Source organism: Glaciibacter superstes DSM 21135 (genome assembly GCF_000421145.1).
Lineage (GTDB): Bacteria > Actinomycetota > Actinomycetes > Actinomycetales > Microbacteriaceae > Cryobacterium > Cryobacterium superstes.
In genome coordinates this window covers 1-53191 of record NZ_ATWH01000019.1, presented here as the reverse complement: position 1 = coordinate 53191, position 53191 = coordinate 1, and the positions used below count along the sequence as shown (strand labels likewise).

Here is a 53191-nt window from a genome sequence, read left to right as displayed (position 1 = left end):
GTCAAGCTATGTACACCGATTGGTACCCAAGTGGGCTACACTGAGCCTATGACGGAGACGGAGTTGGAGAAGGGGCCGCGAGGCCTGCGCCGCGGCAGGGGGGCACGAGAGCGCATCCTCAGTGCGTCACAACAACTGTTCCGCGATCAAGGCATCAACGGCACCGGCATGGACCAGCTCAGCGCGGTGGCTGGAGTGTCCAAGCGCACGCTGTACCAGCACTTCACCGGCAAAGACGAGCTGATCGCTGAATGCCTACGCCGGTTTGATCCCGAGATCTTGCCTGAAGTGTTCGAGAGCACCGACCTCACGCCTCGCGAACGCCTCCTCGCCGTCTTCGACATTCACGCGCCCCTGTGTCCATTCATCGCGGCGGCCGTCGAGATCCCCGACCCGGGCCATGAGGCGCGCGTATACGCCCGCAACTACAAAGAAGGCTTTGCCGCCCGGTTCGCCGATACCGCCCGCGAGGCCGGCGCCACCAACCCCGAACAGCTCGGCGAGCAGTTGGCGCTGCTCCTGGATGGCGCCTCGGCCCGCAGCCGAGTCCTCAACGCCGACATCTTCGCTACCGCCGCCGCCATCGCAGTCGTCCTCATCGACAACGCCATCCCCACGGCAGCGGCACCGGCACCGGCCGGCGCAACGCTTAGCTGAGTCTCGAGGTGGCCTTCTCAGCTTTTCGCCGGTACCTGGTTCTGTCACGACTCCCGCAAGGCGCTTTGCGGATGGTCACTCCCGAAACACAAAGCAGTGACTACGAGTCGGGGATGGTGCTGCTCGAGTCTGGCCTGTGGCGGATCCGTACAGGTCGCATCACCCCCACTAAACCGGGTGCGTTCGTTGCCGTCTGGCGGCGACTTGACGATGGCAGCACTGTACCTTTCGGGGCCGATGACCCTGCCGTTGGCCTTCACGTGTTTGTGGAGGAACAAGACCATTTCGGTGTATTCCAATTCGCTGCGGAGCAACTGGCATCACTCGGGATCTCGCAAACTGAGCAGTCACCTGGCAAACGGGGCTTCCGGGTGTATCCATCATGGAGCACGGGCTTGAACCGTCAAGCAGCTCGGTCACAAAAGGCGCAGAGCCCCGCATTTCGCGATCTTACAGAGCACTGATTGCTGTTGGCGCGGCAGGTCATTGAGCAGATATAGCGCCGGCGCAACCCGCGCTGATCGGTGCGCAGCTGCAATTGCACTATTCGACCGAGAACCCCGCGTCAGCCATCCCAGTCAACGACAGCGAGTGATGTATGATTACATCATGCTTCGGACTCAAATCTCGCTGACGGCCGAAGAGCGGCGGCTTCTCGATGCGGAGGCAGCGCGCACGGGCCGTTCGATCTCCGCGCTCATTCGAGATGCCGTATCTGGGGCTTATGGCTCCGGGCGGGATGCCGATTCCGATCGCCGAGCGATCGAGGCCGCCCTCGGAGGGTGGGGTGAACGCGACATTGATGGCGAAGAATACGTCGAGCGCCTGCGTCCCGGTCGCCGACTGGCCGACGTAACGGCGCGATGACGGTCGTTGTCGACACCTCGGTATTCATAGACGTGCTCCGAGGGAATCAGGCAGCCGCGAAAGTCCTCTATAGATCGCGCGAGTCCGGCCCGCTGCATGCGAGCGAGGTTGTCAGGTTAGAAGTGTTGGCGGGTATGCGAGCTCGGGAGGAGACAGCCACTCGAGCGTTGCTGGGTGCTTTCACTTGGCATCCGTTGGACGAGAAGATCGCTGAGATCGCTGGCGAACTTGGGCGGCAATGGCTTGCCGGAAATCGCGGCATCGATTCGGCAGATCTCGCGATTGCGGCTACCGCGATCCTTCTCGATGCTCAGCTGCTAACCAAGAACGTCAAGCACTTCCCGATGTTCGGTGGATTGTCGGCGCCTTATTAGACTGCGCCCGACCAAACTGTAGTTTGGTCGAGCTCACGACACCCCATTCCCATCATGCGTTCGTAGAGGATTGGTCTTTGGGTGGAGCAACAGGTCACTCCACCTCGATGGCGGCCTTGCCGATCGTGCGGTTGGCGAAAGGGCGTGCGCCGTACTTCCACATGAAGTCGCCGATCAAATCGGCCTCGACCGTCTCAGGGTCGACGCCTGGCGTCTCCTTCCAGGCGACGAGCAGGTCGCCGCCACCGGCCAGCTGCCAGACGTAACGCCCGCCCCAGTGCCCGATCTTTTCCCCGGACCCATGACGCCGATACTCGGTCAGCCGTTTCTTCAGGCCGCGCCGGCCTGAGATTCCGGCACCGGCTTTACCGATGTAGAGAACGGATGCGGCGTCGATCCAGGCGTCGGCAAGTTGCGTCGCCGTCACCGACGGATTCCGCTCTTTGAACCATCCGGCCGGGCTGTGCTCCAAGAACACCGGCGGTTCATCGTTCGCACGAAGCACGACGTAAACCCCCGGTCCAGCAGGAACATCCGCTGCCGCCAGATCCTTGAACGGCACAAACCCAGTGAATCCTACTTCGATGAGCCCGCTTCGTGTCCATTCCATGGCCTCAGTCTGGACCATCGCCCTCGTTTCAGTGGGCACAAATCTCACGACGCACTTCATCACGACTTCTCGCGAGAGGCTCCCCGCTGGCTCGCAGCCTGCCGCCGCCGTTTGCCGGCTAACAGGGGCCCATGCGAGGCATTCGCGGTCGGCGTCTGGTTGACGCCGGATGTTGTGATTGACGGACGCAGTCTGACCCGTGCCTGATCGGATCCGTCTGCGAGCACTCAGCGGTCGTAGACGTCTCGGCGGTGCCCCAGAGTAATCACTGCGACGATGAGGATGTTGTCGTCGACGGTGTAAATGATGCGGTAGTCCCCGATTCGAACTCGGAGGCCTGGACGCCCCTGGAGCGCTTTCGCCCCTGGCGGCCGTGGATCCTCGCCGAGGAGCGCGATCGCACCACGAATACGGTCGCGATCCTGATGATCAATTCGCTTCAATGCGCGAACTGCCGCAGGGCGCAGCTCGACCTGGTAGGTCATGTCCAGCCCAGATCGGCCTTCACCTGAGCCCAGGGGATGTTGGGCCCTTCCTCTGCCATCGCTTCGTCGAACGCGGCGACATCTTCGGCGTCTTCGAGCGCCTCGAGCATCCGCTCGTACTGCTCGGGACTAACGACCACCGCGGCCCGCTGACCGCGGCGCTGGATGAATACCGCTTCGTTCTTCGAACGAGCGATGACATCGGAAAGGTGTTTGCGTGCGTCCGCGACGCTGACGATGGACATGGACGAATTGTACATCCCAGTACTGTGAATGTACATAACCGACGAGTGCCCTCGTTGCGGTCCATGCGGCCACGTCATCTGACGAACGCAGTCTTTCCTGTCGGCTGACGCCGTTGCGGGGCACGTGGAGCTTCTGGCGAATTGCGTGCGTTACCCAGTTACTTGGATCCGTCGCCCATACGCACACCGCGCGCCGTCATAGTTCGCCGGAGCGGGTCAGCCGTCACGATGCGGGGCCCTGCAGCTTCGGTGAGGTGCTGGACGGCATCCAGGCAGTCAAAGCCTTGACGAATATTTTAGCTACAGCTAAAATTGCATCATGAGTCAACTGATCCGTTCGGGGCGCAAGGCGCAGCGCATTTCGGTGAATGAGCTCGCTGAACGCCTCGGAGTGACCCCCGGGGCGATCTCCCAGATGGAACGCTCTGAGCGTGAGGGCACGATCAAGTTGCAAACCCTGAGCACTGCTCTCGCCGCCCTGGGGGAGGAACTCCTCATCTCCTCAACCAGCCGATCGCCGCTCTCCCGATTCGCACCCGCGCGGCTTGCATCGTCCCTCTCGCAGGCCATCGACAACGGCGACGAGACTTTTGCGCTTCGGCTGATTACCGAGGCAACGGATGCGATCAGGTCGAACCCGGGGGAGATTACGCGTGAGGAATTGGAGTCTCCTCCGCCTCGGCTCCCGGACGAACGATGGGACCAGTTCTTTCGTGCCATGTATCGGCAAGCGATGCCCGCCGGGCTCTCGCCCGCGTGGACGACGACGCGGAAGCTGCCCGAACCGTGGTTCATCTCCAAGTATCCGGCACTTCGCGAGCGTGCTCGAAACGAGACTCCGACCTTCCTGAAGCGCCTCAATATTTACATTGACGAACGCAGCCTGAGCCGTGCGTGATCCGAATGGAGTCGACTCGGTGGTACTCAATGAACAGCGCTCGGAATACATGCTCTTGGCGCGGCAGGTCATCGAGCAGGTCCAGCGCCGGCGCAACCCGCGCTGATTGGTCGTGGCGGCCGACCCTGAGGCGGGACTCGCGGCGCTGCTGGGCGGCTAGCGCCTCGTACGTACCCATTACGGAAGGCTCGTTCAGCGTTGTATTTGTGCAACAATCCCTGTACGATTTTGTGTTATGGACGACGTCACGGAGGCACCAGGCGCACGACTACGCTCTCTTGCGCCTCGCTCGTTTGTTCGTCCGAGTGCACTGCCGGGTTCCAGCAGCTCCGTTCGCAGCGCACTTTCTCTGGCAGCCCGCAAAGGTGAACTATTACGAGTGCGAAAGGGCCTCTACTACAAAGGCGCCAAAGGGCGTTATGGCATGACGCGGCCCTCAACTGAGGAGATAGCCCGAGAGGTGCTCGGTACGGTCGGCGTCGGACCGGCCGGGTATTCAGCGGCACGTCGACTCGGCCTCACGACGCAGGTTCCAGCTCACCTGCATGTTGCTGTTGCCGGCCCTGTTCCAGAGCCGATCTCGGATGTGCGGATTCACCGGCGAAATAATATGGCGCGTCGTGATCTCAACGAAACCGAGATCGCGCTGCTCGAAGTACTCAGAGACCCCTCGACGTTGGTCGAAAGCGGTTGGGAAGCGCTGGTGCCGTCGGCGAGGGCATTGATTCGGAGTCGCGAGATTGACCTGGAACGGCTGACGGCTGCCATCACCGGTGAGGGATCCCGAAGTGCGCGAGACAACTTCGATCGACTAGCTGTCGAACTCTCGCAAGAGCGATAACGGCATGGGCCGACTTCGAGATGATTCGATTGCATTCGAGACTCTTGTCGACGCGACGGCCGCGGCTTTGGAGATCGACCCTGCGTTCGTGGAGAAGGATTTCTGGGTGATCGAATCGCTCAGGGCCGCCACTGTGTACATTGAATCGTCTTCGGAAGCCGCGGGTGCGACGCTCATCTTCAAAGGCGGCACCAGTCTTAGTCGTGTTTACGAACTGATTGAACGGTTTTCGGAAGACGTCGATCTGCTCTTCGGCTTTCCTGACTCGACAGGCGAGTCGAGACGAGAGCGGGTTCTGAAAGGCGTGTCCTCGGCGGTGCGCGAACACCTCGGCCTATCTATTGAGCACGCTCCTTCAGACTCGCAAACGAGAGGCGTGAGCCGGAGTACTCGTTATTTCTATCCAATCCTGAAGTCGTCAACTGCAATATCGGCTGGTGTGTACCTTGAGATGGGCACTCGTGGCGGAACTTTTCCGACCAGCGACCATGACGTGCGTTCGATGGTCGCCCGCCACGCAATCGAGACGCTCGATGAAACCCCTGACGCGTGGGATGAGTTCGCTGCCGTGCGGGTTACCGTCTTATCGCCGGAGCGCACTCTCCTTGAGAAGCTGACCCTACTCAATACCTTCAGCGTTGCGTTTGAGAGCGGGGACGCTGAAGCGTTGGACAGACATGGTCGTCATTTGTACGACATCCATCAACTCTTGAACGACGCGGGAGTAGCCAAGACGCTCAATGAACTTGGGCGATCTGGAGTTGATCGACTTTGTCGCGATATTCAAGAGCAAAGCCACGCCGCTGGATTTGCTTGTGCGCCTCGCCCTGCCGGTGGATTCGGAGGGGGTGCGATTTTCAGCAAGGGGAGTAGAGCAAATGAGCGGCTCAATGTCGCTTATCAGTCAGCGCTGGATCTTGTGTACGGCTCGAAGAAGCCGAGTTTTGAAGACTGCGTGAAAACGATCGTCCGGACGAACGAGTTGCTGTAGTGCTCATGCGGTACTAAGAGCTCGCTCACTCCACCTCGATCGCGGCCTTGCCGATCTTGCGGTTGGCGAAGGGGCGTGCGCCGTACCTCCACATGAAGTCGCCGATCAACTCGGCGTCGACCGTCTCAGGGTCGAGACCGGGCGTCTCCTTCCAGGCGACGAGCAACTCCCCGCCACCGGCGAGCTGCCAGACGTAACGCCCACCCCAGTGCCCGATCTTCTCCCCGGACCCATGACGCCGATACTCGGCCAGCCGCTTCTTCAGGCCGCGCCGGCCCGACAGTCCCGCACCGGCTTTACCGATGTAGAGAACGGATGCGGCATCGATCCACGCGTCAGCAAGCTGCGCCGCCGTCACCGACGGATTCCGCTCCTTGAACCACCCGGCAGGGCTGTGCTCCAAGAACACCGGCGGCTCATCGTCCGCACGAAGCACGAAGCACGAAGCACGACGTATACGCCCGGCTCGGCAGGAACATCCGCTGTCGCCAGATCCTCGAAGGACGAAGACCGGCGGATTCCGTGTTCACTGAACGAGTTCGGGCGTGCTGTACAGCGTTTTACCGTTCACGGTGATTTCGACATCCTGTACATATTTCAGAATGGCCTTGAGGTTGAGTTCCATGCCGAGCCCCGGCGCCTCCGGTGGGGCAACGAAGCCATTTCGGTCGACGGCCACCCGGTCACGGGTGAGAGCCACAGCCAAAGGTGCCGGTTCGGTCGGATACTCGCAGAGCCAATCGCTGGCGACGCCCGCGAACGGTTGGAGGGACGCACTGAGGGCGAGATGGGAGGTGAATGTGTGGTTCACGAACTGCACATTCCTTTTCCTCGCGTAGTCCGCCACGCGCTTGGCATCCCCAATGCCGCCGATGCGACCTGTGTCGATCTGCACGTATCCAGCGCCCGAGTGGTCAATGAAATGCTCCGCGACGTAGGCATTATGCGAGCCTTCGCCGCCGGCGATCCGGAGGCCGTTGCATCGCGCCGCAAGTTCCCGATACGAGCGAAGAGCTCCGGCGACGAAAGGTTCCTCAAGGAAGAGCACCCTCGCATCTTCCAGAGCGGGCAGCCTGAGTGCAGCTGCTTCGACATCATCGACCCATGCGGTTCCCGCATCGACGAGAAGGACTCCGTCGTCTCCGACGCCTTCCCGTGCCGCGTGCAACTGATCTGCATCATCCGCAAGGGTCGACCTGCCAAACGGTCCCCATCCGAATTTGAGCGCAGTGAAACCCTGTCGGCGGATGTCGCTGGCCTTTCGGAGCGTGTCATCCGGCGTATCGCCGAATAGCACCGACGCATACGGCGACTTCAATTCTGCGTGGCGAAACCCGAGCAGGTTGTACACCGGTTGCTCGAAGCGTTTCCCGAGTAGGTCCCATAACGCCATTTCGATTCCCGAGAGGGTGTGGTCCGACTGGAGGAGGTCCAGACTATTAGCGCGCACATTCGCTGTGATCCGGGCGATATCGTCTGGCTTCTCAATGTCTTGTCCTATGACCGAGTAATGGACCGGGTGACAGGCGCTGTGTGACATCGGGCAAACGAAACTGGCAATGGACGTGAGGGGGGACGCCTCGCATTCGCCCCAACCCGTGTAATCCGCCGTGCGCACGCGCACAAGGAGCATGTCCTGGCTGCCGTCCCCGATATCGCGGACCTCCGGCATCGCCAGGTAGAACAGATCCACCGATTCAATCTTCATGCGCTCAGAATCGTGTCATCCTCGGTGGACCGCGCTTCTTGGCCCATGAGGCGGGCCGATATGCCGACAATATGCTCTTCGAGGACTGCGTCGAGTCTCACGGTGTCCCCGGTTCGTAGAACGGCCAAGAGCTCCTCGTGCTCCTCGGCGACGTGGTGAAGGTCAGCCTGTCTCGGCGTCAAGCGAGAAAACTGCAGGCGTATACGTGGTGCAATGCTGTGCCATAGCTGGATGGCATGGGTCGACCCTGATGCCTCAACTGCCAACTCATGGAAACGGGCATCTGCAGCATTGATGCGCGCGACATCGCCATCGTCGGCAGCGTTCTGCATGATCTCGATCTGAATCTGCAACTGCGCGAGGAGATCTTCGTCGACTTGTCCGGCGATCTGCTGCAGCGCGTAGCTCTCCAGCAGAAGACGGATCGGGAGAAGCAACCTCAAGGCCTCATCTTCTTTGATGTCGGCCACGAACACTCCGCGGTTGGGAAAATGTTCAACCAGTCCGTCGCTCTCGAGCTGACGCAAGGCCTCGCGCACCGGTGCGGGGCTTACATTGAAATCGGAACTGATCATGTCCTGTTTGAGTTGCTGCCCAGGCAGGAGCGAACCACTCACAATGGCCTCGCGTAAGGAATTTGCTATGGATTGCCCCAGGGAAGCATGTGGCGGACGCTTTGAGCCCGGGGTCCACGCCGTGGTGGGTGCATGCGTCAGCGCCTGGTGCGCCTTCCCTCGTGTTGTCATCTCGACTGCTTTCTGATCGAAGCTACGAACTGAGCGTAGCATCGCTTCATCGATAATCGTTGACAGATTATCGATTATCTGTAACAGTTGGGCCAAAGAGGACGCGGTGCATCGATCTCGCACTGCGGCTTGAGTGCTCGCTCACAGGCTCGTTCGAAGGAGAATCGATGTCATTCCACGCGCATAAATCGTTAACAGTGTTGGCCGGCGCCAGTGCGTTCGCCATGCTCATGGCCGGATGTAGTGCCAGTCAAGAGAGTTCGGGGGCGTCCGTCGAGACGATTCCGAACTCGCAGTACCTCGCTGATATTGGCTGGGAGCCGCCCGAAGGCTCGGTCCCGAATCTCGCTTGCACTGACGACTCCTACGCGAAGGCGGTGACCGATGGCATCAAGCTCGGCATCTACACAGCGGCTCCATACGAGTTCATTGATTCGAAGACAGGAGAGCCGGCAGGGCTCGATTGGGAGATCAACATGGCGGTGCTCGCGTACGCGGGCATCGAGAAGTACGAGACGGTGACGCTCCAATGGGAAGGAATGATTCCCGCGCTGGATTCCGAGCGAATTGATGTCATCACCGGAAACATCCACGAGACTCCCGATCGGCTCAAGAACATTGCGTTCACGTCACCCGCCTGGTGGTACGGATCGTCCTTGATGGTTCAGGAGGGAAACCCGAAGAACATCACGTCGTGGAAGGATCTGACGCGCGATGATGTCACGGTCGCCGTTGTCAATGGATCGCAATCGCAGACGTACCTTGAGAGCATCGAGGCGAACATCACGCCGTATCAGGATGCCAATTCAGAGTTTGCGGCCCTCGCTGCAGGTCGCCAGGATGTCGTCGTCGATGACTCCCCGAAGGAAGCGGAGTACATTCTGGCGCATCCAGACTCCGGTCTGGTCATTCTGCAGGCTGCCGATTCCCCGCCGGCTGAACTCTTGGCGAATTACGCGCGCTATGGGGTCCGGAAAGAGGACTGCACGCTCAATGCCGCCTATTCCCGAGCGTTGGCTGAGCTGCGCGGCCACGGCGTCATCGACAAGATCCTCGAGAAGTACGGACTCGAAGACAACATGTTCCAGGCGGAGTACAAGCCGTAACCGGTCTCGCTCGGTGGTCGTGAAGCGTCGGTTTCGCGGCCACCGGGCACTACCGCCACTTTCCGTGTTGCCCCAAAAGGGGTCATCCTCACCGATCGGCCACACATGTCTTCGTTCTTCAATCCGGAACTCGCGCTCGACGCTCTAACTACGCTGTCTTTGGGACTGATCGTGACAGTCCTGCTCACCATCGCCTGCGGGGTGACCAGCCTCATCCTCGGGATCTTCGTGGCCCTGGCACGGATGTCGAGGTTCTGGCCGCTTCGCCTTGTCGTCAACGGCTACGTGCAGCTGATGCGGTCCACTCCGTTGCTCATCCAGCTCATCTATATCTACTTTGCATTGCCGTTTATCGGAATCAAGCTCGATCCGTTCCTGGCCGCCTATGTCGGACTGAGCCTTCATGTCAGTGCCTATCTTGCCGAGGTGTACCGGGGTGGTATCGAGGCAGTCCCGAAAGGACAAACCGATGCCGCTGCCGCGCTCGGCATGCGCCCGAGCGTCATCATGGCGAAGGTCGTCCTCCCGCAGGCAATCCGTATCGTCATCCCGTCGCTCGGCAACTACATGGTGTCGCTGTTCAAGGACACCTCGCTTGCCGCCGTCATCACAGTTCAAGAACTGCTGTTCCGTGGTCAGATCTTTGCCGCTCGTACCTACGACTACTTCACGATTTACACGCTCGTATTCGCAATGTACTTCGCGGTCGGGTACCCGGCGATTCGGCTCGTGATGTACGTCGAAAGAAGACTCAAGCGGGGGTATGCCGCCAAGCTGCCCAAGAAGCCGGCGGACACTCGAGAACTGGTAATCGGACAGGAGCCAAAGTGATAGAGGTTCGGGCAATATCCAAGAGTTTCGGCGATAACAAGGTCCTGACAGATATCTCGATGACCATCGAGGATGGCGAGGTGGTTGGGATCATCGGCCCATCCGGCAGCGGCAAATCGACGCTCCTGCGGAGCATCAACTTTCTAGAGCCGCCAGACACAGGCGACATTCTGATCAACGGCGAGCTCGCCTATCGTGACGCCGCACGCCGAGAACTTTCAAAATCGAATATCGCACTCACTCGCAGCCGCGTCGGCATGGTCTTTCAGCATTTCTACCTGTTCCCCCATATGACCGTGCTCGAGAATGTCTGCTCGGGGCCTCGCTTCGTTTCCAAAGTGGCCAAAACGGAGTACGAGGAGCGAGCGAATGCACTACTGGACCGCGTCGGCCTGGCGGAGAAACGGCACCAATATCCGGAGCAGCTTTCCGGCGGTCAGCAGCAGCGGGTCGCGATTGCGCGGTCCCTGGCAATGGAGCCCGCTGCGATGCTCTTCGACGAGCCGACGAGCGCCCTGGATCCCGAACTGGTCGGCGAGGTTCTCAGTGTGATGCGGAAACTCGTCGACGACGGCATGACAATGGCGATCGTCACACACGAAATGGGATTCGTGCGGCAAGTCGCCGATCGCGTGATCTTCATGGACGAGGGGAGAATTGTCGAAGAGGGCACTCCAGATGAGATCTTCAATAATCCACAACACGAACGAACGAGAGCCTTCTTGTCGGCGATACTCTCGCACACGGAGAGAACCGAACCAGCACCAGAGCCGCATCCCACCGAGGTCATTTCCTCCCTGCCGATCGTGCTGCCATGACAGGCGCACGCATCGAGCTGGCGATCCGGAACGGATGGATCGTCGACGGCACGGGGGGACCGAAAATACGGGCTGACGTCGGCATCATCGGCGATCGTATCGTCGCCGTCGGGAATGTGGCCGATGCAGAGAACGATGTCGACGCGACCGGTCTCACGGTGGCCCCCGGTTTCGTCGACCCGCACAGCCACACAGACTGGACGATTCACTCGAATCGGGACGCCGTGAGCACCATCCGCCAGGGAGTCACGACCGAGATTGTTGGCAACTGTGGCATCACCAATGCTCCGGTGAGCGATCTGTCGATGGACGCGACGCGGATCCGTATGAGTGCCTATGGGTATGACGAGCCGATTCCGTGGCGCTCCTTTGGCGACTATCTGAGTGACATCGAGTCTGGTGGCACCGCCCAGAACCTTGCCTTCTTCGTCGGTCACAGCACGATCCGCGAGGCCGCCGGGGTCTCGAGTGGCGGACTCTCGGAGGACGAGATCGTCACGATGGAGAACTACGTTCGTGAGGCGATGGACGCGGGTGCGTTGGGGATGTCGTCCGGGCTGGAGTACAGCCTCGGGGCGTTCGCGACGACCGCAGAGCTCCAGCGGCTCTCGCGGGTGGTCGGCCAATACGGCGGAATCTACGCCAGCCATGTCCGCAATCGCGATTCGGGAATCCTTGAATCTATCGGTGAATTTCTCTCGATCATGGACGACGGGAATACTGCGGGCCAGATCTCTCACCTCAACGTGCGCCACGATACGAATGCCCCGGAGCGCGGTTGGGTGCGGGCGGTTGAGATGATGACTGCCGCTCGCGATCGCGGGTTTGACGTTCAGGCCGACACGACGCCCTTCAGGCAGGGGGTGGGAATCATGACGGGCATTCTCCCCAATTGGCTGCTGGCCGACGGCTACCTGACCGCCGCCAGCCGACTCAGTGACCCGCTGGTGCGCGCGAAGCTGAAAGAGGAATGCGATCGTTATTGGCGGTTCATTCAGAAAGGGCAATGGAACAGGGTCCGTCTGCAGAATAGCCCGGAGTTCCCGGAGCTGAACGGCCAGCGCTTCACCGACATTGCTCGTCGCCGCAACCAAGACGTTTGGGACTCGTATTTCGACATCCTTGCCGCGGCGAAAGACAACATGGGCAATTTGATCATGGTTGGCGATCTGTTCACCGAGGAGCATTTAGCCGAGATGATTTCGCACCCGTTGTTCAGTCTTGGAGTAGACGCGTACTCGAGTGTTGACCACGGACCATTGAGCGACATCACCGTCAACCCACTTCCGTACTCCGGGCACATCCATTACTTGACGCATCATGTGCGAGAGCGGGGGACTCTCACCCTCGAGGAAGCGGTACGGAAGATGTCGGGCATGCCGGCTGCACGCTTTGGTCTCAAGGGAAGAGGGCTCGTTCGCGAGGGCTACTACGCGGACCTGGTCGTTTTCGACTTCGAGAGCCTGCGCACCGAGTCGACCTTCGATCACCCGGCCAGGTATCCGGAAGGCATAGCTCTCGTCCTGGTGAACGGCACGATCGCGGTGGATGCTGCCGGACGAACGAGCGCTCGCACCGGGAGGGTTCTCCGCCGATGAAGGCTAACACGATGACCACGACGCCGATGGACGATACCGAGGTGGCTCGCCAGGCGCTCAGACAAGCTAATAAGAGAAGAGAGTCATTTATGAAGATTCGGGAAGTGCGTGCGGTAGGTCTGAGGGGAGCAACGCCGGCCGGGGGATGGAGCGATGAGCTGAAGCGAGAAGACTCCGTTCACACTCTTGTAGCCGTACACACGGACGACGGACTTGTCGGAATCGGCAGCGTGTTCACCAGTGAAGCACTTGTGCGGGCAGCCCTCGAGGTGCTGCGCCCGCTCTTCGAGGGAGAAAACGCGCTGGAGCCGGAGCGCGTGAGTGAGAAGCTTCACCGGGCAACGTTCTGGCTTGGGCGCGGAGGCACTGTAACCCACGCGATCGGCGGAATCGACATGGCGCTGTGGGACATCCTCGGGCAAGCCACTGGTCAGCCTGTCGGCCGATTGCTCGGCGGCATGTGGCGGGACCGGGTCAAGCCATACGCATCTCTGTTGATGGATGAGCCTGAGCCGCTCAGCGAGAAACTGCGGATGGTGGCAGAACAGGGCTTTCGTGCCTTCAAGATCGGTTGGGGGCCATTCGGGCGCCACGATAGCAGAAAGGACGAGGAGATAGTGAAGGCAGCACGGGCGGCAATCGGCCCGGATGCGATGCTGATGGTCGACGCGGGTGGAAGCGACGGACGATGGGCGAACGGTTATAAGTGGGCCAGGAATACGGCGCACATGCTCGCCGACTACGGAGTGTCCTGGTTCGAGGAACCACTGAAGCCGGATGCGCTCGAAGATTTCGTCTCCCTGCGTGCCGCGTCACCGGTGCCGATCTCCGGTGGCGAGGTCTTTACTCGTCGGCAGGCGTTCATGCCGTGGATTGAAGCGCGAGCTTTCGACATCGTGCAGCCAGATGTCACAAAGGTTGGTGGGCTCAGCGAACAACGACGTATCGGATGGTGCGCCCATGACCATGGCGTTCGCGTGATCCCGCACGGGTGGAACACGGCAATCGGGTTGGCGGCCGACCTGCAGTTTGCTGCGGCGATGCCAGATACAGATCTGGTGGAGTACATCTCGGGTTCGGCCTACGTTGACGATGTAGTGCAGACCGAGTGGAAGCTCGATGAAGACGGCATGTTGGCAATTCCGTCAGAGCCGGGTCTGGGTATTCAGCTGGATCCGGTTGCGCTGGCCAAATACGCGGACAGTGACTTTCTTCTGAAGCCGTGACGACTCGGCTACCAGCGCACCCTCAGATGTGTGCGTCAGCTCAAGCCCATCGACCCCAGGGAGTACTTCAGTGAGAAGAGCAATCGTGACCGGCGGAGCGAGCGGTCTGGGCGCGGCATGCGCGACCCGCCTCAGAGGGGACGGCGTTGAGGTTGTGACGTTCGACGTCTCACCAGGTGCAGACTATGCCGTCGACGTGACCGACAACGTTGCGGTCAAGATGGCGATCTCGGAGGTGGGGTCGATCGACATCCTAATAAACAGTGCAGGGATCGTCGGTCCGAACAAACCACTGTGGGAGGTCGAGTCGTTTGAGTGGCGGAAGACGTTCGACGTCAACGTGAACGGACTGTTTTCCGTGACGAAGGCGGTCGTGCCTGGGATGATCGAACGTGGCTGGGGCCGGATCGTGAACATGGCGAGTATGGCCGGCAAGGACGGAAACCCTAACCTCTCGGCATACTCGGCTTCGAAAGCGGCGGTCATCGGCCTTACGAAATCGCTCGGAAAGGAGCTGGCCAAGACTGGTGTCATCGTCAATGCGATCGCTCCGGCTGTGATCGAGACGCCCATGAATGCAGCAACCTCGCCCGAGGTGCTTGCCCATATCACGTCGTTGATTCCCATGGGCCGGATGGGCAAGGCTGCTGAAGTTGCCGCTTTGGTGAGTTGGCTTTCGTCCGACGAGTGCAGTTTCTCCACCGGTGCCGTCTATGACATCAGCGGGGGCCGCGCTACCTACTAACTCGGCTTGGGCAGCTCCATCCTTGGGAGCTGTGGTGGAACCCACACAGCCGCCACTGGCGAGCTCGTTACTGGGTCGCTGCCTTCCCGATCTTCCGATTGGCGAAGGGACGAGCGCCGTACTGCCACATGAAGTCCCCGATCAACTCGGCCTCGACCGTCTCAGGGCCGACGCCTGGCGTTTCCTTCCAGGCGACGAGCAGGTCGCCACCGCCGGCCAGCTGCCAGACGTAACGCCCACTCCAGTGCCCGATCTTCTCCCCGGCACCATGTCGCCGATACTCCGTCAGCCGCTTCTTCAGGCCTCGCCGGCCCGAGATCCCTGCGCCGGCTTTGCCGATATAGAGGACGGATGCGGCGTCGATCCACGCGTTGGCAAGTTGTGCGGCCGTCACCGACGGATTCCGCTCCTTGAACCACCCGGCCGGGCTGTGTTCAAGGAACACCGGCGGTTCATCATCCGCGCGAAGCACGACGTAGACGCCCGGTGCAGCGGGAACATCCGCTGTCGCCAGGTCTTTGAACGGCACAAAGCCAGTGAATCCTGGCGAGGAGTGAGCTTGATCGCAGCGGGCGTCCTCGCTGGCGGCGGTCTGGCGCTGGAAATTGCCTACCTGGTCCTCCTCCGGGAGCGACGGCCGGATGAGCGCAATGATGGATGACCGAAGCTCACGGTGGTGAGTGGCGGCGGAATGAACCGCGATAGCCACGAATCGGCCGTTGAGTCTTTAGGGACCGGGATATGCTTCGGGGGTGACCTCCGGCCCGAGCAAACCCGACCCGACCAGCGCCTTACGAGCAAACGTCGTGAAGCGTCGGCGTATCTGGGCTGTTACTTCGGTCGGTGTCGTCCTCCTGGCGTTGTCGGGAACGGTCGTTGGGGTCAACTACTCGAACCATCAAGCCGAACTCGCCGCGACTGCCGGTGGGAAGACCGAGAGGGGTGCCGTCCAACCCCTCGAAGAGCCCAAGATCGTCCCCCCTTCTCCGGCGCCATCACCGATCGCCAACATCCCCTCGCCGATCACCGACATCCCCGAGGAGCCGAGGATCGGCACCTCACCGTCGCCGACGCCGCCAGCTGGGATGCCCGCCGGGCGACCGGGCGTCGGAGACCCTGGCGCTGAAAGTCAACTGCCCGGACCGAGCCCAGAGCCTGGAATGCCCGGAGGCGCCGGGCCAGGGGAGGATGGGTCGGGTCCGGACTTGGGTGACCCCGCCCCACCGGCGGAGATCGTTCTCGGTCAGACCATTGACGAGATGGGCGACCTCCACACCCTCGTGCTGAATGTGGCCGACAGTGCTGGGGGTGCCCTGTTGCACACCAATAATGTGTTCGCCGTTGTTTCCGGAAGTTCCAGATTCTCCGTTACAGGAGATGTGGCGGTCGGTTCGTGGCGGTTCACCGTGGACTCGGCCGTCCCCGGACCGGGGGCTCCAATTGTCGTGATCAAGGATGCTACTGGGAGGAGCATGCAGGATTTTGCGGCCGTCCCCGGTATGTACACGGCCGCTGCTGAATTGAACGAAGACACTGTTGGGACCTCTACTCGATTGATGGCGCTCATCGCCGAGGTGATCTCGAAAGCGGAACCAACGCAGCCAGACCATTCCTTTTACACAGTGTTGGCCCAGCAATTGGTGGATCCCTCGTGGATGGGCGTGATGATCTTCAACGCCTCCACAACGGTTCCCGTCGAGGTTCTGGGGCAGTCGACCGGCGCTTTAGCTGACAGCCAAGTCGGGGTGCTCAATATGGGGTTCGAGGCGCCTGCGATGACGAGCGTTCCGGGACCTTCTAGCGTTTTCGGGACGATCGACCAGGCTCAGGACTCGGGTGATGCGCTGCCGCCGGGCGTCCTGTATCTACGTGCCCGATTCTTCAACAGTGCGCTGGCCGCCTTCGATCAGGGATAGGTCAGGGCCAACTTTCCGGCCGCCCTGCGTTACGGATTGGCGGCCATTTAGCCACGCAACTTACACGATTCGGGTCATCGTCATCGCTGACGTCGGCTGCGATTGCAACGCCCGAGCATCCGCTGTGTGAGACTGCTCCTTAGGTCCAAGTAGGAGAGTGCGATGAATGGCGAGCTTGTTTTCACGGTCAACGGAGCGACAGCCATCGCCGCGACCCCGATAGGCCTCGCCCAAGCCGGCCTCCGAGAAAGGCAGCACCTCCAGGAATGGGTCATCGCCCATCCAGAGGTCCTCGGCTCCTCGGTTAAAATCGTGGCTTTCGAGTTCGGTAGCTGGACAGGCCACGCGGGGGAGAAAGAGCGCGACCGCCTCGATGTGCTCGCACTGGACGGCGACGGGCACCTCATCGTCGTGGAGCTCAAGCGAGACAAAGCCCCCGACACCGTCGAGATGCAAGCGCTCAAGTACGCAGCATTGGTCTCTCGATTCACACGTGACGATCTCGACAGAGTCCACGCGCGCTATCGCACTCAGACATCCGGCCAAGAGATCACCGCCAGTGACGCTGCGGCCGAACTCGATGCCTGGGCGGAGATCACGGAGGACTCCCTTCGGCTGCCGAAAATAGTTCTCATGGCGACCGATTTCCCTCAGACCGTCACCGCCACCGTAGTGTTCTTGCACCAGCAGCTGGGGCTCGACATCAAGCTCTTGGTGTTCCAGGCGTATCAAACCGCTAACGACGTTCTCGTCACCGTCTCGCAACATTATCCGCCGCCGGGGATCGAAGAATTCGTTCTTTCACCTGAGGTCAACGAAGCGCAGAAGGTGAAGACAAGTAAACAGAACAAGCAGCGCGAAGCGAACGCAGTCGCACGGTTGATCGGCGCCGAAGCGCTCGAACAAGGCGAGCGGTTCCAATTTCGGGCCACCTCGGAGCTGCACGCTGCCCTTGAGGAGTGGTTCGCCGAAGAGCCCGGACGCAGGTACGCGACCTGGCAGGAAGACTCATCGTTTCCGTTGGTCTGGCAGGCCGACGATCAGCCGTACTCGCCGACGGGACTGGCCCGGCTCATCCTCGAGCAAGGAGCGGGCAAGACCGTCGTGGCTCTTCAGGGCCCCGCCCACTGGGTGAACGAGGCCGGCGAAAGCCTCGTCGATATCGCCAACAACCTGCCCGAGCAGGAGGAGGTACCAATCGAAACTCACACCGACCGGATGAGTGCGGCACTACTTCCGCTCTGGGAGCACCTCGACGCGAGCATTCTTGCTCTTGGTCCTGAGGTATCGCGCCGGTCACGAGTGCGCGGGTTCAAGTACTACGGGAAACGTAAGCTCTGCGACGTCACCGTCCACGGCGACCACCTGAGCGTGTACGTCCGCGGTCTCAACATCAAGGAGTATCCCTCTACCCCTTCGAACACCATCGTCAGCGGACGACCCCAGTACATACACGCGCAATTGAGATCCTCGGCTGATCACGACGAGATCGTCAGTCTTTTGCAGAAAGGCATCGCATCGCTAGGGAGCTGAGCGCACGGAACGACGTGACCGGTTCGCACGATTGATGCTCGTCGATTCCGTAAGCGACTTGAACACCACAGTGTCATGATCACCTGTGCACAATGCAGTTGGCGCGGGAGTTTCTGCCCGGAGCCGGCCGTTCGCTCGCCGATTGCTGTGCCGCATATGACATCGAGCTCGTGGATGCGCACCGGGCGTCGGTCGATGCGCTTGCCACGGCGCGTCTGCTCGAGGCGTACATTCTGAGCAGTCCGATGTGGGATGGCTGGAGTGAGCATCTGACGGCTGCATCGACGTTGCCGTGGCCGCCGCTGGCGGGGCCGCGGTCGACTTGGTTGCCGCGTCCGAACGGCGGGCTCCCGCGAAATCTGAGTGCCGCCGATTTCATTGAACGGATCACGCTCAAGTTGCCTGAGTACGGTGGGCCGGCGGAGTATCTGGACTACTTGGCGCTTCTCGACCGTTGCCTGCTTGATCGCAGCTTGTCGGCGCACGAGGTCAGTTCGCTGGTGTCGATGGCCGAGGATCTCGGTATCGATCGCAACACCTGCGTCGAATTGCATCGGGATTACTTTGAATCGTTGACGGCGGTCGCCTGGGCAGATGGGATTCTGACAACGGATGAGATTGCCGACCTCGCCTCCGTTGCCAAGCTTCTGAACATTCCAGCGTCCGGAATCTCGGCGGCCATGCAGCCGCCGCGCGCGGCGGCTGCATGCAGCCGCTGGGCCAATCGTTGAGGTGCCGCGTTTCGCTCTCGAGCCTGGTGACCGCATTGTGCTGACCGGAGAGATGTCGCGGCCGCGGAGCGACTGGCATCGCGAGCTCGAAGCGGGCGGCTTCGTGCCATGCGATGCGGTGACGAAGAAGGTGAAGCTCGTCGTGGCGGCCGACCCGGACTCGCTCTCGGGCAAAGCGCGAAAGGCCCGCGACTACGGCATTCCCGTTGTCAGTGAGGCGGGGCTGGCGCAGATGGTGGGCAACTAGAGCCCGATCGGATCAGTAAGGACCCGAAACTTCGCGAGCGCGCTCGAAACAGGGCACCAAGCTCCTGAAGCGCCTCAATATCTACATTGGCATCTACATTGACGAACGCAGCCTGAGTCGAGCCTGATTCCAAAGCCATCCCCCAGTCAAAGGCAGCAAGTGATGTATAATTACATCATGCTTCGGACTCAGATCTCGTTAACTGTCGAAGAGCGGCTGCTCCTGGATGCGGAGGCAGCGCGCACGGGCCGTTCGATCTCCGCGCTCATTCGAGATGCCGTATCTGGGACTTATGGCTCCGGTCGGGATGCCGATTCCGTTCTCCGAGCGATCGAGGCAGCCCTCGGAGGGTGGGGTGACCGCGACATCGATGGCGAAGAATACGTCGAGCGCCTGCGTCCCGGTCGCCGACTGGCCGACGTAACGGCGCGATGACGGTCGTTGTCGACACCTCGGTATTCCATCGACGTGCTCCGAGGGGATCAGGCAGCCGCGAAAGTCCTCTATAGATCGCGCGAGTCCGGCCCGCTGCATGCGAGCGAGGTTGTCAGATTGGAAGTGTTGGCGGGTATGCGAGCTCGGGAGTAGGAGCGAAAATGGCACACGAGGATATGACTGTGGACGACGTGCTCGACCTGGTCGACGAACTGCGTCCGGTCGCGACGCAGGCGCGTAAGAAGTCGGATGTCGAGCTCGGCTTCGTCATGTACGACGCGTTCAGCGTGCGCGGCTCATACGACGATTACGGCGGAGGCAGCTGGGGATTCGGCGTCATCCTGGGGGAGGGCGCTTCGGTGTCCAGTGTCTTCGGGCGACGCCTGGGGATCTGCGGTACTCGGGACGAAGTGCGAGCAGTTCTCAAGGTCATCGACCGGTACGCGCGGTTGAGGCTGGGATCCGAGTACCTCGAGGCCTACGAGGCCGCACACAGCTGAACGGCCCTCTCCGAGTGATGGAGCGGGGCGATCCCCCGAGACGCCGCGGTCGCGTCGGCGACGGCGGGAGAATGGGATGTTCTCCCCATCTCGGTGGGCCGGGCGCGCGCCAGAGAATCCCATCGGCACTCTGAGGATTCGGACGCTGCGGCGAGTTGGCACTCATCCCACCTGGATCGCGATTTTGCAGATCCTGCGGTTGCCGAATGGCCTGGCCGCCGCGCTGGTCAGCGGCACGTCCGACAGCCGGTGGGAAGACGGCCGGAGCCTGTAGGGCGGCGCCCACCCCAGTGCCCGATCTTCTCCCCGGACCCATGACGCCGATACTCGGTCAGCCGCTTCTTCAGGCCGCGGTTGGCATGCTGGCCGGTGACATCCTCTCGCTTGAGAGTGACGTTCAATCAGTCGGATGCGCGTCGATTCGCCCATCGCTTTGCGACGCTCGTTTAGCCCGCCCGATGGAAAAGCCCGCGAGGGCGCGTTACCTGCGACACGGTTTCAGGTGTCGTCTATGCAAGAACGCGGTACCGGAGGTGGGTCTCGCTGGCGTATGCCGATGTTTCGACACGTTCCAGCTTGATGTGCTTGCTCAGTCCGGTGAAGAGCGAGATCCCTTCTCCGAGGAGGATCGGCACGACGTGCAGCTGGATCTCGTCGACGAGTCCGAGTTCGAGGCACTGTCTCGAGATGCTGCCTCCGAGCAGGCTGACCCACTTGTCTCCTGCAGCCTGTTTGGCGGATCTGACGGCCTGTTTGATGTCGTCGACGACGAAGGTGTACGTGACATCGTCCTTCTCGATCGGCTCATGAGCACTGTGGGTCATCAGGTACACCGGCACCTTGACCATGGCCCCGTACGGAACCTCTCCGTCGTCTATGGTCTGCGTCTTGTTGGCGCCTCCGATTATGGCGCCGAGTTCCTGCATGACCCTTCCGACGACGTCTTCGTCCTCAGGAGCCGCCGGGAAGCCGTTCATCCAGTCGACCCCTCCGCCCGTGTCAGCCATGAATCCATCCAAGGTCACCGTCGCATGAATGAGTACCTTCGACATTGCTCCTCCTTCGGTAAGTGCTGCTTCCATCAGATGCAAGGTGAGTCGCTCGACTCACCTTCCATGAGAGTATCGACCGTCCAGCCATGAGTCAACCGACTCGCCTTTGCGTGATACTGGGAGCATGCCACGCGAACTCTCTGCGTACCATCGACAAATCGCTGCCAACAACCGTGCGGCGATCCTAAAGGCTGCCACTGGCTTGTTCCTCGAACTTGGCTACGACCGGACATCGTTGGCCCGAGTCGCCGGCAATGCTGGCGTCTCGAAGGCGACGCTGTTCAAACAGTTCCCGACGAAGGCGGAGCTCTTCGAGGCATCGGTGCTGGCGGCGGGCGACACGCCGGACTCCGAGCCATTGGAGCCGCCGCCCGGAAGCTTCCATGCGGGCTTGGTCGGTCTTGGCATGGCGTACGCGGAGCTGTTGTCCCGGCCACGAATGGCGGACCTGATTCGGGCTGTGATCGCCGAATCGACGAGGTTCCCAGAGCTGCGCCAGCGGACTTTTGATTTCGGCACTCTGCCCGTACTCAGGGCGCTCAGGAACTTCCTCCAGGCGGCGAACACTCAGGGAACCGCGAACGTGAACGACCTCGACGTAGCAGCGGCGCAGTTCCTCGGCATGATCGCCACTGTCGTGTTCTGGCCCCGCCTCGTCCACGGCAACTGGTCGCTCACTGATGGGGAGACCCTCCACACAGTCGACGAAGCCGCTCGGACGATCGTCGCCCGCTACGCCACTCGGGTCAGTTAGGCGCGCGCCCTAGGGATACGAGACGCCTCGCGCCACATCCCTTTCGCAGTCGACGATTTCCAGAACATTGCAGCCTGGCGAATCTCATACCTACGTCTCATAACCAGATACTGAGATGACGGTACCCGTCGTTAGCTACGAGACACACACAGAGCCAAGTGATGAAACTGATTGACTATGCCAACGCGACGACCTCGGAAGCCCAAAGATGGTCGTCAATGCCTGTCGGCACCACGGAGCCGACTCGGTAGAACTCAACGATCAGCGCTCGGAATACTTGTTCTTGGCGCGACAAGTCATCGAGCAGGTGCAACGCCGGCGAAAGCTGAGCTAATCGGCGCGTCGCTATGCTTGCCAGCCATTGCTGACTGCGGGTTCACTCCACCGCGATTGCGGCTTTGCCGATCTTGCGGTTGGCGAATGGCCTGGCGCCGTACTTCCACATGAAGTCGCCGATCAACTCGGCGTCGACCGTCTCAGGGTCGAGACCGGGCGTCTCCTTCCAGGCGACGAGCAACTCCCCGCCACCGGCGAGCTGCCAGACGTAACGCCCACCCCAGTGCCCGATCTTCTCCCCGGACCCATGACGCCGATACTCGGTCAGCCGCTTCTTCAGGCCGCGCCGTCCCGAGATTCCGGCATCGGCCTTACCGATGTAGAGAACGGATGCGGCGTCGATCCACGCGTCGGCAAGTTGCGCCGCCGTCACCGACGGATTCCGCTCCTTGAACCACCCGGCAGGGCTGTGTTCCAAGAACACCGGCGGTTCGTCGTCCGCACGAAGCACGACGTAAACGCCCGGTCCGGCAGGAACATCCGCTGCCGCCAGATCCTTGAACGGCACAAACCCAGTGAATCCTGCTTCGATGAGCCCGCTTCGTGTCCATTCCATGGCCTCAGTCTGGACCATCGCCCGGCGATCACGTGGAGCCCGCCACCCACACTGGGGGTCGATGCCGGCGATATCGCAGCCGAGAGTGGGTGCTGCTCACTCGTTCACGTGCACCATGGTTTTAATCTCACCCGGAACAGTACTTGTCCAACCGAGGGGCGCATCCGCGAACGGCAGCCGCCTGCTCACCAGCGCGTCAGCGTCGATCCTGCCGTCGGCGAGAAGTGCAATCGCCGTAGGCGAGGTGAAGGCGTAACGCATGACTCCGTGGAGCGGGATCATCCGGCTCGTCATGACCGCCCCAGGTCGACGAGCACTTTAGGAGCACCGGCGGTTTTCATAGGAATCACGCCTGTGAGTACGTCATTCAATTCGTCCAACCCGATCGTGCGGGAGACCAGTGGCAGCGGATCGACCGCGCCGCTCGCATAGGCATCGATTGTGACCTGGATACCCATTGATGCACCCAGGATCCCAACAACGGTGACATCCTTGCGGGCAAGGATGCGCGAGTCGATAAGGCTGGGGTCGTCGGCGATTCCCACCAGAACCACCCGGCGGCCCGGCTCCACGACATCAACGGCGAACTGCGGCATTCCGGACGCATTCGTGGCTTCGATCACCGCATCCCAGCGCAGTGCCGGTAGGTTCTCGGCCGTCCAGGCGCCATCGACCCCGAGCGACCGGGCAAGATTCAGCGCCTCTGGGTCGCGTCCAAGAACGTGCACCTCCACCCCGCGTGCTTGGGCGAACAGGGCGCAGAGGAGACCGATCGTTCCCGTACCCAAAACCAGGAGGCGCGAATCGCTGGTGACCTGGGCCGCGTCGACGCTCCGGTACGCGTTGCCTCCCGGTTCGACAAGCGCCCCCATCGCATCGGTGACGCTGTCTGGCAGTTCATAGAGGGCGGATGCCGGCACGAGGAGGCGTTCAGCGAGCGCCCCGGGCCAGTCGCGTCGCACACCGATCTCGTAGCGCTCCTCACACAGGTAATGACGTCCGTTGAGACAGCGCTCGCAGTGACCGCAGCCGAGCATGGTGTCACCGGTCACCCGCTTTCCGAGCCATTTGGCATCCACCTCGTCGCCGATTTCGACCACCCGCCCATTCCACTCGTGACCGAGCCGCAGCGGATGCGTGCTCCGCGCGTGACGGATGCGGGTCTCATCACCATTGAACATCGAGACGTCCGTGCCACAGATGCCGACCTGGCTGACGGCGACAACGACCTGGCCCGGCCCTGGCCGTGGCGGGTCGACGTCGGCGACGATGCCGGTTGATGCCGCGGGAACGAGGAACGCCTTCATCAGTTCTGCTTTCTCTTGTTCTGCTGTTCGGCCGCACGACCTGCGCTCGCGAACGAAAATGTTCGTGGAGAACCGCCTTTCGACGATCCTCCACGAACGGGTGCTACTTGTTGACCGTGAACCCCTGACTGTTGCCATAGTCCACGATATTTTCTTGCCAGGCCTTCAGGCCTTCAGCCAGTTCGCCCTTTGAGGCATAGGCCTGACCGACGGTGTCGCTGAAGACGCTGTCGGCATACGCCTGGAAGGGCAGGAACTCCCAACCGGGCAGCACGCCATCTGCCGACTCGGCGAACACCTGGTTGATCTGCTGGCCCCCGAAGTACGGGATCTCGGCGTTCAGCCAGTTCTCCGAGCCGAGCGTTGCGGTCGTGCTGGGGAAGCCACCGTTGTCGACCCAGATCTGGTTTGCCTCCTCGCTCGAACTCATCCACTGCACGAAGCCGATTGCGGCCAGCGCGTTCTCGCTCGCGTTCAATACCGCAGATGACGAACCGCCCTGCTCGCCGCTCGCGGTGTCGCCCGCCTTGTACTGCGGGAGGGGCGCCACTCGCCATGTTCCTGTGGCTTCAGGGATGCGGCGCTGCAGCGTTCCTGCCGCCCATGCTCCACCCAGCCAGGTGGCGTATTTGCCTGCCGCGAGGCCCGACGTCCACTCTGGAGTGAACGATGGGGTCTGATCGACAAGACCATTCTGCACGAGCGGAGTCCACATATCGGCGTAGCGCAGACTTCCTTCGTCCTGGAGATCGACAGTGACATCGGTACCGTCTGAAGCGTACGGCTGGCCGCCTGCCTGCCAGATCATCGCGTTGGTCAGGGCCGCCTCACCGGCATCTGCCGCCATGAACCGAGACGGATCGGCTGCCTGCAGCTTCTCTGCCTGGGCGCGGTATTCATCCCAGGTCGTCGGAACGGTCAGACCGAACTGGTCGAACACATCCTGCCTGTAGAACATCGCGAGCGGGCCCGTGTCCTGAGGCAGGCCGTAGATTCCGCCGTTCACGTTGACCTGGCTCCAGGCCGCCGTGGTATACAGATCCTCCATCGATGACACGCCGTACTCGTTCATGTCGACGAGCGAATCACCGAAGGCGAACTGGGGCAGGGCGGTGTATTCGATCTGCGCGACATCGGGGATCCCGGAGCCGGCCTTGATGACATTCTGCAGCTTGGTGTACTCGGTCTGGTTGCTGCCGTTGTTGGTGAGTTCGACCTTCACTTTCGGGTACTCGGCCATGAAAGCGTCGACGACCGCCTGATACTGCGGTCCCCATGCCCAGAAGGTCAGCGTCGTGTCCTCCTGCAGGGCCGCGTCGATGTCGGCTTGGGTGCCGACAACCTCTGGAGCCGTGGCGGCACCGCCACTGCCTCCTGACGCACATCCAGTCAGTGCGAGCACCGCGGCGAGCGAGCCGCCGAGGAGAGTTGCGGTAAGCCGCCTCGTGCCCTTCTTGCTGTGTACGAACATGGGATTCCTTTCACTTCTTCATGATTCTCAGGGGTGTATATGCCGGTTGCGATCGTTGCGTCAGCCTTTGACGCTGCCGGCCGCGAGACCCGATTGCCAGTACCGCTGCATGAGCAGGAAAGCAACAACGATCGGGACGATGGTGAGGAGGGAACCCGTGATGACCAGGTTGTAAATCGGCTGCCCTCCAGCGGATACAGCTTGTGCACTCCAGTGGTTCAGACCGACGGTGAGCGGGAACCAGGTCGAGTCGCTCAGCATGATGAGGGGCAGGAAGTAGTTGTTCCACGTTGCGACCACGGTGAAAAGCAACACCGTCACGAACCCCGGCATCAGCAGGCGCAGCGCGATCGTGAAGAAGATGCGCATCTCTCCCGCACCGTCGACGCGCGCCGCTTCGAGTAGTTCGACCGGCACGGACTCCATGGTGTAGGTCCAGATGAGATACAGGCCGAATGGACTGATCAGCGACGGGATGATGACCGCCCACGGCCCATTTGTGAGGCCGAGAGCGCTGAACATGAGGAACGTCGGTACCGCGAGGGCCGTGCCTGGGATGGCGACGGCGCCGAGGATGATCGCGAACACGGCCCGCTTTCCAGGGAAATTGAACCTGGCGAGGCCATACCCGGCGAGGGTCGCAAGAATCGTGGCGCCACCTGCACCGACCACAACATAGAGAAGCGTGTTGAAGAGCCACTGCCCGAACACGCCTCCCTCGTAGGTGAAGGTCTGAACGATGTTGTCCCACAGCACGAAGTCGCCAGAGAACCAGAGACCGAAGCTCGTGAGCAGTTTCGGCTGCGTCTTGGTGGCGTTGATCACGAGCCAGGCGAGAGGCACCACGCTGTAGAGGAGGATGACGCCCATCAACACAGTGAGCAGCACCGAACTGCGCGGTCGACTCACGCGTTGACTACGGCGGGATGCCATACGTCTGCCTGCTTTTCCATTCGTCGCTGGTGCCGGGTTCCGAGGAAGAACCGCGCCGAAGCGATCAGATGCGTCGATGGCCATTACTGGTCGTCCTTCCTCACGCCGACGACCTGCACCACGTAGGCGACGATCATCGTGATGATGCCCATGACGATCGCGATCGCAGCGGCGTAGTTGAACTGCTGGCCGGCGAACGAGAGGTTGAATGCGTACATGTTCGGGGTGAAGTTCGTCGCAATCGTGTTGGGAGCGAGCGTGCGAAGAACATTCGGTTCGTTGAAAAGCTGGAAGGCGCCGATCACCGAGAAGATGAGCGCAACGACGAAGGCCGACCGCATGGCGGGCAACTTGATGGCCCGGATGACCTGGAAGGTGCCCGCCCCGTCGATGTCTGCCGCCTCGTAGAGCTCCTTCGGCACGGTGCGGAGTGCTGAGTAGAGGATCAGCATGTTGTAACCGAGAAATGCCCAGGTGGCGATGTTGCCCATTGCCGCGAGCACCAGATCGCTCGAGAGCGGGTCTGGCAGGTCGAGGCCGAAGTACGAGTTCAGGTTGCCGACGAGTCCGAAGTCAGTGCCGTAGATAAAGCCCCACATGAGGGCGGCCACCACAGAGGGCACCGCGTACGGCAGGAACAGCGTGATTCGGAACAGGGAACGGAAGCGAAGCCGGGCACTGTCGAGAGCAAGGGCCGCGAACGTCGAGAGGCCAAGCATGATCGGTACCTGCACGAAGAAGAACATCGCCACGCGTCCGAATGCCGACCAGAACTTCGGATCCTGGAATGCCGCGACGTAATTGTTGAATCCGGCGAAGGTGTTTCCGCCGACCAGTCTGTCCTGAAAGAACGAGAGATAGATGGCGTAGATGACCGGCGCTGCCAGTGCGAACACGAAAACGGCAAGGAACGGAGCCAGGAACCACCAGCCGACCCACCGCCGACGGTTCTTGCGGCGCCGCGCGGGTGGCGCGGTGCGGGCGGGGGCGCTCATCGTTGTCGCCGTCATGCCCTGCCGTCACTCTCATGCGGGGTGTTATCCATCACAGGTCTCTTTCTTCATTGAACGAACGTCGCAGGTCCCCAATATAACCTCATTGTGTGAGAAATCAAACAGTTTGTGATCGAACTAGAACACAATAGGGTGTACTCTCGGGTAAAGCCGGTGATGGCTTGTGCGATTTAGGACGGGAGGGCGGATGTCCAAGTTGGATGTGATCTGCATCGGGTCCGCTACCCAGGACTCGATTGCGGCAGTTCCGCGAATGCCCGGTGCCGACGAACGGCTGCTCGCTGACGAGTTTGTGAATGCCGGTGGCGGTCCAGCGGCGACCGCCGCTGTTACGCTGGCCCGCCTGGGTGTGAGCGTCGGCTTCTGCGGGGTGATTGGAGATGACGACGCGGGCGTGCGCGTGCGTGCGTCGCTCGAACAGGAGGGCGTTGACGTTCGTTGGCTTCGCGTGAAGTCGGGTGCGCGCACGGCGCAGAGTTCCATCATCGTGTCGGGTGATGCGCGGGCGATCGTGGCATGGCCGGCGGCCGAGCCAGCCGCGGACGAGATCCCCATTCGCGAGTCGACCTGGCTCCACGTCGACCAGACCGGATTTGCGCCCACACTGACCGCGTTGCGAAACGCGGCCAGCTCGCCGTCGGGTTCTTCCGGCGTGCGGCTCAGTGTCGACGCAGGCAACCCGCTTCCAGAGTCCGATCTGACAGGAGTTGATCTCTTCGTGCCTTCTGTCGTGAGCCTGCGCTCGCGGTACCCAGAAGCGACATCCCTGAGCGAGGCGTTCGACGCGGCACAGAATGAAGGAGCGCGTGCGGTCATTGCGACAGACGGAGAACATGGCTCACACGTCAGAAGTGACGGACGAGAGATTCACGTCGACGCCTTCAATGGTCCTGTCGTTTCGACTCTTGGCGCCGGCGACGTCTTTCACGGCGCGCTCATCGCTGCGTTGGTCTGGGGTCACTCGCTCGAAGCAGCAGTGAGCTCGGCCAGCGCAGTCGCTGCGCTTTCTTGCCGGGCACTCGACGGGCGGTCCGCGATCCCTGACCGAGATGAACTTGACCGATTTCTTTCCGCGCGGACAACCCCGTGGCCCCTGACTGTGACGAACTGAACCGAGGAGTACTGATGCCAATGACGAATACGACCACAGAGACCCTGCTGGCGCCGTTGATGACACCGGAGGGCGGGTTCGTGATGGTCGCTCTCGACCAACGGGAATCGCTGCGGGAGATGTTCCCACCAACTAGTGACGGGGAGCTGGTGAACGACGATGTGCTCCGCGCCTTCAAAGAGACGGCGTCACGCATCCTGACACCGCACGCGACCGGTGTATTAGTTGACCGACCGTACGGGGTGACAGAGCCACGCAGGCCCGAGTGGGTTGACGAGGGCTGCAGCCTCATTCTCGCCGCCGATGTGCTTCACAGCGTGCGCGGTGCCGGAGTGGCCGGGACCTCACTCGACGAGGAGGTGACGGAAGAATTCGTGCGAGCAACAGGTGCTGCCGCCGTCAAGCTTCTGATCATCTGGCGTCGCGGCGACCGGGAACACGAACGCACGGTCAGCGACTTCCTGTCGCTTGCCGAGGCTGCCGGCGTTGCGAGCTTCGTCGAGGGGATCGTCCGGCCTCCCGCCGGCGGTGACTGGCGGGGAGCTTCGGATCGGCACGACGCGATCATCGAGGCAGCTGCCGACCTCTCCAGGGGCGCAAGTGTCTACAAAGCCGAGGTTCCGGGCTACGTTCCGTCTGACGTTTCTCTCGTGCGCGAACAGGCGCAAGCGCTGACGGAAGCCGCAAGCGGCCGATGGGTAGTGCTCTCAAACGGGGTTCAGCAAGCCGACTTCACAGACGCCGTCGCCGAAAGCTGTGCTGGGGGATCGAGCGGATTCCTTGCCGGCCGGGCGATCTGGGCCGATACGGTAGTGGAAAAGGACCCAGCAGCGGCGCTCGCCGATCGTTCGGTGGGGCGTCTCAAGCAACTCTCGGGCATCGTGCGGGCGTCGCGACCACTCGCAGCAGTTGGAGAGGGAAGCTAGCAATGGCGGATTCAGACGGACGATTCTCCTACGCTTCGGCTGCAGAGCGACGGGACATCCTGGCCGAGTTCGTGATCGGTCAGGGATACTGCACCATTCTCGAACTGTCGCAGCGGTTCGGTGTCTCGGAGATGACCATTCGCCGTGACGTTGCGCGTCTGGTCTCCGAAGGTCGCTTGCGCGGCTTCCATGGCGGGGTTGGTTCGCTTTCGCCCGTCGATGTCTCCGGTGTCGACTACGGCGATCGCGACCAGAAGATGGGTGAGGCCAAACGGGCCATCGCCGCACGCGCCTCGCAGATGGTGACGCCCGGTGCCGTCATCGGCATCGACGCGGGCACCACCGCCGCACAGTTCGCCTCGACGCTTTCGCCCGATCTCCGCGTGCAGGTGATCACGCATTCTCTGCCCGCCATCAACATCCTGAGCGGAAACCCGAGCGCCGAAACCACAGCTCTCGGCGGTGTGCTGCAGCAGGAGTCACTGTCGTTCTCGGGGCCGGCGACCCTCGCCGCCCTGTCGAACCTGCACATCGAGACCCTATTTCTGGCCGCGAGCGGACTGAACGAACGGGGCGCATACTGCGGCAACAGCTTCGACGCCATCACCAAACGTGCCCTGATCGACGTGGCAGACCGGGTCGTGCTACTGGCCGACTCCTCCAAGTTCTCGACGTCGGCGATGGTGCGCACGTGCGAGTGGGACGCGATCGACTGCCTCATCGTGGACTCCGGCCTTCGCCCGGATGACGAGCGGATGCTTGCCCAGTTCGAGATCGAGATCGAGATCGTGACGGTCGATGCGTCCTCTGCGACCACGCCGCTGCCATCTCGTTCGCTCAGTCTGACCGAGACTTCCCGATGACCGCAGCGCAGATCGCGGTGATCGCCGGTGACGGGATTGGCCTCGAAGTCGTACCTGCGGCCATCCGCTGCATCGATGCGGTGTCTGAGCTGCACGGCATCCGTCTGGAGTGGAAGTCTCTCGACTGGGGCTCGGACTACTACCGGGCACACGGGCGGATGATGCCAGTCGACGGGCTCGAACAGATCGCGGAAGACGACGCCATCTTCCTCGGGGCCGTCGGCGACCCGACGATTCCAGACACCGAGACCCTCTGGGGCCTCCTCATCCCCATCCGTCGGCGCTTCGAGCAGTATGTGAACCTGCGGCCGGCGCGCACTCTGCCTGGCATACCGTCGGTGCTCAGTCGCTCTGACCCTATCGACTTGATGCTCGTGAGGGAGAACAGCGAAGGGGAGTACTCCGAAATCGGGGGCCGATTCAGCCGAGGTCTTCCGTCGGAGACAGCGGTGCAGGAGACGGTCTTCAGCCGAGTCGGAATTGCACGTGTCTCGCGGTTCGCGGCAGATCTGGCCTCGTCTCGCAGAGGACTGGTGACCTCCGCCACGAAGAGCAACGGGATCATCCACACGATGCCGTTCTGGGATGAAATCGTCGAGGAGACACTGGCGGGGTATCCGGCCGTCGAACTCCGCAGCGTACTGGTGGATGCCCTGGCGGCGGCCCTCGTGTTGCGACCATGGTCGTTCGACGTGATCGTGGCTTCAAATCTGCTTGGCGATATCCTCTCCGATCTCGCGAGCGCGATCACCGGTTCGATCGGCGTTGCACCGAGTGCCAACCTGAACCCAGAGCGGCGGCACCCCTCGATGTTCGAACCGGTGCACGGTTCCGCCCCAGATATAGCTGGTAAGGGAATCGCGAACCCGATCGGCCAGATCTGGAGTGGCGCGATGATGCTCGACCACCTGGGGGAGCCTGCCGCCGCCGCACACCTCATCGCGGCGTTTGAGGAGTCCCTCAGAGCCGGCGTGATGACGGGTGATCTCGGCGGGACCGCCACAACCGAGACGTTCGTCGAATCGGTGCTTGACAACATCGCAGAACTCGCCCGCCGCGACAACGTCGCAGCGGCAACGACACAACCGTAAGGACATGAGAATGCGGCAGCAAGGACTCTTCATCGACGGCGCCTGGCGAGAGACCGCCGAAAGCCACGAGATTATTGATGCGTGGTCTGATGAGTCGGTTGGTCGGGTGTCCATAGCGAGTGCGGATGACGCCCGGGCAGCTGTTGACGCGGCCGCCGCCGCGCTTGGGGTAGGGCTACCGGTGCCGGAGCGTTCGCGCGTGCTTGCGCGTGTTGCCGAGCTCATCGCAGGCAGGTCGGAGGAATTCGCGCAGCTCATCACCGCGGAGACCGGCAAACCGATCACCGCATCGCGCGCAGAGGTAGCCAGGGCCGTCACGACCACCCAACTCTCTGCCGAGGAAGCCAAGCGTCTGCCGGGAGAGCGGATTCCGCTCGATGCCACCGCCGCAGGAGCCGACACGTTCGCCTTTACCGTACCCGTGGCCAGGGGAATCGTCGCGGCCATCACCCCATTCAACTTCCCGCTCAACCTGCTCATGCACAAAGTCGGGCCCGCGCTCGCGGCGGGCTGCCCGGTGCTGGTGAAACCGTCAGACCACGCGCGACTGACCGCTGGGCTGCTGGTCTCCCTGTTCGAGGAAGCGGGTCTGGCGGCAGGATGGATCGGCCTCATCACCGGGCCGCCCGAGATTGTGGTGGGCGCCTGGCAGAACGACGATCGCGTCGCCGTCATCACCTTCACCGGCTCCTCGAAAGTGGGGTGGGGCTTGAAGGCCGCCTCGCCGCGGAAGCTGCACGTGCTGGAGCTCGGCTCGAATACCGCGATGGTCGTCGCTGACGACGCCGACCTCGATCGTGCCGTGCGGAGTGCGGCGGATGCCTCGCTCGGCAATTCTGGGCAGGCCTGTGTGTCTCTGCAGCGCGTCTACGTCACCGCGGGTGCGGCGGATGCCTTCATCGCCAAGCTCTCAAGTCTTGTGTCAACTATCGCGTACGGTGACCCTCGTGACGAGGCGACTGTAGTCGGCCCGCTGATATCGACGGAAGCCCGCGATCGCTTGGCATCCTGGATTGACGAGGCCACAGCATCAGGTTCTCGTGCGCTCACCGGTGGAACGGTGGTCGACGGAATTCTCACTCCGACGGTGCTTGTCGATGTTCCCCGCGACAGTCCGCTGTTGTGCGAGGAGGCATTCGGACCTGTCGTCACCGTTGTGGTGGTGGCCGACCTCGACGAGGCGATCGCCGAGGTCAACTCCGCTGACTTTGCGCTCAACACGTCGATCTACACCGCGAACCTCGGGGCGGCCATGCGGTATGCCGAACGCGCCGAGGCCGGCAGTGTACTCGTGAACATGCCGCCGTCGTTCCGCGCCGACCACATGCCGTACGGCGGCGTCAAGGGATCGGGGCAGGGACTCGAGGGTGTGAAGTACGCGGTCGCGGAGCTCCTTCAGGAGAAGCTCATCGTCATGCACGCGTGAAATAGCGCAAACACAAACGCCCTCGCTCCCGGTGACCGGGAGCGAGGGCGTTTGTGTGATGCTGACCACCCCTCGCAGCATCCGCTCAGATGATCGCGTCGTCTCCAGCTTCGGCCATGTCGTAGGCCACGCGCGGAACCTGCGTTGCGAGCTTGCCGCCGGAGACATCGATGAGGGTGCCGGTGATGTAGCTCGCTTGATCGGAACTGAGGAAGACGACGAGGTTGCCGATGTCGTCGGTTGAACCCCACCGTCGAAGGGTGAGGGTGTTGAGCAGAACATCCTGCTCCGCCTGTGGCCGCTCGGTGAAATGGTTGAGTGTGGTCGGAACCATGCCTGGCGCGTAGGCGTTTGCGGTGATGTTCCACGGGCCGAGTTCCCCGGCCAGGGCGCGGGTGAAGTGCGCAACGGCCGCCTTTGACGATGCGTACGCCGCATGCGCGACGCTCGGCACGATCGCGGCGAACGAGGAGGCGTTGATGATCCGGCCAGAGGCCTGGGCTTTCATGGTCGGGATCACCGCCTTGCACATGAGGAACGTGCCGGTGAGGTTCACGTCGTGCGCGAGGCGCCATGCCGCTTCGGGAAGGGTGTCGATCGGTCCGGTTGCGGTGACGCCGGCGTTGTTGATGAGCACGTCGATGCGCCCGTGGCGCTCGACGATCTCGGCAACGACCTCTTCGATGCGCGCGAGGTCCGTGACATCGCAGACGAACTGGCTCGAGGTCGCGCCGAGGGCGCTGAGCTCCGCACCAAGGGAGTCGAGGTCGGCCGAGTTGACGTCGAGCGCGACGGTGGTCACGCCTTCATTAGCCAGGCGGATGACGAGGTCACGGCCGATTCCGCGGCCTGCTCCGGTGATGACGGCAACGCGATTGCTGAGGTCGATGAGCACGATGGTTCCTTTCAGACGAGGGGCTCAGAGCCCGGCAGGCTCGTGAGGAGAATAGTTCGGCTGCCGAGCGCGGTCGAGGTAACCGTGAGAGAGATGCTGCCCGGCTGCCCGGCGATCGTGCGCACCCAGACCGCTGCGACTCCGCCGGTGTCTTCGAGGTCGAACGGGCTGTCGCCGAGAAGCGTTCCTGGCCCCTCGAGAGTGAACTCCACGCGCTCACGTGAACTGCCGCGAAGCTCTCCGAATCGATCCACGATCCCGATTTCGACCCGGGTCGCGTCTGCCCCGTCTGCGGTGATCTCCACCGCGTCGGCCACGACCGACAGCGCGTCGCCGGAACGGTCTCCTGAGTACCGGCGGGTGCCCATCCGTTCGTCGCCGAGAAAGCCGTCGATCCGCAGGTCGGTCGAGTCGCCGGGCAGGAAGGTGAGGTCGATGAAGCTCGGCGCGTAGTCGAGATGTGGGAAGCGCTCGCGATCTGGCGTGACCGTTCCCACTAGTCGCTCTCCGAGGTAGACGTCGAGTCGGTCGAGGTTGGAACAGATCATTGCCCGCGAACCCGGCCCCCACATCCGTCCTTCCGGGCGATTGCCGAAGGCGTCGGCCTGGCCGAACTCCGGAGGGTTCCACGTGAATGCCGGTTCGATCACCGCGCGAAGCTCCGGTGACACCTGCGATCGGTATATCGCTGCGCCCGGCTTGAGAACCCGGAACACGTCTCCGAGGCCGGACGTCTTCACTCCGCGGTAGTGATTCCCCATGTTCGCCTGGTAGTCGAAACCCACCCAGGCGATCAGTCCGCTGAAGCGCTCGTTGCCTCTGGCATCGTTGTGACCGTGGGCGTAATCGAGTGCCTGGTGCTGTTGAACGGCCGCGCTGTCTGCACGCCGGTAGAGGGTCGTCGGGCTGCTGCGGGTGGAGATCGCCTCACTGACGAGATACGGGCGCTCGTCGGCCGGCGGGAGCAGGACGGGCCGGCGTTCGCCGGTCTCGTCGACTCGTGTGGTGTAGTCGTCATAGCTGAAGATGTCGTGCTGGAAGGTGCCAGATCTGGCGTAGTCGCCGTGTGTCGTGCCGCTCGTCTGCCTGGTCGGGTCGAGCGCCTTCACCAGCGCTTCTGTGCGAGCGTAGAACTCTGGCCGGTCCGGCGTTTCGTTGAGACGTGCCGCCCACACCACGATCGAGGGACGGTGACGGTCGCGGGCGATCATCCGCTCGATCTCGTCGACGGCATGGTCTTGCCAGACTGAGTCACCGACGTGCTGCCAGCCCGGTGTCTCCTCCCACACCAGGAGGCCGAGCTCGTCGCAGGCGTCGAGGAATGAAGCGGTCTGCGGGTAATGCGAGCAGCGCACCATCTGGCAGTTCAGTTCGTTCTTGATGATCTCGGCGTCACGGCGGTGCACACGATCGGGCATCGCAAAACCGGAGAACGGGAAGTAGCCGTGCCGGTTCACACCCATCAGGTATCGGCGCGTTCCGTTCAGGAAGAAGCCGTTCGGTTCGAATCGGGCCTCCCGGTACCCGGTGCGGATTGACTCGCTGTGCATTGCGTCTGTGCCGGATCGGAGTTCAACCTCGACCCGGTAGAGCGTGGGGGAGTCCAGATCCCAGAGGGCGACCTGCTCGAGCCCGGTGAGTTCTACCCGGTAGGTAGTCACCGCAGCTCCGGCGGGCTCGTTGCCACCGGTGACGTCTCCGATATTGAGAACGGATGCCGCCACCTCTGAGCCCTCGGCATCGATCAGCCGCACTGCGAGTGCCGCATCGTCGAGACCGTCAGCGGAGTCAATGTTCACGTCGACGACCGTGCGCCTGGACTCGGGGGCAAGTACGTCGAAGTGACTGAGCGCAATTGAGGAGACGAACGCCGCTGGAGTCACCCTCAGCCGCACCGAACGGTGAATGCCACCGGGCTGCGAGTAGTCGATCGAGGAGCTGAGAGCTGGAGCCGTGATATTCGGCGGAACGTTGAGGTTGAAACGGGCGTCGAGCACAACGGTCAGCACGTTCGGAGCATCATGACGGAGCATGTCTGTGATCTCGAACGAGAACGGCAGGTACCCGCCCTTGTTCTCGCCCAACACAACGTCATTGAGCACCACCGTTGAGTTGGTCATTGCCCCGTCGAACTCGACGAAGACGCGTTCTCCTGCGTTCGTTGATGGGGTGTCGAACTGGCGCCGGTATGCCCAGACCTTCTCCCAGGTGGCCGGGTTCCAGAGCTTCCACGACAGTGGGGTGACGGTGTGGGGGAGTGTGACGGCCTGCCAGTCGGAGACATCGAGTTCGGTCGCTGAGTAGGTGGCGACGGCTGCTGGATCAAGGTGGTCTTCAGCGCCAGGGAGCGGGATCTCGCCGCCGAACAGCCAGCCTGTGTCGAGGGGAAGGATGGTGCTGGTGTTGCGGGTCAAGCTCGTTCTCCATTTCCGGCGGTTGCCGTCGCTTCATCGTGTGACCGCACGGCGACAGCGCGCGATCCTCCAAAGTAGGTGTCGCGCGCTCGCACGAGGAACTCCGCCGATTCACGCATCTCGTCGAGCCCGTTGACGCCGTCTTCGATGCTGATCCAACCGTCGTATCCGGCGGCCACGAGGATGCGGAAGATGCGGTCGTAATCGTTGAGGCCCTGCCCGATCACGCCGTGTAGGAGCGAAGGGGAGTAACCGATGGTGCCGTCGGCCTGTCGCAGGGAGTCGAGGGTGGTGCCGTCGGCAAGGTAGCGGTCTGAGGCTTGCATTGTCACGACCCGGTCGACGACCGCTTCGAGGAAGTCGGCCGAGTCTTCACCGGCGACAAGGGCGTTCGACGGGTCGAATTGCACGCCGAACGATGCACGCTCCGGGATACGGTCGAGGAGGGCGAGGAACACCTCTTTGCGTTGGGCGAACTCCGGGTATTCCCAGCTGCTCGCCTTGTAGTGGTTCTCCAACGCGAGGGTCACGCCGTGTTCGCGTGCGATGGGGAGGAGGTCGAGGATGGCGGTTGAGGCCCACTCGAGGCCCTGCTCGACTGAAACGGATGGGTGCGCCTGACCACTTAGTACTCGGCAGGTCGCCCTTGGGCCGCCGAGGCGAGCCGAGATGGGGATCATCCGTGCGATCTCGTCGAATTCCTGTTGACGACGGTCGGCCTCGGGATTCGTGAAGTCGGGTGAGGCGCAGAGCATCGGCATTTCGAAGTTGGCAGCGTTCAGCGCGTCGCCGACTTGGTCGATGCCGGCGGGTGTCGTGTCCCAGAAGAATCCGGTGTGCAGTTCGAGGCCGTCGACCGGCAGCGATCGGGCCTCCTCGATCCAATCGAAGACCGATTTTGTGCGAGTGACCAGCATGTCAGTGAGATAGGCCTTGGGAAAGGCGGAGATTCTCATGGAGAAAGCGCTCCTTCGCGCGAACGATGCGTTCGATAGTGAACTGTGAATGTTATAAATAGAACATACAGTGATTATAAAGCAACAACAAGGGGTGTCACGGATGCGAGCGCAACAGTTGACCGAGCCGGTCGCGAACCACGGTGAGGGCGCCGTGTGGTCGGCTGAGTGGGGCGGGTTGAAGTGGGTCGACATGCTGGCCGGCGACATTCTGTCGCTTGAGAACGATGGTTCGATCGGTCGGTTGCACGTCGGTTCGCCGATCGCTGCGATGGTGCGCCCGCGGCGGCAGGGCGGGTTTGTGGTCGCGACGGAGCGGGAGTTCGCGTTGTGGGGGCAGGATGGCCGGGAATGGGTGAGTCCGGAGTTGTGGCCGACCGCGGATCGGCGGTTCAACGAGGGTGGCTGTGACCCTGCGGGGAGGCTGCTGTGCGGTTCGATGTCGTATGAGCGGGAGGCGGGGGCGGGCGCGGTCTGGCGGCTCGGGACCGATCGGTCGACGCAGGAGCTCTTTGGTGGTGTGACGATTTCGAATGGGCTCGGTTTCACTGGGGACGGGAGCCGGATGTTCTACAACGACACCCGCACCCGCCGTGTTGACGTGTTCGATTACGCCGACGGTGAGCTGCAGAACCGGCGACCCTTCGTGGCGGTCGAGGAGGGTGCTGGCAACCCAGATGGCCTTTGTGTCGATGCGGAGGGTGGGGTGTGGGTGGCGCTATATGGTGGGTCGGCCGTGCACCACTATGACGCGCGCGGCCTGCTCGCCGACGCCGTGGAGTTGCCGGTGACGAACGTCACGTCGTGCACGTTCGGTGGCGAAGACCTCACTACGCTCTTCATCACGACCTCGCGAGAGAACCTGCCGCCCGATTCGCAGCCGACTGCTGGGGCGATCTTCACCGTCGACACAGGAGTGCGTGGCTTGCCGGTTCTCCCGTTCGCCGGTTGACAGGTCTGCGCAGTTGCCGATGCTCGGGCGCGGCGGTCGACGTGGCGCCCCGTCCACCTGGTGCCGGTGCTCGACGAGTACGGTATTCCGTTCATCTCTGATGAGGTGCAGTCCGGGTGGGGGCGTACGGGTAAGTCGTTCTTCGGTATTCATGGGCACGGGGTGAATCCGGAGATGATGACGTTTGCCAAGGGCCTTGGCAATGGGATGAGTATTGGTGGGGTGGTGGCGTCGGCGTCGATGATGGATTGTCTGACGGCGAATTCCATTTCGACGGCGGGTGGTAACCCGGTGGCGATGACGGCGGGAAATGCGACGCTGGACTATGTGCTCGACAATGATTTGCAGACCAACGCGGAGGTGATCGGTCGTCGTTTGATGGATGGCCTACGGTCGCGGTTTGCCAGTTCGTCGGTGGTGGGGGAGATTCGTGGTTCTGGTCTGATGATCGGGGTGGAGTTGGTGAAGCCGGGGAGCAAGGATCCGGATGTGGCGACGACGCTGGCGATCATGGAGGAGGCGCGCGCTGCGGGTCTTCTGATCGGGCGGGGTGGGCTCTACGGAAACGTGTTGCGGGTGACCCCGCCGATGACGGTGACCGCGGAGGAGGCCGACGCCGCGATCGAGATTCTCGCGTCGGTGATCAGCCGTCACGATGCGGCGGCCTTGCAACTTCGGTGATGCCGGGAACCTCGAGTTTGAAGACCATGTGGAACGCTTGCAGTGAGCGTCGTCGTCGGGCACTTTAGAAAAGTCGGTCATCTCGACCCAAGGCAGACTTCTGCCGGCATCTCCTTATTCACGCATCGGCTTCACACAGGCTTCGTCGTACTTCCATTTCAGATTGAATGACCGCGGTGACAGAACCGCACTCTATTTCTTGATGGGGCGGCGTTGAGACCCGAGAGCACGGGCTGCGGCTCTATTGGAAGCCATCGCCACTGCGACTCCATTTTCGCGATCCACGCCGGTACTGTCGTTACTCGCAAGGCTGATGCATACGGTCACCCGGGGCAGTCCTTTCAAATCTCACCGCTTAAAGTGCCGAGCTAGGTGGCCTCAGGACCACCGCGGCAACCGACGGATCCCGCTCCCGTAAACCGCCCGTCTGCTGCGTTCGAGAAAGCCAGGCGGGTTGAGCGTCCGCACGAGGCACGAGGCACGAGGCACGATGTACAAGCCACTCCGGAAGCTACTTCCACTGTGACCGGATCCTCTATCGACACGACCCGTGACTTCTGCTGCGCCCGATTTGGTTCGAGCCAACTCTCCACGTGGCGAACCAATATCAAAAGTCAGTTAACGCATTCTTTTGCCGTTTCATGTATTCTTTAAAAAGGTTGTTGAACGAGGAGGTTCCATGTTTCAAGCGGACAGCGTCACCATCACAGTTCTCGTGGAGAACCAAGTCGATATGTTGCTCCCGGATCAGGACAGCCCAGTGGACAGCGGTGACCACTGCGTGTCCCGTTGGGGCCTGATCGAGCACTTCGACAACAAGCACATTCCTCCGCAGGCCGAGAACGGGATCAGTTTCCTCGTCGAAGCGCGTCGCGACCGCCACGTGACCAAGGTTCTCTTCGACGTGGGTCTAACGGGAAGCGTTCTCGCCCACAACATGAACGTCTTCGGCGTCGATCCTTCGAGTATTGACCATGTAGCAATTAGTCACGGGCATCCGGATCACTTCGGTGGAATCCACAAGTTCCTCGAGCTGGCGGGGCGCCGCATCCCCGTCGCCACCCACCACGATGCCGAGTTGCCGCGTTATGCGCTCATGGGCGACGGGCGGATGTCTTCCGTCTACAACTCGGCCTTCGGCTTTGATGCCATCGAAGAGTCGGGTGGTCGCCCAGTGCTCTCACGCGATCCGTTGGACCTCGGCTGGGGAGTGCGCACGACCGGAGAGATCGAGCGGAAGACTGCATTCGAGGTTCCGCCACCCTTCGTGTCAGGAAATCCGGGTCTGTACCAGGTGTCTCGAGAGGGGGACGTACGACGCGATGACGTGATGGATGAGATGGGTCTCGTCATCGATGTGAAGGATGTCGGCCTCATCATCCTCACCGGCTGCGCGCATGCGGGCGTGGTGAACACCATCCTTCAAGCCAAGAAGATCTATGGCGATAAGCCGATCAGGGCCGTGATGGGCGGATTCCACCTCGGGTTCCCGACCACGCCGCAACAGAACGTCGAGCTTACGGTCGATGCGCTTCGGGATCTCGATGTCGAAACGATCATGCCGATGCACTGCAGCGGGATGCGTACTCACGCGCATCTGCACGGAGACAAGCGTTACCTTCAGCCGGCCGTGGGCACAGTACTCCACTTCGGAAAATGACGACGATGCACAGAAGCCTTGAAGGAATCCGCGTCATCGCCATCGAACAGGCTGTGGCGGCACCGTTGTGCACCCGCCATCTCGCCGACCTCGGTGCCGATGTCATCAAGATTGAGAGGCCTGGTGGGGGCGACTTCGCACGAGACTACGACGACTTCGTCGCGGGGGAGTCCAGTCACTTTGTCTGGCTAAACAGGGGTAAGCGCAGTGTTGTGCTCGACCTCAAGTCGCCCGACGGAGTCGCTGCGTTGCGCGCACTGCTGGAGACTGCAGACGTGCTGGTGAGCAATCTTGCCCCCGGTGCACTGGAGCGAATTCTCCCCGACGAGGAGCTCGACGGGTTCGAGCGTCTGATTCGATGCCATATCAGCGGGTACGGCGTGACTGGACCGTACGCCGATCGAAAAGCATACGACCTGCTCATCCAGGGTGAAGCCGGAGTGATCGCGGCTACCGGTACTCCCGAACAAAACGCTCGCCCGGGTGTCTCGCTTGCCGACTTGGCCGGAGGGACCTACGCCCTAGCCGCCATCAACGCCGCCCTCGTGGAACGGCAACGTTCCGGCACGGGTCGACGCATCGATATCGCGATGTTCGATGTCTTGCTGGAGTGGATGAGTCCCCTTTTGCTGGCTACCAAGTACAACGGTGAGACGCCCACACCGGCAGGCCGCGGACATGCGTCAATCACTCCATACGGGCCGTATGCGACGGCCGACGGCGATGAGATCCAGATCGCCGTGCAGAACGACGGCCAGTGGCGTCGGCTGTGTGAGACCGTGATTCGACGCTCCGATCTCGCGGAGAGCTCGCTGCTGGCTACGAACACCGGACGTTTGCGCGAGCGCAGTGGCGTGGAAGCCGCGGTGGCGAATGCTATCGGCCAGATTGGCACCGCTGAGGTCATCGAGCGTCTGAGAGCGGCGGATGTGCCGTACGGTGCTCTCAATACTGTTGCAGATGTCATCGAGCACCCCCAAGCGCTGAGCCGCCATCGGTGGGAGTCGATCCGCACCCAGTCCGGCTCGCACGTCTCAGTGGTGACCCCGCCATTCATCGCAGATCCAAGTGTGATGCCCGAGCGCTGTGTGCCCGCTTTGGGACAGCACACGCAGGCCGTATTGGCGGAACTGAGGGAGAGATTTGGATGAGGCGGTAGCGATCAGTCCACGTCGATATCGAACGGGTCGTCGACGGTCTCTCCGATCAGGTGCTCAGCGAGGGCCATATAGCTCCGAGCAAGATGCTGCTCGGTGAGACGGGCGATCTCGTCGACATCGCCCGCTCTCGCCGCGGCGAGCAGGCTCCTATGTTCTCCGGGTGCTGCTGAGGCACGGACCTTGCTGACCCGGAGGATGTCCCACGGCCACTGCTGCCAGAGAGTCTCGATTTGCCCGAGCAGCCCCTCGTTCCCGCATAGAGAGTAGAAGAGGTAGTGGAACTCATGGTTCAGTCCCGGGACAAGCTGGTCTTCACCGGTTTCGTGAAGCCGTTCCATCTTCTCGAGAAGGCGCTCGGCCGTGTCCAAGTCCCGGGGCGATACTCGACGTACAGCGCGCTTCATGGCGTAAGACTCGAGGAGCCTGCGCTGAAGATAGATCGACTTCACCGACTCTATGTCAGCGTCCGCGACGCGGACTCCGCGGTGGGGCTCTCCCGTGAGCAGGCCCTCTGCTTCGAGCAGACGCAAGGCTTCCCTCACCGGCGTGATGCTCGTCTTGAACATTTCTGCGAGCACGTCCTGGCGGATCCGCATCCCCCGCGTGATCTCGCCGTCGCGGATCATCCGGCGCAGCTCGTTGACGATGCGATCGCGCTTCGTCGGCTTGGCTGGGGCGTTGTCGCCCTCCTCCAGTGCTGCATTGCGGCTCATGCTCTCTCCTCGTCGTTGGGCGTAAAGGCCACCGGGCGACTTTCGGGTCCGGTGGAGCTAGTGTCGCATGCCCACCGAACGAGAATTGACTAATAATGCATTATAACTACATTCATAACATTTAACTTGATAAGTGTGCATCACTGTCTTACACTGTGTGTCAGGCAAAGGTGCCCAAAGGAGGTGGACCGTGAACCAGCCAGTGCAGGGTGGGGCGGTAGTTGAGCTCTCAGAAGTGTCGATGTACTACGGCAGTCGAAAAGTGACCGATGCGATCAATCTTGAGCTGCGTCGTGGCGAGGTGCTTTCGATTGTGGGGCCCTCGGGATGCGGAAAGACCACGCTCCTGCGTGCGGTCGCCGGCCTCAACCGACCAGGCAGCGGCGAGATCCGCGTTGATGGAGTACCCGTCGCCGGTGCTGCACCTGAAGGGGTGTCCATGGTGTTCCAACACTTCGGTCTCTTTCCGTGGAAGACCGTAGAGGCGAATATCGCCTACCCGCTCGTCGTGCGAGGGGTGCGCAAGAAGGACGCCGTCGAACAGACACGTCGCCTCGTCGAAATGGTGGGTCTTTCTGGCTTCGAGAATTCCTATCCCCACCAACTTTCCGGAGGGATGCAACAGCGCACAGGTCTAGCTCGCGCGCTGGCGGTGAACCCCCGGGTGCTGCTTATGGACGAGCCGTTTGGCGCACTCGACGCTCAGACGCGCGAGGTACTGCAGTTCGAACTGTTGGACCTCTGGGCCACTAGCGCCGTGACGACCCTTTTCGTCACACATTCGATTGAGGAGGCGGTGCTATTCGGAGATCGGATCGCCGTGCTGAGAGGCCAGCCGAGCAGCGTAGTCGAGCTCATCGATGTCAATCTGCCGAAACCGCGAGAACGGTCGGTGATGGCGACTCCGGAATTCGCCCGGTTACGGGAGCACGTCTGGAATCTCGTCATGTCCAACGAAGTACCTGCCTGACTATGAAACGAGGAGAAATGCGTCAACACAATCTATATGCTGGGCTCGGCGTTGTGGCCGCGCTCGCATTAACGCTCACCGGCTGCTCCATTTCCGGGAATTCGGCCAACCCCGCGTCCAACGGGGATGAGGGAGCAGCCGGAGCTGTGTCGCTCACATTGGGTGTACCCGGCGAACCGCCGGTGTTCATCAACACCGTACTGTATACCGCGGAAACGGAGGGTTATTTCGATGACGAAGGACTTGACGTTACCCTTCGCGCCTTCCCAACCGGTGCCGATGTCGGGCGTGCTGTGCAGAGCGGTGAGATCGAAGGTGGTCTGGTCTCTACCCCCGGTGTCGTCGCTCTCCGCGCCAACGGTGGAGACACGGTCGCTATCTACGGGTTCGAACACCCCTCCTATGTCATCGGCACCACCGACCTCTCGGTCGCGTCGTGTGAGCAGCTCAAGGGTAAGACGATCGCGGTGGACGCGGCCGGCGCTCCGAAGGCAGTCGCGCTCGACGCCATGCTCGAATCGTGTGGTCTCGCGCCGTCAGATGTCTCCACAATCGCACCGGGCGGACCCCAGACGGTAGACGCGATGGTCGCGAACCAGGTCCAGCTCGCCGTGCTTCACCCGGACGAGCTGGCGCTGGTTCGAGAAAGCCACGACGCCGAGGTTGTGATGACCCTCGCCGCGGCGCAGCCGTTGTCGCACTACACAGCGATCATCACAACGGACGGACAGCTGGCCGACTCCGCGGAACGGGAGAATTGGGTCAAAGTGGTCAGAGCGGTCCAGAAGGCCATCACCTTTATCTATGACCCCGCCAACGCCGACACCGTCGCCCAGATCGCCGCAGACATGACCACGCGGCCAGTCGAAGTCACCCGGAGTGCCCTCGACGACTTCCTCGACATCGAATTCTGGCCAATCGAAGGGCCAGGACTCAGCCCGGATCGCATTGAGGCGACCATCGAAGGTGAGATCGCAGCGGGCAACATTGATGCGGCGAACGCGCCCACTCTCGAGGAAGTGACTGATCCCACTCTTTTCGAGGACGCCACGAAGTGACTCAGAATCACAGTTCGGCGGCTCGGGCCCGGAGGTATTTCGCATCTGGGCCCGGGCACCCCGTGGTGCTCGGCGCAGTTGGTCTCGGTATCGGACTGGTTGTGTGGCAAATCGCGGGATCTGCTGAGCCGGTGCTATTGTCCACGCCGGGTCGTGCGTGGAATGCATTCATCGAGCTCGTCGTCTCGGGGAAGTTGTTCACGGCATTAGGTGAGTCCGGCGTGATATTCTTGATCGGCCTCGCCATCGCGATCGTCGTGGGCGTCGGGTACGGCATCCTTGTCACCCGCGCTCGCCTGCTCCGCGAGGGCACGCAATGGTTGGTCTACGCACTCCAGGCGGTGCCGATGGTGGCCGTGGCCCCCATCGTGCTGATCGTGATGGGGTTCGGCGTCGGGGCGAAGTCGTTCGTCGTCTTCGCTAGCGCCGTGTTCCCGATCCTTATCAACACGATGGAAGGGGCTCGCCATGCACCCCCTGAGTTGTTGGATACTGCGCACATTTTCCGTTCTTCGGAACGCCGTATCTGGCGCGACCTCCTTATCCCTCATACAGTTCCATACGCGATGACCGGTATCCGCCAGGGAATCGCGATGGCCTTCGTCGGCACTCTGGTGGCGGAGTTCTTCCTGAACGCGACCGGAATCGGCGGCCTCATGCTCTCGGCGAGTTCACGGTTCGATATCTCGACCGTGCTCGCGCTCACGGTTCTCAGTGCGGTCATCGCCGTCAGTCTCATGGGACTCGGGCGGCTGTTAGAGAGCCGATTCTCCTCGTGGAGAGGGGAGGAAGGGCGATGAGTGTAACTGAATCCACTCGAAGCATAGCCGTCGCCGCCGGAGCACTCCGTGCGCCCAAGGTGCGTCAGAGGAAGGTCCTACTCGTCGCAGCGACCGCCCTTCTGATTCTGCTCATCTGGCAGATCGCATCTGCCTTCGACGCGAGCGGACTCGTGCCGACCCCTTCGGGAATACTGCTCGCGATGCCCGGAGTATTTACGAATCCGAGTTTCTGGATCGACACTCTGGACACGTCGCTCGCGATACTCGAAGGTCTCGCGATCGGAGTTGTCTTTGGTACGCTGATCGGTCTCTTGACGGGTCGGGTGCGCTGGTTGCGAGGGCTGACGGCTCCGTACGTCGCCGGTCTGTACGCGGTGCCATTGCTCGCGCTCGTCCCGCTCGCAACGATTTGGCTTGGCTACTCGCCGGTCGCCCGGCTCGCGTTGATCACGGTCGCAGCCCTTCTTCCCTGTATTGTCAGCACCGTCGACGGCGCTCGAAAAATCGCGCGAGAGTTGGAGGACGCGGCGTTCGTGCTTCACATGCCCAAGCGCCGTGTGCTCTTCGACCTTGTCTTCCCCGCGACGCTGCCGTACATCATGGCCGGCGTCAACGTCGCCATCGGGCGCGCCATCGTCGCGGCGATCGCCGTGGAGTTCCTCGCGAGCGTTCCTGGTCTCGGCCGATTCATCCTGATCAATGCAAGGTCCTTCCATCAGGACGCGTCCATCGTCGGCGTGTTCGTGCTCGTCGTCCTCGGCGTGCTTGGTACAACCGCAGTTGAAGCGGCCCGCCGACGTATGGCGCCGTGGCATAACCCCAGAGGAGAAAAGTAATGACTAAGGCCACCGATCAGCTCGGGTCGCAGGCCGCGACCGACGTCGTCACAAGGACTTCTGAAGAGGCCGGGATGCGGATCGACAGGGATGTGCCGATCGTCATGGACGACAGTCTGGTGATTTATGCGGACGTCTATCGCCCCATTCGGGATGGGCGTTATCCGGTCATCATTACGTACGGCCCTTACGCCAAAGGACTCGCCTGGCAGGACGGATACCCCGGACCGTGGCAGAACATGATCGAGTTCTTCCCCGATGCCCTGGAGGGAAGCAGCAACCTATACCAGAGCTGGGAGGTCGTCGACCCCGAGAAGTGGGTTCCGGACGACTACGTGTGCGTTCGTGTCGACTCGCGCGGGAGCGGAATGTCTCCGGGCGTCCTAGATTGTTTCTCCAAGCGCGAGACCCAGGATTACTACGCGGCGATCGAGTGGGCCGGAACGCAGCCGTGGAGCAACGGCAAAGTCGGCCTGAACGGAATTTCGTACTACGCGATCAATCAGTGGCAGGTCGCGGCCCTCAAACCACCCCACCTCTACGCCATCTGCCCGTGGGAGGGCTCGGTCGACTTCTATCGCGATGGTTCCTATCACGGCGGAATTCCCTCGACGTTCTGGGGAGGGTGGTTCGAAAAGCAGTGCAGTGCAGTGCAGCACGGTTTGGGTTCTCGTGGATATGAGAACCGTGCCGCCGGCGGCTGGGCGTCCGGCAACACCGAACTGGATGAAGAAGCACTTGTGGCGAACAGAGCCGATCTGGGCCGACAGATCGCCGACCACCCCTTTGCGGGAGCCTTCTATGACGAGCGCAGTGGACTACCTGCCGAGATCGATGTTCCTGTGCTTACTAGTGGCAACTGGGGCGGGCAGGGTCTGCATCTCCGAGGCAACACGATGGCGTGGGAGCTGTTGCCTGAGGGAAATCGTTGGCTGGAGATGCACGGCGGCCCGCACTGGGCGGAGTTCTATACCGACTACGGTGTCAAGTTGCAGAAGCGATTCTTCGACCGTTTCTTAAAGGACGAGTCCAACAATTGGGATGCGCAACCTCCGGTCTCGTTGCTCGTGCGCCACGTCGACGGCACGTTCACCGCTCGCGCGGAGAAATCCTGGCCAATTCCGGACACCCAATGGGCGCCACAGTATTTCGACGCACAGGCGATGTCGCTGACCGATGAAGTGCCTGCTGCCGCGGCCTCCGTCACATACAGGGCGCAGCAGTCATCGCTGTTGTTCTCCAAGGAGATTGAGGAAGAGCTGGAACTGACCGGCCCGATGGTCGCAAAGCTGTTCGTGTCGTCCTCGACCACCGAGGCCGATCTGTTCGTGACGGTCCGGCTACTCGATCCGCAGGGTGAGGAAGTCGTCTTCTTCGGAGCACTCGATCCGCACACTCCGATCGCACAGGGGTGGCTGCGGGCATCCCAACTCGCTCTGGATCCCGCGCGGTCAGTCCCGCACCGTCCGTTCCATATGCACGACAAGGCTGACCCATTGGTGCCGGGCGAGGTCTACGAGCTCGATATCGAGATCCTCCCGACGTCGATCGTAATACCCGCTGGCTACCGCTTGATGGTCGAGGTGGCGGGTGCCGACTACGTGTACCCGGGGGAGGCCACTACGCAGACAATGATCGCCGTCACGATGACGGGATGTGGGCCGTTCATCCACCCCGGCCGTGACGCCGCCGAGTACAACGGCGAGGTGACGCTGCACACCGGTGGCGAGCATGCCTCTCATTTGGTTGTCCCGAGAATTCCCCGGCGATGACCGCACGACCCCTAATCATCGCCGCCCACTCGCTGGGTCTGGATGGAAGCCTATTCGACAAGCTCCGGGCGGAGGTAAAGCCGTGGGCTGATCTCTGGGCGCCCGACCTCGCCGGACATGGCGGCTCGCCAATATCTGAGTTCTCTTTCGGAAACGCAATGCGCGATTGGGAATCGGTCGCCAATGAAAACCACGCCGGCTTCACCATGCATCTCGGGGTCGGATTGGGTGCTCTCGTGGTGGGCGCGGCGTCGGCGCGCAGTTCGTCCGCCGACGCGATCGTGCTGATCTCTCCGTACGTGAAAGTCAGCGGCGGCGGGTCTGCGCGAATCGCAGCCACAGAGACACGGATAGCGGACATCGGGTTCGAAAAGTTCGTCGCTGAATACGCGGATGCCACACTGACCCCTCGGAGATCCGCCGACGACCGTGCAAACGTCGTCACGGCGCTGCGTCGAACGGGTGAGCATCGGTTCCTCGCGGCGCTGCGCAGCGCGATGGACTTCGACGGAACCGATTTGTATCCGCAGATCTCACTCCCGACACTGATCCTGCGGGGCGAGGATGATGTTCGGGTCGGACCCGAGGGGGTGCGCGAGGTCGGCGGGCTTTTGGCGACAGAGGTGCACACCCTCACGGGCGCGGGGCACTTGCTGCCACTTGAGGAACCGCATCGTCTTGTCGAAATGCTGCGGGCTGTCGTGTCCCGCGCGCGGGATTCTTAGTATGTGCGTCGCGTCATCAAACGTCAGTACGAGCGTGCAATCGCGAGGCCTGTGATGGACGACACCGACACCGGGAGGGTAGTCACGGCTCTCTTCGTCCCCGGTGATCGACCCGACCGCTTCGAGAAGGCGGTCGGGTCCGGAGCGGATCTGGTGATCCTTGATCTGGAAGACGCGGTGGCGCCAGCGCAGCGCGCCAAAGCGACTCGCGACGTTGTTGCGGCGCTCGGTGCCGGACTGCGAGCAGCGGTCCGAGTGGTCGCGGCGACCGAGCCGGAGTTTTCAGCGCAACTGGAGCTGCTCGCGGGTGTTGCTCCCATTGCAGTGATGCTCGCGAAGGCCGAGAGTGATGTGGAAGTGGCTGACGCAGGCAGGCTGCTCGGCGGGCACATTCCGCTCATCCCCCTCATCGAATCCGCAGCGGGCATCGTTGACGCGGCGCGCATCGCCGCCGTCCCGAGCGTCGTGAGGCTGGCATTCGGATCCTTCGACTTCGTCCTCGACGTGGATGGCGACGCACCTGAGCTGCTGAGCTATGCGAGTGCGGCGCTGGTCATCGCGTCGCGGGCGGCAGGGATCGCTTCGCCCCTAGCCGCTCCGTCGGCAGAGATTCGGGATCTCGATCGTGTGCGGGCTGAGGCCCTGGTAGCGCGGGCGTTCGGTTTCGGGGGGATGCTCACCATTCACCCGGCACAAGTCTCCGTGGTCAGTGCCGCCTTCTTGCCCACCCGGGAGGAGATCGAACAAGCCGAGATGGTGATAGCTGTGTCGGAGGGTGTCGCTGCCGTCGGTGGTCGAATGATCGATCGGCCCATAATAGAACGCGCCAGACGCACGCTCGCCCGGCGGGGCCGGAGCCGATGACGCGGCGCCGGACGGGAGGCAGTCGCCGGACTTTGGTCGGCTCGCTGCTTCTCGCACTCATGGGTGGTTCCGCCATGAGTGTCCAAGCACGAGTGACCGCTGGCCTGACGACTGATCTCGGAAGCGCTGTGTACGCAGCCGCCTGGTCGTTCGGTACCTGTCTCATTCTCACGCTGATTCTCGTTGCCGGGATGCCCTCAGCCCGAAAAGGTGTCCCTCGCCTGATCGATGCGCTCCGGACGGGACGCATCCCCTGGTGGTCGGTTCTCGGCGGAATCATCGGCGCGGCGTGGGTTCTCACGCAGGGGCTATCCGCAGGGGTGATCGGCGTCGCACTTTTCACCATTGCCGCCGTTGCGGGACAGTCGTTGGGAGGTCTGGTCCTCGACCACTGGGGGGTGGCCGGGATGCCCAGGCGGTCAGCCACAGTCCTTCGGGTCCTCGGCAGCGTGCTCGCTATCGCGGCTGTCGTGCTCGCCTCATGGGGCGTGGTCGAAGGGGCGGAGCAGTGGTGGTACTTTCTGCTCCCCGCTGGCGTCGGTGCCCTGATCGGATGGCAGCACGCGATAAGTGGACGAATCCGGGCAGCGGCCTCCTCTTGGGTAGTCAGCGTCACAGTCAACGTGAGCGTCGGCGTGGTTGTGTTGACGGGCGCCGCCGCCGTTCAATATGTGACGGTCGGGCCACCCGTTGAGGCGGTGTCGGCCTGGTGGCACCTCTCCGGGGGAGTCTTGGGACTATTCATCCTCTGCAGTCAGGTTACCGGCGTGCGTCGTCTGGGAGTACTGGTCCTCAATCTCACGCTGATCGTGGGGCAACTCGTCGCCGCTCTGGCGATCGATCTTGTGTCGCCCGTTTCCGGCCATGACCCCAATCAGAACTTGTTTATCGGTGCGGGGTTCGCCTTCCTCGCAGTGTTGGTGGCGCTATTGCCAGGCCGACAGTCCGTACGAACGACTCCAACGCAACTAGGTGCTCTAACCGGAGGTGTTAGCGAACGGTAAGCGTGGGCTGCTCGGGCCGTGACCGCTGCGTAATAGCGGCAGGGTCTGCTCGCCGACGTCGTGGAACTGCCTGTGACGAACGTCACGTCGTGCACGTTCGGTGGCGTTGACCTCACGACACTCTTCATCACGACCTCTCGAGAGAACATGCGGCATAGTAGAAAACACGAATAGTGGTCCTGTTTTCAAACGGCACTATTGGCCCTGTTTTGGGTCGGCGTTAACACGACGACGCAATCGAGATTCTCGTCTCGGTGATCAGTCGCCACGATGCGGAGGCCCTGCAGCTTCGGTGATGTCGGGCGCACGCGACTGAGCGAGTCCAGGGCAACATTGGTTTGGCAGCCCCGTTTGTACGGGAGCATCATCGCTGCACGCTCCAATTGAATCGCTGCACGCTCCAATTGAGTGGTGCCATCCCGACCTGAAGGAGGCCTCATGCCCGGACTGGGCTACGCCCTCATCGATTTCGAGATCACCGGGCTGTTTTGCTGAGTATTTGATGCTTTGAGAGCCACCCAATCGTGCGGTTCAGAGCCACCGATCGTGCGGAAGAGAGCCAGTGGTGGTGTGGTTCAGAGCCACTGGCCCTCTCCGCTCGGTGTTAGGTGTGTTTCGTCACCGTGGAGCCGGCCATTTCGGCGCTAAGAAACCTGCCAGTGCGGCGCGGTTTCCAACGACAGGCAGGTCAGAACGGCGGGTTGACGAGATCGTTGTCGGCCGGCGTATCGTCACGGGCAACAGCGTTGCCCGTGCTCCATCCTGCGTCGGGATCGAGGAAGTCCTCGGGCCAGGGCGCTGGGTGTCCGGCGTCGTCCCACCATCCCGTTTCGCCGCCAGCGGCAAGGAGAGCGAGGTCCTGGTCTCGGGTGCGTGCTCCAGGGCGCCTCTTCATCAGGTGCTGGCGAGAGCGGTGTGCTCGCGCATGTTGTAGGTGCCAGTCTCAACCCAGACCGTGTTGTGAATGATCCGGTCCATGATCGCGTCCGCGTGAACACCGGAGCCGAGGCGCTGATGCCAATCCTTCTGTGAATACTGGGTGCAGAACACCGTCGACGTCTCGCCATAACGACGCTCCATCAACTCCAACAGCATCGTCCGCATCGATTCCGTCGGCTTATCCAGCAACCACTCATCAATGACGAGCAGGGTGAACGCCGCGTATTTGCGGAGGAACTTGCCCGCCCCGCCGGGCGTGTCCTGGGCGGCGACCCAGGCTTCCTCCAGGTCGGGCATCCGGACGTAGTGCGCGCGGATCCGCTGTTCGCAGGCGCGTTTGGCAATAGCGCAGCCCAAATACGACTTCCCCGACCCGGTGAACCCCTGGAATACGACGTTCTGCTGCCGGGTGACGAAGGAGCAAGTGCCGAGCTGGGTCAGCAGCTGCCGGTTCAGTCCGCGTTCGTCGAGCAGGTCGATGCGGCGCAGATCCGCGTTCGGATAGCGCAGTCCTGCCCGCCGGATCAGCCCGGCAACCTTCGAATGGGTGAAGGTCGAATAAGCGTCATCAACGACCAGGCGGATCCGTTCCTCGAAGGTCAGGCTGATCGAGAGGGTGTCGTCCTGGGTGTCGATCGCCTCGAGCAGCTCGCTGGCGTTCATCTCTCGGAGTTTGCGTTTGGTCTCTCCATCCAGGGCGCTCATCGGGTGCCGCCGGCGTAGTAGGCGCTGCCGCGAACATAACCGCCATCATCTGCCTCGGGCTCGGGGACATGGCCGGTTTTGTCCTGCCCGGTATCGAGGATCGGCCGCAAATGTGCATACCGCGGAGACCGGACCGGCCCCCGCAACGCCAGCTGACAGGCCGCCTCGAGTCGGGCCGGAGGGAAGCGGCGCGATAGCCGCAACACCGCTAACGCAGCATCGAAGCCGGCCTCATCGATGAAGACCGTCTCGAAGATCTTCGCCGTCACCGTCATCGTCGCCGGCCCGATCCGTGCTGCCCATTCCTCGATCCGGGCCCGGTCCCAGGCCTGGTAGCTGCGTCCCTCGGGCAAGTCGGCCTCGTTCGTCTGATACTGGTTGCTGGTCGTTCCCGACAGCAGCAAATGGCTGGTCAGGCGCTCGTCGTTGCGATAGACCTCCAACATCGTGTCCGTGACGCGCAGGTCCACCAGGGCGCCGATCTGGGAGAAGGGGACGGAGTAGAAGTTCCTCGCCCAAACCACGTGGGCGTTCTTGTTGACTTTGCGTTTATAGGACCAGGTGCTGATCTCGAACGGGACCGCTGGCAGGGCCTGCAGCAGCGGCAGCTCCTCGGTGGTGAATACGCTCCACCGGGACCCGGTGCGTTTCTGGAATGGCTCCCGGTTGTAGGCATCGATCTGCTGTCGGATCCGGGTGCGCAGCTGCGCCAGCGACGTGAACGTCTCGTGCCGCAGGGCCGCGATCACCCAGGTCGCAACGTGGGAGACCGTATTCTCGGTGCTGCTCTTGTCCCTTTTATCCCGAATTCGGGATAAGCGCGACTATCCCGAGGAGTCTGTTATCCCGAGTCCTGCTCTGCGGGCGTGTGCAATGGCGGCCTGAGAGCTGATTTCCTCGGGATAATCATCGGAGCCCTGCGAGTTGGAGGATCATGTCGTCGCCTCCGGTCCAGAGCGGTGCGAGATCGGGCGTGGCGCTGCCGGCTCTCTGGATCGCTTCGCGAACCATCTGGTTGTCGGCCGACGCGTAGATGCTCGTGGTTGAGATATTGGCATGGACGAGGAACTCCTTGATGTGCGGAAGCGGAACTCCGGCGCGCAGCATCTGCATGGCGCGGGCGTGCCGCAGCTGGTGGGCATGGATCTTCTCCGGGAC

The 53191-nt window shown here is 62.1% G+C and carries 60 protein-coding genes; 38 read left to right on the top strand and 22 right to left on the bottom strand.

The features are described from left to right. Nucleotides 1–48 precede the first annotated feature (48 nt). From K323_RS0121635 to K323_RS0121620, 4 genes are all read left to right on the top strand, one after another. Nucleotides 49–657: a TetR/AcrR family transcriptional regulator gene (locus tag K323_RS0121635; RefSeq protein WP_022887354.1), complete on the top strand. Its 609-nt coding sequence runs from the start codon at nt 49–51 to the stop codon at nt 655–657. Between the two features lie 71 nt (nt 658–728). Further along, entirely contained in the window at nt 729–1121 is a 393-nt protein-coding gene (locus K323_RS29595; RefSeq protein WP_084697609.1) for a MepB family protein, read from the top strand. A gap of 145 nt (nt 1122–1266) precedes the next feature. Next, on the top strand, nt 1267–1524 hold the full coding sequence (locus K323_RS27930) for a ribbon-helix-helix protein, CopG family (protein WP_169515734.1): 258 nt from the start codon (nt 1267–1269) through the stop codon (nt 1522–1524). After that, a complete protein-coding gene (locus K323_RS0121620) occupies nt 1521–1898 on the top strand; it encodes a type II toxin-antitoxin system VapC family toxin (RefSeq protein WP_022887351.1) in 378 nt (125 codons plus the stop codon). Before K323_RS27930 ends, K323_RS0121620 begins: the two co-directional genes overlap by 4 nt. Nucleotides 1899–1992: 94 nt before the next feature. Here K323_RS0121620 and K323_RS27925 read toward each other — a convergent pair whose 3' ends face one another. From K323_RS27925 to K323_RS0121605, 3 genes are all read right to left on the bottom strand, one after another. Next, nucleotides 1993–2508 (bottom strand): hypothetical protein, encoded by a 516-nt coding sequence (locus tag K323_RS27925; protein ID WP_051147484.1) that lies wholly within the window; start codon nt 2506–2508, stop codon nt 1993–1995. A gap of 227 nt (nt 2509–2735) precedes the next feature. After that, a complete protein-coding gene (locus K323_RS0121610) occupies nt 2736–2993 on the bottom strand; it encodes a type II toxin-antitoxin system RelE family toxin (RefSeq protein WP_022887349.1) in 258 nt (85 codons plus the stop codon). Continuing rightward, nucleotides 2990–3238: a type II toxin-antitoxin system Phd/YefM family antitoxin gene (locus K323_RS0121605; protein ID WP_026851976.1), complete on the bottom strand. Its 249-nt coding sequence runs from the start codon at nt 3236–3238 to the stop codon at nt 2990–2992. The genes K323_RS0121610 and K323_RS0121605 overlap by 4 nt, the downstream gene beginning before the upstream one ends. A 319-nt stretch (nt 3239–3557) precedes the next feature. Here K323_RS0121605 and K323_RS0121600 point away from each other — a divergent pair, with 319 nt between their 5' ends. The 3 genes from K323_RS0121600 (at nt 3558) to K323_RS0121585 (ending at nt 5968) form a co-directional block, all read left to right on the top strand. Next, the gene (locus K323_RS0121600) at nt 3558–4136 is read left to right on the top strand and encodes a helix-turn-helix domain-containing protein (RefSeq protein ID WP_022887347.1); all 579 of its coding nucleotides are present in this window, start codon (nt 3558–3560) and stop codon (nt 4134–4136) included. Between the two features lie 235 nt (nt 4137–4371). Continuing rightward, nucleotides 4372–4977 (top strand): DUF6088 family protein, encoded by a 606-nt coding sequence (locus tag K323_RS0121590; protein ID WP_245571039.1) that lies wholly within the window; start codon nt 4372–4374, stop codon nt 4975–4977. Nucleotides 4978–4981: 4 nt separating this feature from the next. Further along, the gene (locus K323_RS0121585; RefSeq protein WP_022887344.1) at nt 4982–5968 is read left to right on the top strand and encodes a nucleotidyl transferase AbiEii/AbiGii toxin family protein; all 987 of its coding nucleotides are present in this window, start codon (nt 4982–4984) and stop codon (nt 5966–5968) included. A gap of 25 nt (nt 5969–5993) precedes the next feature. Here the strand turns inward: K323_RS0121585 and K323_RS28585 are convergent, their stop codons facing one another. The 3 genes from K323_RS28585 to K323_RS27915 form a co-directional block, all read right to left on the bottom strand. Next, nucleotides 5994–6404, bottom strand: a complete 411-nt coding sequence (locus K323_RS28585) for a hypothetical protein (RefSeq protein WP_157509540.1) — start codon at nt 6402–6404, stop codon at nt 5994–5996. 90 nt (nt 6405–6494) lie between these two features. Continuing rightward, entirely contained in the window at nt 6495–7676 is a 1182-nt protein-coding gene (locus tag K323_RS0121575; RefSeq protein ID WP_022887343.1) for a mandelate racemase/muconate lactonizing enzyme family protein, read from the bottom strand. Further along, nucleotides 7673–8422 carry a GntR family transcriptional regulator gene (locus tag K323_RS27915; protein ID WP_169515732.1) on the bottom strand — a complete coding sequence of 250 codons (750 nt, stop codon included), beginning with the start codon at nt 8420–8422 and terminating at the stop codon, nt 7673–7675. The genes K323_RS0121575 and K323_RS27915 overlap by 4 nt, the downstream gene beginning before the upstream one ends. A gap of 167 nt (nt 8423–8589) precedes the next feature. Between K323_RS27915 and K323_RS27910 the strand changes: the two genes are divergently transcribed. From K323_RS27910 to K323_RS0121540, 6 genes are all read left to right on the top strand, one after another. Further along, nucleotides 8590–9528, top strand: coding sequence for a substrate-binding periplasmic protein (locus tag K323_RS27910; RefSeq protein ID WP_084697605.1), 939 nt, complete (start codon nt 8590–8592; stop codon nt 9526–9528). Nucleotides 9529–9633: 105 nt separating this feature from the next. Further along, nucleotides 9634–10359 (top strand): amino acid ABC transporter permease, encoded by a 726-nt coding sequence (locus tag K323_RS27905; protein ID WP_022887340.1) that lies wholly within the window; start codon nt 9634–9636, stop codon nt 10357–10359. Then, nucleotides 10356–11177, top strand: coding sequence for an amino acid ABC transporter ATP-binding protein (locus K323_RS27900; protein WP_022887339.1), 822 nt, complete (start codon nt 10356–10358; stop codon nt 11175–11177). The genes K323_RS27905 and K323_RS27900 overlap by 4 nt, the downstream gene beginning before the upstream one ends. Beyond that, nucleotides 11174–12775, top strand: a complete 1602-nt coding sequence (locus tag K323_RS0121550; protein WP_022887338.1) for an N-acyl-D-amino-acid deacylase family protein — start codon at nt 11174–11176, stop codon at nt 12773–12775. Before K323_RS27900 ends, K323_RS0121550 begins: the two co-directional genes overlap by 4 nt. 89 nt (nt 12776–12864) lie before the next feature. Beyond that, nucleotides 12865–14001: a mandelate racemase/muconate lactonizing enzyme family protein gene (locus K323_RS0121545; protein ID WP_022887337.1), complete on the top strand. Its 1137-nt coding sequence runs from the start codon at nt 12865–12867 to the stop codon at nt 13999–14001. Nucleotides 14002–14071: 70 nt separating this feature from the next. Then, complete coding sequence (locus K323_RS0121540; RefSeq protein ID WP_022887336.1) at nt 14072–14746, top strand: SDR family NAD(P)-dependent oxidoreductase; 675 nt, start codon at nt 14072–14074, stop codon at nt 14744–14746. Nucleotides 14747–14813: 67 nt separating this feature from the next. Here K323_RS0121540 and K323_RS0121535 read toward each other — a convergent pair whose 3' ends face one another. Beyond that, nucleotides 14814–15455 (bottom strand): hypothetical protein, encoded by a 642-nt coding sequence (locus K323_RS0121535; protein WP_022887335.1) that lies wholly within the window; start codon nt 15453–15455, stop codon nt 14814–14816. 43 nt (nt 15456–15498) lie between these two features. On the opposite strand from K323_RS0121535, the gene K323_RS29940 reads away from it, so the two are divergent. The 6 genes from K323_RS29940 to K323_RS0121505 all read left to right on the top strand — a co-directional run bounded on the left by K323_RS29940 (nt 15499) and on the right by K323_RS0121505 (nt 20108). After that, entirely contained in the window at nt 15499–16662 is a 1164-nt protein-coding gene (locus K323_RS29940; RefSeq protein WP_157509539.1) for a hypothetical protein, read from the top strand. Nucleotides 16663–16824: 162 nt separating this feature from the next. Continuing rightward, nucleotides 16825–18195 (top strand): hypothetical protein, encoded by a 1371-nt coding sequence (locus tag K323_RS27895; RefSeq protein ID WP_022887333.1) that lies wholly within the window; start codon nt 16825–16827, stop codon nt 18193–18195. 170 nt (nt 18196–18365) lie between these two features. Then, nucleotides 18366–18926 carry a hypothetical protein gene (locus K323_RS29175; protein WP_157509538.1) on the top strand — a complete coding sequence of 187 codons (561 nt, stop codon included), beginning with the start codon at nt 18366–18368 and terminating at the stop codon, nt 18924–18926. A 1-nt stretch (nt 18927) separates the two neighbouring features. Then, on the top strand, nt 18928–19173 hold the full coding sequence (locus K323_RS29170) for a BRCT domain-containing protein (protein ID WP_026851972.1): 246 nt from the start codon (nt 18928–18930) through the stop codon (nt 19171–19173). A 177-nt stretch (nt 19174–19350) separates the two neighbouring features. After that, a complete protein-coding gene (locus tag K323_RS27885; RefSeq protein ID WP_169515730.1) occupies nt 19351–19608 on the top strand; it encodes a ribbon-helix-helix protein, CopG family in 258 nt (85 codons plus the stop codon). A 161-nt stretch (nt 19609–19769) separates the two neighbouring features. After that, nucleotides 19770–20108, top strand: coding sequence for a hypothetical protein (locus K323_RS0121505; protein ID WP_157509537.1), 339 nt, complete (start codon nt 19770–19772; stop codon nt 20106–20108). 509 nt (nt 20109–20617) lie between these two features. Here the strand turns inward: K323_RS0121505 and K323_RS0121495 are convergent. Continuing rightward, nucleotides 20618–21160 (bottom strand): dihydrofolate reductase family protein, encoded by a 543-nt coding sequence (locus tag K323_RS0121495; protein ID WP_022887329.1) that lies wholly within the window; start codon nt 21158–21160, stop codon nt 20618–20620. A 124-nt stretch (nt 21161–21284) separates the two neighbouring features. On the opposite strand from K323_RS0121495, the gene K323_RS0121490 reads away from it, so the two are divergent. Next, nucleotides 21285–21914 carry a TetR/AcrR family transcriptional regulator gene (locus K323_RS0121490; RefSeq protein ID WP_022887328.1) on the top strand — a complete coding sequence of 210 codons (630 nt, stop codon included), beginning with the start codon at nt 21285–21287 and terminating at the stop codon, nt 21912–21914. 376 nt (nt 21915–22290) lie between these two features. On the opposite strand, the gene K323_RS0121480 is transcribed toward K323_RS0121490, so the two are convergent. The 6 genes from K323_RS0121480 to K323_RS0121455 form a co-directional block, all read right to left on the bottom strand. Next, on the bottom strand, nt 22291–22806 hold the full coding sequence (locus K323_RS0121480) for a hypothetical protein (protein ID WP_022887326.1): 516 nt from the start codon (nt 22804–22806) through the stop codon (nt 22291–22293). 96 nt (nt 22807–22902) lie between these two features. Beyond that, complete coding sequence (locus K323_RS0121475) at nt 22903–23088, bottom strand: hypothetical protein (RefSeq protein WP_022887325.1); 186 nt, start codon at nt 23086–23088, stop codon at nt 22903–22905. An 8-nt stretch (nt 23089–23096) separates the two neighbouring features. Continuing rightward, nucleotides 23097–24113, bottom strand: a complete 1017-nt coding sequence (locus tag K323_RS0121470; protein WP_022887324.1) for a zinc-dependent alcohol dehydrogenase — start codon at nt 24111–24113, stop codon at nt 23097–23099. A gap of 103 nt (nt 24114–24216) precedes the next feature. Then, on the bottom strand, nt 24217–25584 hold the full coding sequence (locus tag K323_RS0121465) for an ABC transporter substrate-binding protein (RefSeq protein ID WP_022887323.1): 1368 nt from the start codon (nt 25582–25584) through the stop codon (nt 24217–24219). Between the two features lie 60 nt (nt 25585–25644). Beyond that, a complete protein-coding gene (locus K323_RS0121460) occupies nt 25645–26517 on the bottom strand; it encodes a carbohydrate ABC transporter permease (protein ID WP_051147482.1) in 873 nt (290 codons plus the stop codon). Nucleotides 26518–26600: 83 nt separating this feature from the next. After that, nucleotides 26601–27527, bottom strand: coding sequence for a carbohydrate ABC transporter permease (locus K323_RS0121455; protein WP_022887321.1), 927 nt, complete (start codon nt 27525–27527; stop codon nt 26601–26603). A 190-nt stretch (nt 27528–27717) separates the two neighbouring features. On the opposite strand from K323_RS0121455, the gene K323_RS0121450 reads away from it, so the two are divergent. Genes K323_RS0121450 through K323_RS0121430 form a run of 5 tightly spaced genes read left to right on the top strand, consistent with a single transcriptional unit; the run spans nt 27718 to nt 32947 of the window. Beyond that, the gene (locus K323_RS0121450; protein WP_022887320.1) at nt 27718–28641 is read left to right on the top strand and encodes a carbohydrate kinase family protein; all 924 of its coding nucleotides are present in this window, start codon (nt 27718–27720) and stop codon (nt 28639–28641) included. A gap of 14 nt (nt 28642–28655) precedes the next feature. Next, nucleotides 28656–29567: a hypothetical protein gene (locus K323_RS27880; RefSeq protein ID WP_084697603.1), complete on the top strand. Its 912-nt coding sequence runs from the start codon at nt 28656–28658 to the stop codon at nt 29565–29567. Between the two features lie 2 nt (nt 29568–29569). Further along, nucleotides 29570–30430 (top strand): DeoR/GlpR family DNA-binding transcription regulator, encoded by an 861-nt coding sequence (locus tag K323_RS0121440; RefSeq protein ID WP_022887318.1) that lies wholly within the window; start codon nt 29570–29572, stop codon nt 30428–30430. Then, nucleotides 30427–31521: a tartrate dehydrogenase gene (locus K323_RS27875; protein ID WP_022887317.1), complete on the top strand. Its 1095-nt coding sequence runs from the start codon at nt 30427–30429 to the stop codon at nt 31519–31521. The genes K323_RS0121440 and K323_RS27875 overlap by 4 nt, the downstream gene beginning before the upstream one ends. A gap of 10 nt (nt 31522–31531) precedes the next feature. After that, entirely contained in the window at nt 31532–32947 is a 1416-nt protein-coding gene (locus K323_RS0121430) for an aldehyde dehydrogenase family protein (RefSeq protein WP_022887316.1), read from the top strand. An 85-nt stretch (nt 32948–33032) separates the two neighbouring features. Here K323_RS0121430 and K323_RS0121425 read toward each other — a convergent pair whose 3' ends face one another. The 3 genes from K323_RS0121425 to K323_RS27865 are packed head-to-tail and all read right to left on the bottom strand — an operon-like array spanning nt 33033 to nt 37212. Next, nucleotides 33033–33842 (bottom strand): SDR family NAD(P)-dependent oxidoreductase, encoded by an 810-nt coding sequence (locus tag K323_RS0121425; protein ID WP_022887315.1) that lies wholly within the window; start codon nt 33840–33842, stop codon nt 33033–33035. Between the two features lie 11 nt (nt 33843–33853). After that, nucleotides 33854–36256 (bottom strand): glycoside hydrolase family 2 protein, encoded by a 2403-nt coding sequence (locus tag K323_RS27870; protein WP_022887314.1) that lies wholly within the window; start codon nt 36254–36256, stop codon nt 33854–33856. Further along, nucleotides 36253–37212 carry a sugar phosphate isomerase/epimerase family protein gene (locus tag K323_RS27865; protein ID WP_022887313.1) on the bottom strand — a complete coding sequence of 320 codons (960 nt, stop codon included), beginning with the start codon at nt 37210–37212 and terminating at the stop codon, nt 36253–36255. Before K323_RS27865 ends, K323_RS27870 begins: the two co-directional genes overlap by 4 nt. A 103-nt stretch (nt 37213–37315) precedes the next feature. Between K323_RS27865 and K323_RS0121410 the strand changes: the two genes are divergently transcribed. The 4 genes from K323_RS0121410 (at nt 37316) to K323_RS0121395 (ending at nt 41656) form a co-directional block, all read left to right on the top strand. Continuing rightward, nucleotides 37316–38164 carry an SMP-30/gluconolactonase/LRE family protein gene (locus tag K323_RS0121410; protein WP_022887312.1) on the top strand — a complete coding sequence of 283 codons (849 nt, stop codon included), beginning with the start codon at nt 37316–37318 and terminating at the stop codon, nt 38162–38164. Nucleotides 38165–38230: 66 nt separating this feature from the next. Next, on the top strand, nt 38231–38845 hold the full coding sequence (locus K323_RS27860; RefSeq protein WP_022887311.1) for an aminotransferase class III-fold pyridoxal phosphate-dependent enzyme: 615 nt from the start codon (nt 38231–38233) through the stop codon (nt 38843–38845). A 679-nt stretch (nt 38846–39524) separates the two neighbouring features. Then, nucleotides 39525–40505, top strand: coding sequence for an MBL fold metallo-hydrolase (locus K323_RS0121400; RefSeq protein ID WP_022887310.1), 981 nt, complete (start codon nt 39525–39527; stop codon nt 40503–40505). Continuing rightward, the gene (locus K323_RS0121395) at nt 40502–41656 is read left to right on the top strand and encodes a CaiB/BaiF CoA transferase family protein (RefSeq protein WP_022887309.1); all 1155 of its coding nucleotides are present in this window, start codon (nt 40502–40504) and stop codon (nt 41654–41656) included. Before K323_RS0121400 ends, K323_RS0121395 begins: the two co-directional genes overlap by 4 nt. Nucleotides 41657–41667: 11 nt before the next feature. On the opposite strand, the gene K323_RS29165 is transcribed toward K323_RS0121395, so the two are convergent. Next, nucleotides 41668–42378 (bottom strand): GntR family transcriptional regulator, encoded by a 711-nt coding sequence (locus K323_RS29165; protein WP_022887308.1) that lies wholly within the window; start codon nt 42376–42378, stop codon nt 41668–41670. Between the two features lie 190 nt (nt 42379–42568). Between K323_RS29165 and K323_RS27850 the strand changes: the two genes are divergently transcribed. The 9 genes from K323_RS27850 (at nt 42569) to K323_RS29590 (ending at nt 50563) form a co-directional block, all read left to right on the top strand. Continuing rightward, the gene (locus K323_RS27850; protein WP_157509536.1) at nt 42569–43348 is read left to right on the top strand and encodes an ABC transporter ATP-binding protein; all 780 of its coding nucleotides are present in this window, start codon (nt 42569–42571) and stop codon (nt 43346–43348) included. Nucleotides 43349–43494: 146 nt separating this feature from the next. Then, nucleotides 43495–44406, top strand: coding sequence for an ABC transporter substrate-binding protein (locus K323_RS0121380; protein WP_169515728.1), 912 nt, complete (start codon nt 43495–43497; stop codon nt 44404–44406). Next, a complete protein-coding gene (locus tag K323_RS0121375; RefSeq protein WP_084697595.1) occupies nt 44403–45206 on the top strand; it encodes an ABC transporter permease in 804 nt (267 codons plus the stop codon). The genes K323_RS0121380 and K323_RS0121375 overlap by 4 nt, the downstream gene beginning before the upstream one ends. Next, nucleotides 45203–46024 carry an ABC transporter permease gene (locus tag K323_RS0121370; protein WP_022887304.1) on the top strand — a complete coding sequence of 274 codons (822 nt, stop codon included), beginning with the start codon at nt 45203–45205 and terminating at the stop codon, nt 46022–46024. The genes K323_RS0121375 and K323_RS0121370 overlap by 4 nt, the downstream gene beginning before the upstream one ends. Beyond that, on the top strand, nt 46024–47796 hold the full coding sequence (locus K323_RS0121365) for a CocE/NonD family hydrolase (RefSeq protein ID WP_022887303.1): 1773 nt from the start codon (nt 46024–46026) through the stop codon (nt 47794–47796). Before K323_RS0121370 ends, K323_RS0121365 begins: the two co-directional genes overlap by 1 nt. Continuing rightward, nucleotides 47793–48521: an alpha/beta fold hydrolase gene (locus tag K323_RS0121355; RefSeq protein WP_022887302.1), complete on the top strand. Its 729-nt coding sequence runs from the start codon at nt 47793–47795 to the stop codon at nt 48519–48521. Before K323_RS0121365 ends, K323_RS0121355 begins: the two co-directional genes overlap by 4 nt. Before the next feature lie 54 nt (nt 48522–48575). After that, nucleotides 48576–49385 carry an HpcH/HpaI aldolase/citrate lyase family protein gene (locus K323_RS0121350; RefSeq protein ID WP_026851965.1) on the top strand — a complete coding sequence of 270 codons (810 nt, stop codon included), beginning with the start codon at nt 48576–48578 and terminating at the stop codon, nt 49383–49385. Further along, nucleotides 49382–50389: a DMT family transporter gene (locus K323_RS27845; RefSeq protein ID WP_084697593.1), complete on the top strand. Its 1008-nt coding sequence runs from the start codon at nt 49382–49384 to the stop codon at nt 50387–50389. Before K323_RS0121350 ends, K323_RS27845 begins: the two co-directional genes overlap by 4 nt. Nucleotides 50390–50434: 45 nt before the next feature. Further along, complete coding sequence (locus K323_RS29590; protein ID WP_084697591.1) at nt 50435–50563, top strand: SMP-30/gluconolactonase/LRE family protein; 129 nt, start codon at nt 50435–50437, stop codon at nt 50561–50563. A 514-nt stretch (nt 50564–51077) separates the two neighbouring features. Here the strand turns inward: K323_RS29590 and K323_RS0121340 are convergent. The 4 genes from K323_RS0121340 to K323_RS0121325 all read right to left on the bottom strand — a co-directional run. Next, entirely contained in the window at nt 51078–51284 is a 207-nt protein-coding gene (locus tag K323_RS0121340; protein ID WP_022887299.1) for a hypothetical protein, read from the bottom strand. Next, nucleotides 51284–52033 carry an ATP-binding protein gene (locus tag K323_RS0121335; RefSeq protein WP_022887298.1) on the bottom strand — a complete coding sequence of 250 codons (750 nt, stop codon included), beginning with the start codon at nt 52031–52033 and terminating at the stop codon, nt 51284–51286. Before K323_RS0121335 ends, K323_RS0121340 begins: the two co-directional genes overlap by 1 nt. Then, nucleotides 52030–52782: a Mu transposase domain-containing protein gene (locus K323_RS27840; RefSeq protein ID WP_022887297.1), complete on the bottom strand. Its 753-nt coding sequence runs from the start codon at nt 52780–52782 to the stop codon at nt 52030–52032. Before K323_RS27840 ends, K323_RS0121335 begins: the two co-directional genes overlap by 4 nt. 157 nt (nt 52783–52939) lie before the next feature. Next, nucleotides 52940–53191, bottom strand: a 252-nt coding sequence (locus K323_RS0121325) for a tyrosine-type recombinase/integrase (RefSeq protein WP_157509535.1), incomplete at its 5' end; no start/stop codon positions are given.

Excerpts from the sequence above, each read along its gene's own strand:
- K323_RS0121635 (WP_022887354.1), top strand. The coding sequence starts at position 49 with ATGACGGAGACGGAGTTGGAGAAGGGGCCGCGAGGCCTGCGCCGCGGC.
- K323_RS29595 (WP_084697609.1), top strand. The coding sequence starts at position 729 with ATGGTCACTCCCGAAACACAAAGCAGTGACTACGAGTCGGGGATGGTG.
- K323_RS27930 (WP_169515734.1), top strand. The coding sequence starts at position 1,267 with ATGCTTCGGACTCAAATCTCGCTGACGGCCGAAGAGCGGCGGCTTCTC.
- K323_RS0121620 (WP_022887351.1), top strand. The coding sequence starts at position 1,521 with ATGACGGTCGTTGTCGACACCTCGGTATTCATAGACGTGCTCCGAGGG.
- K323_RS27925 (WP_051147484.1), bottom strand. The coding sequence starts at position 2,508 with ATGGAATGGACACGAAGCGGGCTCATCGAAGTAGGATTCACTGGGTTT.
- K323_RS0121610 (WP_022887349.1), bottom strand. The coding sequence starts at position 2,993 with ATGACCTACCAGGTCGAGCTGCGCCCTGCGGCAGTTCGCGCATTGAAG.
- K323_RS0121605 (WP_026851976.1), bottom strand. The coding sequence starts at position 3,238 with ATGTCCATCGTCAGCGTCGCGGACGCACGCAAACACCTTTCCGATGTC.
- K323_RS0121600 (WP_022887347.1), top strand. The coding sequence starts at position 3,558 with ATGAGTCAACTGATCCGTTCGGGGCGCAAGGCGCAGCGCATTTCGGTG.
- K323_RS0121590 (WP_245571039.1), top strand. The coding sequence starts at position 4,372 with ATGGACGACGTCACGGAGGCACCAGGCGCACGACTACGCTCTCTTGCG.
- K323_RS0121585 (WP_022887344.1), top strand. The coding sequence starts at position 4,982 with ATGGGCCGACTTCGAGATGATTCGATTGCATTCGAGACTCTTGTCGAC.
- K323_RS0121575 (WP_022887343.1), bottom strand. The coding sequence starts at position 7,676 with ATGAAGATTGAATCGGTGGATCTGTTCTACCTGGCGATGCCGGAGGTC.
- K323_RS27915 (WP_169515732.1), bottom strand. The coding sequence starts at position 8,422 with ATGACAACACGAGGGAAGGCGCACCAGGCGCTGACGCATGCACCCACC.
- K323_RS27910 (WP_084697605.1), top strand. The coding sequence starts at position 8,590 with ATGTCATTCCACGCGCATAAATCGTTAACAGTGTTGGCCGGCGCCAGT.
- K323_RS27905 (WP_022887340.1), top strand. The coding sequence starts at position 9,634 with ATGTCTTCGTTCTTCAATCCGGAACTCGCGCTCGACGCTCTAACTACG.
- K323_RS0121550 (WP_022887338.1), top strand. The coding sequence starts at position 11,174 with ATGACAGGCGCACGCATCGAGCTGGCGATCCGGAACGGATGGATCGTC.
- K323_RS0121545 (WP_022887337.1), top strand. The coding sequence starts at position 12,865 with ATGAAGATTCGGGAAGTGCGTGCGGTAGGTCTGAGGGGAGCAACGCCG.
- K323_RS27895 (WP_022887333.1), top strand. The coding sequence starts at position 16,825 with ATGAATGGCGAGCTTGTTTTCACGGTCAACGGAGCGACAGCCATCGCC.
- K323_RS27885 (WP_169515730.1), top strand. The coding sequence starts at position 19,351 with ATGCTTCGGACTCAGATCTCGTTAACTGTCGAAGAGCGGCTGCTCCTG.
- K323_RS0121505 (WP_157509537.1), top strand. The coding sequence starts at position 19,770 with ATGGCACACGAGGATATGACTGTGGACGACGTGCTCGACCTGGTCGAC.
- K323_RS0121495 (WP_022887329.1), bottom strand. The coding sequence starts at position 21,160 with ATGTCGAAGGTACTCATTCATGCGACGGTGACCTTGGATGGATTCATG.
- K323_RS0121490 (WP_022887328.1), top strand. The coding sequence starts at position 21,285 with ATGCCACGCGAACTCTCTGCGTACCATCGACAAATCGCTGCCAACAAC.
- K323_RS0121480 (WP_022887326.1), bottom strand. The coding sequence starts at position 22,806 with ATGGAATGGACACGAAGCGGGCTCATCGAAGCAGGATTCACTGGGTTT.
- K323_RS0121475 (WP_022887325.1), bottom strand. The coding sequence starts at position 23,088 with ATGATCCCGCTCCACGGAGTCATGCGTTACGCCTTCACCTCGCCTACG.
- K323_RS0121470 (WP_022887324.1), bottom strand. The coding sequence starts at position 24,113 with ATGAAGGCGTTCCTCGTTCCCGCGGCATCAACCGGCATCGTCGCCGAC.
- K323_RS0121465 (WP_022887323.1), bottom strand. The coding sequence starts at position 25,584 with ATGTTCGTACACAGCAAGAAGGGCACGAGGCGGCTTACCGCAACTCTC.
- K323_RS0121460 (WP_051147482.1), bottom strand. The coding sequence starts at position 26,517 with ATGGCATCCCGCCGTAGTCAACGCGTGAGTCGACCGCGCAGTTCGGTG.
- K323_RS0121455 (WP_022887321.1), bottom strand. The coding sequence starts at position 27,527 with ATGACGGCGACAACGATGAGCGCCCCCGCCCGCACCGCGCCACCCGCG.
- K323_RS0121450 (WP_022887320.1), top strand. The coding sequence starts at position 27,718 with ATGTCCAAGTTGGATGTGATCTGCATCGGGTCCGCTACCCAGGACTCG.
- K323_RS27880 (WP_084697603.1), top strand. The coding sequence starts at position 28,656 with ATGCCAATGACGAATACGACCACAGAGACCCTGCTGGCGCCGTTGATG.
- K323_RS0121440 (WP_022887318.1), top strand. The coding sequence starts at position 29,570 with ATGGCGGATTCAGACGGACGATTCTCCTACGCTTCGGCTGCAGAGCGA.
- K323_RS27875 (WP_022887317.1), top strand. The coding sequence starts at position 30,427 with ATGACCGCAGCGCAGATCGCGGTGATCGCCGGTGACGGGATTGGCCTC.
- K323_RS0121430 (WP_022887316.1), top strand. The coding sequence starts at position 31,532 with ATGCGGCAGCAAGGACTCTTCATCGACGGCGCCTGGCGAGAGACCGCC.
- K323_RS27865 (WP_022887313.1), bottom strand. The coding sequence starts at position 37,212 with ATGAGAATCTCCGCCTTTCCCAAGGCCTATCTCACTGACATGCTGGTC.
- K323_RS0121410 (WP_022887312.1), top strand. The coding sequence starts at position 37,316 with ATGCGAGCGCAACAGTTGACCGAGCCGGTCGCGAACCACGGTGAGGGC.
- K323_RS0121400 (WP_022887310.1), top strand. The coding sequence starts at position 39,525 with ATGTTTCAAGCGGACAGCGTCACCATCACAGTTCTCGTGGAGAACCAA.
- K323_RS0121395 (WP_022887309.1), top strand. The coding sequence starts at position 40,502 with ATGACGACGATGCACAGAAGCCTTGAAGGAATCCGCGTCATCGCCATC.
- K323_RS29165 (WP_022887308.1), bottom strand. The coding sequence starts at position 42,378 with ATGAGCCGCAATGCAGCACTGGAGGAGGGCGACAACGCCCCAGCCAAG.
- K323_RS0121370 (WP_022887304.1), top strand. The coding sequence starts at position 45,203 with ATGAGTGTAACTGAATCCACTCGAAGCATAGCCGTCGCCGCCGGAGCA.
- K323_RS0121365 (WP_022887303.1), top strand. The coding sequence starts at position 46,024 with ATGACTAAGGCCACCGATCAGCTCGGGTCGCAGGCCGCGACCGACGTC.
- K323_RS0121355 (WP_022887302.1), top strand. The coding sequence starts at position 47,793 with ATGACCGCACGACCCCTAATCATCGCCGCCCACTCGCTGGGTCTGGAT.
- K323_RS0121350 (WP_026851965.1), top strand. The coding sequence starts at position 48,576 with ATGGACGACACCGACACCGGGAGGGTAGTCACGGCTCTCTTCGTCCCC.
- K323_RS27845 (WP_084697593.1), top strand. The coding sequence starts at position 49,382 with ATGACGCGGCGCCGGACGGGAGGCAGTCGCCGGACTTTGGTCGGCTCG.
- K323_RS0121340 (WP_022887299.1), bottom strand. The coding sequence starts at position 51,284 with ATGAAGAGGCGCCCTGGAGCACGCACCCGAGACCAGGACCTCGCTCTC.
- K323_RS0121335 (WP_022887298.1), bottom strand. The coding sequence starts at position 52,033 with ATGAGCGCCCTGGATGGAGAGACCAAACGCAAACTCCGAGAGATGAAC.